The sequence below is a fragment of the Halopseudomonas oceani genome (genome assembly GCF_963677335.1).
Classification (GTDB): Bacteria; Pseudomonadota; Gammaproteobacteria; order Pseudomonadales; family Pseudomonadaceae; genus Halopseudomonas; species Halopseudomonas oceani.
This window is the reverse complement of sequence record NZ_OY781932.1, coordinates 2,262,296-2,318,288: the sequence shown is the minus strand read 5'-3', so window position 1 is coordinate 2,318,288 and position 55,993 is coordinate 2,262,296. Positions and strand designations below refer to the sequence as shown.

Annotated in this window: 57 protein-coding genes, 1 tRNA gene, 1 pseudogene and 1 riboswitch (2 of these 60 cut by a window edge); of the genes and pseudogenes, 34 read left to right on the top strand and 25 right to left on the bottom strand. The window is 61.6% G+C overall.

Annotated elements, in window-relative coordinates; all coding sequences use genetic code 11:
* From cobT to ACKPCU_RS10995, 12 genes are all read right to left on the bottom strand, one after another.
* A protein-coding gene (cobT, locus tag ACKPCU_RS11050; RefSeq protein WP_321346686.1) for a nicotinate-nucleotide--dimethylbenzimidazole phosphoribosyltransferase crosses the window boundary here: on the bottom strand, positions 1-472 show its beginning. 584 nt of this gene lie to the left of the window's left edge; 472 of the gene's 1,056 nt are visible here — the first part of the coding sequence; it begins with the start codon at positions 470-472; its stop codon lies off the left edge, out of view.
* Positions 469-990, bottom strand: coding sequence for a bifunctional adenosylcobinamide kinase/adenosylcobinamide-phosphate guanylyltransferase (gene cobU / locus ACKPCU_RS11045; protein WP_321346685.1), 522 nt, complete (start codon positions 988-990; stop codon positions 469-471). Before cobU ends, cobT begins: the two co-directional genes overlap by 4 nt.
* Positions 983-2,443, bottom strand: coding sequence for a cobyric acid synthase (locus ACKPCU_RS11040; RefSeq protein WP_321346684.1), 1,461 nt, complete (start codon positions 2,441-2,443; stop codon positions 983-985). Before ACKPCU_RS11040 ends, cobU begins: the two co-directional genes overlap by 8 nt.
* Positions 2,440-3,432 carry a threonine-phosphate decarboxylase CobD gene (cobD, locus tag ACKPCU_RS11035; RefSeq protein ID WP_321346681.1) on the bottom strand — a complete coding sequence of 331 codons (993 nt, stop codon included), beginning with the start codon at positions 3,430-3,432 and terminating at the stop codon, positions 2,440-2,442. Before cobD ends, ACKPCU_RS11040 begins: the two co-directional genes overlap by 4 nt.
* Complete coding sequence (cbiB, locus tag ACKPCU_RS11030) at positions 3,425-4,339, bottom strand: adenosylcobinamide-phosphate synthase CbiB (protein ID WP_321346679.1); 915 nt, start codon at positions 4,337-4,339, stop codon at positions 3,425-3,427. The genes cobD and cbiB overlap by 8 nt, the downstream gene beginning before the upstream one ends.
* Complete coding sequence (locus ACKPCU_RS11025; protein WP_321346677.1) at positions 4,336-5,133, bottom strand: cobalamin-binding protein; 798 nt, start codon at positions 5,131-5,133, stop codon at positions 4,336-4,338. Before ACKPCU_RS11025 ends, cbiB begins: the two co-directional genes overlap by 4 nt.
* The gene (gene bluB / locus ACKPCU_RS11020) at positions 5,133-5,780 is read right to left on the bottom strand and encodes a 5,6-dimethylbenzimidazole synthase (protein ID WP_321346675.1); all 648 of its coding nucleotides are present in this window, start codon (positions 5,778-5,780) and stop codon (positions 5,133-5,135) included. Before bluB ends, ACKPCU_RS11025 begins: the two co-directional genes overlap by 1 nt.
* Positions 5,777-7,069 (bottom strand): cobyrinate a,c-diamide synthase, encoded by a 1,293-nt coding sequence (locus ACKPCU_RS11015; protein ID WP_321346673.1) that lies wholly within the window; start codon positions 7,067-7,069, stop codon positions 5,777-5,779. The genes bluB and ACKPCU_RS11015 overlap by 4 nt, the downstream gene beginning before the upstream one ends.
* Positions 7,066-7,677: a cob(I)yrinic acid a,c-diamide adenosyltransferase gene (cobO, locus tag ACKPCU_RS11010; RefSeq protein WP_321346671.1), complete on the bottom strand. Its 612-nt coding sequence runs from the start codon at positions 7,675-7,677 to the stop codon at positions 7,066-7,068. The genes ACKPCU_RS11015 and cobO overlap by 4 nt, the downstream gene beginning before the upstream one ends.
* Positions 7,674-8,249, bottom strand: a complete 576-nt coding sequence (locus tag ACKPCU_RS11005) for a hypothetical protein (RefSeq protein WP_321346670.1) — start codon at positions 8,247-8,249, stop codon at positions 7,674-7,676. The genes cobO and ACKPCU_RS11005 overlap by 4 nt, the downstream gene beginning before the upstream one ends.
* 102 nt (positions 8,250-8,351) lie before the next feature.
* Positions 8,352-10,154 (bottom strand): TonB-dependent vitamin B12 receptor, encoded by a 1,803-nt coding sequence (gene btuB, locus ACKPCU_RS11000; protein WP_321346669.1) that lies wholly within the window; start codon positions 10,152-10,154, stop codon positions 8,352-8,354.
* Positions 10,155-10,274: 120 nt separating this feature from the next.
* Positions 10,275-10,504: riboswitch (cobalamin riboswitch) on the bottom strand.
* Between the two features lie 97 nt (positions 10,505-10,601).
* The gene (locus ACKPCU_RS10995) at positions 10,602-11,885 is read right to left on the bottom strand and encodes a nitrate- and nitrite sensing domain-containing protein (RefSeq protein ID WP_321346668.1); all 1,284 of its coding nucleotides are present in this window, start codon (positions 11,883-11,885) and stop codon (positions 10,602-10,604) included.
* A 126-nt stretch (positions 11,886-12,011) separates the two neighbouring features.
* Between ACKPCU_RS10995 and ACKPCU_RS10990 the strand changes: the two genes are divergently transcribed.
* Positions 12,012-12,359 (top strand): DUF5064 family protein, encoded by a 348-nt coding sequence (locus tag ACKPCU_RS10990; protein ID WP_104738671.1) that lies wholly within the window; start codon positions 12,012-12,014, stop codon positions 12,357-12,359.
* 68 nt (positions 12,360-12,427) lie between these two features.
* Here ACKPCU_RS10990 and ACKPCU_RS10985 read toward each other — a convergent pair.
* The 3 genes from ACKPCU_RS10985 to ACKPCU_RS10975 form a co-directional block, all read right to left on the bottom strand.
* Positions 12,428-12,504, bottom strand: a tRNA-Asp gene (locus ACKPCU_RS10985).
* A gap of 145 nt (positions 12,505-12,649) precedes the next feature.
* A complete protein-coding gene (locus tag ACKPCU_RS10980) occupies positions 12,650-15,685 on the bottom strand; it encodes an efflux RND transporter permease subunit (RefSeq protein ID WP_321346666.1) in 3,036 nt (1,011 codons plus the stop codon).
* Entirely contained in the window at positions 15,682-16,650 is a 969-nt protein-coding gene (locus tag ACKPCU_RS10975) for an efflux RND transporter periplasmic adaptor subunit (protein WP_321346664.1), read from the bottom strand. Before ACKPCU_RS10975 ends, ACKPCU_RS10980 begins: the two co-directional genes overlap by 4 nt.
* Before the next feature lie 226 nt (positions 16,651-16,876).
* Here ACKPCU_RS10975 and ACKPCU_RS10970 point away from each other — a divergent pair, with 226 nt between their 5' ends.
* The 3 genes from ACKPCU_RS10970 (at position 16,877) to ACKPCU_RS10960 (ending at position 18,365) form a co-directional block, all read left to right on the top strand.
* A complete protein-coding gene (locus tag ACKPCU_RS10970) occupies positions 16,877-17,509 on the top strand; it encodes a TetR/AcrR family transcriptional regulator (protein WP_321346662.1) in 633 nt (210 codons plus the stop codon).
* 66 nt (positions 17,510-17,575) lie between these two features.
* Positions 17,576-17,749 carry a DUF2897 family protein gene (locus tag ACKPCU_RS10965; RefSeq protein ID WP_104738668.1) on the top strand — a complete coding sequence of 58 codons (174 nt, stop codon included), beginning with the start codon at positions 17,576-17,578 and terminating at the stop codon, positions 17,747-17,749.
* 88 nt (positions 17,750-17,837) lie between these two features.
* Positions 17,838-18,365: a DUF2058 domain-containing protein gene (locus ACKPCU_RS10960; RefSeq protein WP_321346659.1), complete on the top strand. Its 528-nt coding sequence runs from the start codon at positions 17,838-17,840 to the stop codon at positions 18,363-18,365.
* Positions 18,366-18,415: 50 nt separating this feature from the next.
* Here the strand turns inward: ACKPCU_RS10960 and rloA3 are convergent, their stop codons facing one another.
* Positions 18,416-19,042, bottom strand: coding sequence for a retropepsin-like aspartic peptidase RloA3 (gene rloA3 / locus ACKPCU_RS10955; RefSeq protein ID WP_104738666.1), 627 nt, complete (start codon positions 19,040-19,042; stop codon positions 18,416-18,418).
* 269 nt (positions 19,043-19,311) lie between these two features.
* Here rloA3 and ACKPCU_RS10950 point away from each other — a divergent pair, with 269 nt between their 5' ends.
* Positions 19,312-20,946, top strand: coding sequence for a methyl-accepting chemotaxis protein (locus ACKPCU_RS10950; RefSeq protein ID WP_321346656.1), 1,635 nt, complete (start codon positions 19,312-19,314; stop codon positions 20,944-20,946).
* 448 nt (positions 20,947-21,394) lie between these two features.
* Here ACKPCU_RS10950 and ACKPCU_RS10945 read toward each other — a convergent pair whose 3' ends face one another.
* The gene (locus ACKPCU_RS10945; protein ID WP_321346654.1) at positions 21,395-22,714 is read right to left on the bottom strand and encodes a Na+/H+ antiporter family protein; all 1,320 of its coding nucleotides are present in this window, start codon (positions 22,712-22,714) and stop codon (positions 21,395-21,397) included.
* A 191-nt stretch (positions 22,715-22,905) separates the two neighbouring features.
* On the opposite strand from ACKPCU_RS10945, the gene ACKPCU_RS10940 reads away from it, so the two are divergent.
* A complete protein-coding gene (locus ACKPCU_RS10940) occupies positions 22,906-23,505 on the top strand; it encodes an NADPH-dependent FMN reductase (RefSeq protein ID WP_321346652.1) in 600 nt (199 codons plus the stop codon).
* Between the two features lie 213 nt (positions 23,506-23,718).
* Entirely contained in the window at positions 23,719-24,936 is a 1,218-nt protein-coding gene (locus ACKPCU_RS10935; protein ID WP_321346650.1) for an OprD family porin, read from the top strand.
* A 260-nt stretch (positions 24,937-25,196) separates the two neighbouring features.
* Here ACKPCU_RS10935 and ACKPCU_RS10930 read toward each other — a convergent pair whose 3' ends face one another.
* The 8 genes from ACKPCU_RS10930 to ACKPCU_RS10895 all read right to left on the bottom strand — a co-directional run bounded on the left by ACKPCU_RS10930 (position 25,197) and on the right by ACKPCU_RS10895 (position 37,763).
* A complete protein-coding gene (locus tag ACKPCU_RS10930) occupies positions 25,197-27,071 on the bottom strand; it encodes a SurA N-terminal domain-containing protein (protein WP_308421309.1) in 1,875 nt (624 codons plus the stop codon).
* A gap of 234 nt (positions 27,072-27,305) precedes the next feature.
* Positions 27,306-27,578 (bottom strand): nucleoid-associated protein HU-beta, encoded by a 273-nt coding sequence (gene hupB, locus ACKPCU_RS10925; RefSeq protein WP_065336085.1) that lies wholly within the window; start codon positions 27,576-27,578, stop codon positions 27,306-27,308.
* Between the two features lie 215 nt (positions 27,579-27,793).
* Positions 27,794-30,193, bottom strand: a complete 2,400-nt coding sequence (gene lon, locus ACKPCU_RS10920) for an endopeptidase La (RefSeq protein WP_321346637.1) — start codon at positions 30,191-30,193, stop codon at positions 27,794-27,796.
* A 186-nt stretch (positions 30,194-30,379) separates the two neighbouring features.
* Positions 30,380-31,663 carry an ATP-dependent Clp protease ATP-binding subunit ClpX gene (gene clpX / locus ACKPCU_RS10915; protein ID WP_321346635.1) on the bottom strand — a complete coding sequence of 428 codons (1,284 nt, stop codon included), beginning with the start codon at positions 31,661-31,663 and terminating at the stop codon, positions 30,380-30,382.
* A 156-nt stretch (positions 31,664-31,819) separates the two neighbouring features.
* Positions 31,820-32,461: an ATP-dependent Clp endopeptidase proteolytic subunit ClpP gene (gene clpP, locus ACKPCU_RS10910; protein WP_104738659.1), complete on the bottom strand. Its 642-nt coding sequence runs from the start codon at positions 32,459-32,461 to the stop codon at positions 31,820-31,822.
* 87 nt (positions 32,462-32,548) lie between these two features.
* Positions 32,549-33,895, bottom strand: a complete 1,347-nt coding sequence (gene tig / locus ACKPCU_RS10905; RefSeq protein ID WP_104738658.1) for a trigger factor — start codon at positions 33,893-33,895, stop codon at positions 32,549-32,551.
* Between the two features lie 1,100 nt (positions 33,896-34,995).
* A complete protein-coding gene (locus tag ACKPCU_RS10900; protein ID WP_321346630.1) occupies positions 34,996-36,009 on the bottom strand; it encodes a phage portal protein in 1,014 nt (337 codons plus the stop codon).
* Complete coding sequence (locus ACKPCU_RS10895) at positions 36,006-37,763, bottom strand: terminase ATPase subunit family protein (protein WP_321346629.1); 1,758 nt, start codon at positions 37,761-37,763, stop codon at positions 36,006-36,008. The genes ACKPCU_RS10900 and ACKPCU_RS10895 overlap by 4 nt, the downstream gene beginning before the upstream one ends.
* A gap of 148 nt (positions 37,764-37,911) precedes the next feature.
* Between ACKPCU_RS10895 and ACKPCU_RS10890 the strand changes: the two genes are divergently transcribed.
* From ACKPCU_RS10890 to ACKPCU_RS10760, 27 genes and pseudogenes are all read left to right on the top strand, one after another.
* Entirely contained in the window at positions 37,912-38,757 is an 846-nt protein-coding gene (locus tag ACKPCU_RS10890) for a GPO family capsid scaffolding protein (protein ID WP_321346627.1), read from the top strand.
* A gap of 44 nt (positions 38,758-38,801) precedes the next feature.
* Positions 38,802-39,815 (top strand): phage major capsid protein, P2 family, encoded by a 1,014-nt coding sequence (locus tag ACKPCU_RS10885; protein WP_321346625.1) that lies wholly within the window; start codon positions 38,802-38,804, stop codon positions 39,813-39,815.
* A 71-nt stretch (positions 39,816-39,886) separates the two neighbouring features.
* Positions 39,887-40,606 carry a phage terminase small subunit gene (gene gpM / locus ACKPCU_RS10880; RefSeq protein WP_321346622.1) on the top strand — a complete coding sequence of 240 codons (720 nt, stop codon included), beginning with the start codon at positions 39,887-39,889 and terminating at the stop codon, positions 40,604-40,606.
* Positions 40,607-40,705: 99 nt separating this feature from the next.
* A complete protein-coding gene (locus ACKPCU_RS10875) occupies positions 40,706-41,167 on the top strand; it encodes a head completion/stabilization protein (protein WP_321346620.1) in 462 nt (153 codons plus the stop codon).
* Positions 41,167-41,376 carry a tail protein X gene (locus tag ACKPCU_RS10870; RefSeq protein WP_321346618.1) on the top strand — a complete coding sequence of 70 codons (210 nt, stop codon included), beginning with the start codon at positions 41,167-41,169 and terminating at the stop codon, positions 41,374-41,376. Before ACKPCU_RS10875 ends, ACKPCU_RS10870 begins: the two co-directional genes overlap by 1 nt.
* 13 nt (positions 41,377-41,389) lie before the next feature.
* Positions 41,390-41,761, top strand: a complete 372-nt coding sequence (locus ACKPCU_RS10865) for a putative holin (protein ID WP_321346617.1) — start codon at positions 41,390-41,392, stop codon at positions 41,759-41,761.
* Between the two features lie 2 nt (positions 41,762-41,763).
* Entirely contained in the window at positions 41,764-42,036 is a 273-nt protein-coding gene (locus ACKPCU_RS10860; RefSeq protein ID WP_321346615.1) for a phage holin family protein, read from the top strand.
* Complete coding sequence (locus tag ACKPCU_RS10855; protein ID WP_321346613.1) at positions 42,033-42,869, top strand: N-acetylmuramidase family protein; 837 nt, start codon at positions 42,033-42,035, stop codon at positions 42,867-42,869. Before ACKPCU_RS10860 ends, ACKPCU_RS10855 begins: the two co-directional genes overlap by 4 nt.
* Positions 42,866-43,081 (top strand): hypothetical protein, encoded by a 216-nt coding sequence (locus ACKPCU_RS10850; protein ID WP_321346612.1) that lies wholly within the window; start codon positions 42,866-42,868, stop codon positions 43,079-43,081. The genes ACKPCU_RS10855 and ACKPCU_RS10850 overlap by 4 nt, the downstream gene beginning before the upstream one ends.
* Positions 43,078-43,539 carry an Rz-like lysis system protein LysB gene (lysB, locus tag ACKPCU_RS10845; RefSeq protein ID WP_321346610.1) on the top strand — a complete coding sequence of 154 codons (462 nt, stop codon included), beginning with the start codon at positions 43,078-43,080 and terminating at the stop codon, positions 43,537-43,539. Before ACKPCU_RS10850 ends, lysB begins: the two co-directional genes overlap by 4 nt.
* Positions 43,433-43,663 (top strand): annotated as a pseudogene (lysC, locus tag ACKPCU_RS10840) (Rz1-like lysis system protein LysC); the annotation flags it as partial. The gene lysB and the pseudogene lysC, both read left to right, overlap by 107 nt.
* The gene (locus tag ACKPCU_RS10835; RefSeq protein ID WP_321346606.1) at positions 43,617-44,132 is read left to right on the top strand and encodes a phage tail protein; all 516 of its coding nucleotides are present in this window, start codon (positions 43,617-43,619) and stop codon (positions 44,130-44,132) included. The pseudogene lysC and the gene ACKPCU_RS10835, both read left to right, overlap by 47 nt.
* Positions 44,125-44,574: a phage virion morphogenesis protein gene (locus tag ACKPCU_RS10830; protein ID WP_321346604.1), complete on the top strand. Its 450-nt coding sequence runs from the start codon at positions 44,125-44,127 to the stop codon at positions 44,572-44,574. Before ACKPCU_RS10835 ends, ACKPCU_RS10830 begins: the two co-directional genes overlap by 8 nt.
* Before the next feature lie 73 nt (positions 44,575-44,647).
* Complete coding sequence (locus tag ACKPCU_RS10825) at positions 44,648-45,202, top strand: phage baseplate assembly protein V (RefSeq protein WP_321346602.1); 555 nt, start codon at positions 44,648-44,650, stop codon at positions 45,200-45,202.
* Entirely contained in the window at positions 45,199-45,546 is a 348-nt protein-coding gene (locus ACKPCU_RS10820; RefSeq protein WP_321346600.1) for a GPW/gp25 family protein, read from the top strand. The genes ACKPCU_RS10825 and ACKPCU_RS10820 overlap by 4 nt, the downstream gene beginning before the upstream one ends.
* Positions 45,543-46,463, top strand: a complete 921-nt coding sequence (locus ACKPCU_RS10815) for a baseplate assembly protein (RefSeq protein ID WP_321346599.1) — start codon at positions 45,543-45,545, stop codon at positions 46,461-46,463. Before ACKPCU_RS10820 ends, ACKPCU_RS10815 begins: the two co-directional genes overlap by 4 nt.
* The gene (locus ACKPCU_RS10810; protein ID WP_321346597.1) at positions 46,456-47,109 is read left to right on the top strand and encodes a phage tail protein I; all 654 of its coding nucleotides are present in this window, start codon (positions 46,456-46,458) and stop codon (positions 47,107-47,109) included. The genes ACKPCU_RS10815 and ACKPCU_RS10810 overlap by 8 nt, the downstream gene beginning before the upstream one ends.
* 4 nt (positions 47,110-47,113) lie before the next feature.
* Positions 47,114-47,635: a hypothetical protein gene (locus ACKPCU_RS10805; RefSeq protein WP_321346595.1), complete on the top strand. Its 522-nt coding sequence runs from the start codon at positions 47,114-47,116 to the stop codon at positions 47,633-47,635.
* On the top strand, positions 47,632-49,191 hold the full coding sequence (locus tag ACKPCU_RS10800) for a glycine-rich domain-containing protein (protein ID WP_321346593.1): 1,560 nt from the start codon (positions 47,632-47,634) through the stop codon (positions 49,189-49,191). Before ACKPCU_RS10805 ends, ACKPCU_RS10800 begins: the two co-directional genes overlap by 4 nt.
* Positions 49,192-49,200: 9 nt before the next feature.
* Positions 49,201-50,601: a phage tail-collar fiber domain-containing protein gene (locus ACKPCU_RS10795; protein ID WP_321346591.1), complete on the top strand. Its 1,401-nt coding sequence runs from the start codon at positions 49,201-49,203 to the stop codon at positions 50,599-50,601.
* A 10-nt stretch (positions 50,602-50,611) separates the two neighbouring features.
* Positions 50,612-50,899, top strand: a complete 288-nt coding sequence (locus ACKPCU_RS10790) for a phage tail protein (protein ID WP_321346589.1) — start codon at positions 50,612-50,614, stop codon at positions 50,897-50,899.
* Entirely contained in the window at positions 50,896-51,132 is a 237-nt protein-coding gene (locus tag ACKPCU_RS10785; RefSeq protein ID WP_321346587.1) for a tail fiber protein, read from the top strand. The genes ACKPCU_RS10790 and ACKPCU_RS10785 overlap by 4 nt, the downstream gene beginning before the upstream one ends.
* Positions 51,133-51,289: 157 nt before the next feature.
* Positions 51,290-52,462, top strand: coding sequence for a phage tail sheath protein (locus ACKPCU_RS10780; protein WP_321346585.1), 1,173 nt, complete (start codon positions 51,290-51,292; stop codon positions 52,460-52,462).
* A 47-nt stretch (positions 52,463-52,509) separates the two neighbouring features.
* Positions 52,510-53,025 carry a phage major tail tube protein gene (locus tag ACKPCU_RS10775; RefSeq protein ID WP_321346583.1) on the top strand — a complete coding sequence of 172 codons (516 nt, stop codon included), beginning with the start codon at positions 52,510-52,512 and terminating at the stop codon, positions 53,023-53,025.
* A 65-nt stretch (positions 53,026-53,090) separates the two neighbouring features.
* On the top strand, positions 53,091-53,432 hold the full coding sequence (locus ACKPCU_RS10770; RefSeq protein WP_321346582.1) for a phage tail assembly protein: 342 nt from the start codon (positions 53,091-53,093) through the stop codon (positions 53,430-53,432).
* A gap of 8 nt (positions 53,433-53,440) precedes the next feature.
* Entirely contained in the window at positions 53,441-53,575 is a 135-nt protein-coding gene (locus tag ACKPCU_RS10765) for a GpE family phage tail protein (RefSeq protein ID WP_321346579.1), read from the top strand.
* Positions 53,553-55,993, top strand: partial view of a phage tail tape measure protein gene (locus tag ACKPCU_RS10760; protein ID WP_321346575.1) — the 5' portion only. Its footprint extends 262 nt past the window's final position; 2,441 of the gene's 2,703 nt are visible here — the first part of the coding sequence; its start codon is at positions 53,553-53,555; its stop codon lies beyond the right edge, outside the window. The genes ACKPCU_RS10765 and ACKPCU_RS10760 overlap by 23 nt, the downstream gene beginning before the upstream one ends.

The following is a 55,993-nucleotide window of genomic DNA, read 5'->3' as shown; positions in this document are numbered from 1 at the left end:
CCTCCTGACCGACGCGCAGCGCGGCATCGCATTGCGCTGCGGTCATTGCTGCGCCGTGCAGGAAACTCGCTGTACCCGCGGCAATATTGAGATGGTGCACCCCCGGTAGCGGCGCAATCTCGTGCGCCAACCCCAGGTCGATCAGTTCCAGCGGTGCGCCAAGATGCCGCGCCAGTACACTGATCGCAGCGCCACCCTGGGCAAAATTGGCCAGCATCTGTCCGGTGACTTCCTGCGGAAAGGCCGACACCCCTTCAACCGCGATACCGTGATCGGCGGCAAAAACGCTGATCCAGATGCGCTCCAGGCTGGGTGTGCCACGGCGCTGCAGGCTGGCCAGGGTTACCGCGACCTGTTCCAGGCGCCCCAGGGAACCGGCGGGCTTGGTGAGTTGTGCCTCTCGCGCCAACGCCTGAGCCAAGCGGCCCGCATCCAAAGGTACGACCGGCTGTTGCCACCACGGTGTTGTCACAGCTTTTCTCCTTTTAACACTTGCGGCAGACCCGCAACGCAGAACACCACACGTTCACAGGTTGCCGCCAGCGCTTGATGCAGCCAGCCGGCCTCATCGACAAAACGGCGGGTCAACTCGCCCATCGGCACGACGCCCAGACCGGTTTCGTTGCTGACCAGCAGAATGCGCCCGGGCAAGGTGGTAAGCACGTCCAGCAACGCGCTGCGCTCGCGCACCCATGCTTGCGGGTCGTCAGTCAGCAGCAGGTTGCTCAGCCACAGCGTCAGGCAATCGACCAGCAGGCAGCGGTCAGCCCGCGCCTGCTCAGCAAGTGCCCGCGCCAGTGCCAACGGCTCCTCGACCAGCGCCCAATCTGCCGGTCGCTGATGACGGTGGCGTTCAACCCGCTCGCGCATCTCCTCATCGCGTGGCAGGCAGGTCGCGATATACACCACGTCCAACCCGCTTTCAGTTGCGCGCTGCTCGGCGTATCGGCTCTTGCCGGAACGCGCACCACCGAGAATCAACTCAGCCATGAGCCACCCCGCACAGCTCGCGCAACGCTGCGGTATCCAAATGCTGCTCAACCAGGTCGGCGAGCCGATCCAGATCGCGCTCGCGCAAGGCGGCGTAGTCGACGCCCTGCGCCTGCTGCAAACCGGCCCAGCCAAGCAGTGCCTGCTGCGCTGCAGGGGACTCGAACAGGCCATGCAGGTAGGTACCGGCTATCTGCCCGTCATCACTCAGCACACCATCGGCGCGGTCGTCATCGAGCAACACCAAGGGGTTCTCGAGCGCGTCCCCCTCGCTGGTGCCGGCGTGAATTTCATAGCCACTGACCTCCGCGTGGTCGAGGCTCAGCCGTCCGCGAACATTGCGCAGCTGCTTATCGATACGCAACTCGGTGACCATGTCCAACAATCCCAGACCCCGCTCTGTACCAGCCGGCCCTTCAAGTCCGAGCGGATCATCAACACAGTTACCCAGCATCTGAAAGCCGCCGCAAATGCCCAGCAGCCGACCGCCGTAGCGCAGATGACGAGCGATATCCTGATCCCAGCCCTCCGCGCGCAGATGCTGCAGATCCGCCCGTACGCTCTTGGAGCCGGGCAGAATAATGAGGTCAGCCGGCGGCAACGCCTGCCCGGCCGGAATGAACTGCAGGTCAACCTGCGGATGCAGGCGCAACGGATCAAAGTCGGTGTGATTGCTGATACGCGGCAACACCGGCACCACGACCCGCAGCGCGTCGGCAGCGCCGCCGACCTGCCGCGTCTCGACCGCATCTTCCGCCTCCAGATGCAGATCCTGCAGATACGGCAGAACGCCGAGCACCGGCTTGCCGGTGTACTGCTCCAGCCACCGCAGCCCCGGCTCCAACAGCGCGATGTCGCCACGGAAACGGTTGATGACAAAGCCCCTTACCCGGGCCTGCTCTGATTCGGACAGCAGCGCCAGCGTGCCGGCCAGGTGCGCGAATACCCCGCCCTTGTCGATGTCGGCAACGATGATCACCGGGCAATCAACCGCCTCGGCAAAGCCCATATTGGCGATATCGCCTTCACGCAGATTGATCTCGGCCGGCGAACCGGCGCCTTCCACCATCACGACCTGCGCCCACTCGCAAAGACGACCATGAGCTGCCAGCACCGCCTGCATCGCGGTCGGCTTGTAAGCGTGGTAGCTCACCGCATCCATGGTGCCGATCGGGTGGCCGTTGATGATCACCTGCGCCCCCACGTCGGTATTGGGCTTAAGCAGAATCGGATTGAGGTCGGTGTGGGTCGGCACGCGCGCGGCCTGCGCCTGCACCGCCTGCGCCCGGCCGATCTCGCCGCCATTGGCGGTGACCGCCGCGTTCAGCGCCATGTTCTGCGGCTTGAACGGCGCCACCACCACGTTCTGACGGACCAGCCAGCGGCACAAGGCGCTGACCAGCGTACTCTTGCCGGCATCAGAGGTGGTGCCCTGCACCATCAGCGTTGTCATTGTCGTGCTCTCATGCTCGTGTTCAAGGCCTGCTCAAGCCGTTCCCAGTCGCGCTGGTGATGGGGCAGACCAAAACGCAGTCCGTTGAGGGCCGGGAACAGGCGCACGAGTACGCCCTGCAGGGCCAGATTGAGGTACAGCCGCTCGGCGCGTTCCGACTCACGCCACTGGAACAAGCCACAACCCGCCCCGCCGCTCAGACCCGCCTGTATCAGCAGCGCATCGAGCCGCTCACTGGCGGTCTTCAGCCGATAGCGCCAGAGCTGCTGGGTGCTGGCATCCAGCAGCGCGGCAAGGCCGACCGCCCGGGCCGGACCGCTCACGGCCCAGGGGCCCAGAGCCTTCTCCAGTTGGCCCAGCAAGGCAGGAGCCGCCAGCACAAATCCCAAACGCAGACCGGCCAGACCAAAGAACTTACCCAGCGAACGCAGCACGATTAGCCCTTCCCGGTCGGTGAAGCTGGCAAGGCTGTGCTCGGGTGTAACATCCATAAAGGCTTCATCAACCAGCAGCCAGCCACCCCGGCTCGCCAGCTCGGCGTGCCATTTCAGCAGTTGCTCGGTTGTAAGCAGTTGAGCGGTGGGGTTGTTCGGATTCACTGCGAGCAGCACATCCAGCTGCGGCAGCACGTCGGCAACGTCATCCAGCTGCACGCTGCGCACCGCGTGCCCGGCCCGGCGCCACGCGTCGGCATGCTCGGCGTAGGTCGGCTCCAGCACCCCGACCCGACTTGGGGCGCGCAACAGCGGTAACGCCTGAATGGCCGCCTGCGAGCCAGCCACCGGCAGCGCGGCAGGGGCACCGTAATAGTCACCGGCCACGCCTGACAGGTTATCGTCGGTTTCGGGCAGGCGCTGCCAGATAGATTGCGGCAGCGCCGGTATCGGCCAGGCAAAGGGCGAGATGCCGGTGGACAGGTCAAGCCACTGCTCTACCGGCCGGTTGAAGCGCCGGGCGGCTTCACGCAAACGCCCTCCGTGTTCAAGCATGGCTAACTCCCCAGATCAGTACGATCACCAGCACCCACAGCAGCACGCTGCGACGCACCAGCAGCAGCGCACGGTCAATATCGGCGGCCACCGCACGCGGCCCTTCGCCAAGCAGCGGGCGCTGTTCGACTCGGCCGTGATACATCGCCGGGCCACCCAGCTCGCGCTCCAGCGCACCGGCACCTGCGGCCATCACCGGTCCGGCGTTGGGGCTGTCCCACAGCCGAGCCTGGCTGCGCCAGCAACGCCAGGCCAGCCGCGCGTTGCCGCACAGTGCGTAGCTCACCGCCACCAGCCGGGCAGGAATAAAATTGAGCACATCGTCCAGCCGCGCCGCGACGCGGCCGAACAGCAGAAAACGCGGCGAGCGGTAACCCCACATCGCATCCAACGTGTTGGCCAGTCGGTACAGAACAACACCGGGGGCGCCGGCCACAGCAAACCAAAACAGCGCCGAAAACACCGCGTCACTGCCATTCTCCAGCACCGATTCGACGGTAGCGCGGGCGACGCCCTCCTCGTCCAGCGCACGGGTGTCGCGGCTGACCATGCGTCCGACCAGCTCGCGCGCGCGCGGCAGATCCCCGCGCTCCAGCGCCTGTGCAACGGGCCGGGCATGGGCGCCAAGGCTTTCCCAACCGATGGCCGCGTACAGACACAGCAGTGATACCAGCCAGCCGATCACTGGCTGCGCCGCCAGCCACCAGACCAGGGCTATCGGCGGTACCACTGCCAGCACCCAGGCCAGCGCGCCGCGGGCGATGCTGCCGCCAGCCGTGGTATTCAGACGCTGCTCCAGCCCAGCGGCGAGATTGCCAAAGCCCACCAGCGGATGATGCCGACGCGGTTCACCCAGCAGCGCATCCAGCGTCACCCCAGCCACCACCAGCGGCCCGAGCAGACTCATGAAAGCGCCCACTGGCGAATCAGCGCAGCGAGCTGATCCAACCCGTCGGTCAGTGCGCCGATCCCCGGCTGCAGAATGTCGGCCGACTTGATCTCGAACAGCTGCGCCTGCGCCACCGCCGGAACCTGATTCCAGCCGTCACGCTCGACCACCTGTTCCGGGCAAAAGCGCTTGCCGCACCAGGAGCCGATGATGATATCGGGCGCGCGCCGCACCACTTCAAGCGGGTCGGCGATGATGCGCTGCTTCGCCCGCGGCAGTGCGGCCAGATCACTGAAGCAATCCTCGCCACCGGCCAGAGCGATCAACTCGCTGACCCAGCCGATGCCACTGATCAGCGGCTCATTCCACTCCTCGAAATACACTCGCGGGCGACGCGGCAGTGCCGCTGCCTGCGCGGCAACCGCCGCCATGCGCCCTTCCAGTTCCTGAACCAGCGCCTCGGCGCGATCTGCCGCGCCCACCAGCGCCCCCAGCGTACGAATCATTGCCAAGATGCCGGCAATACTGCGCTGGTTGAACAGGTGAACTTCCAGCCCTGCCCGCGCCAGGTCGGCAACTATGTCTGCCTGCAGGTCGCAGTAACCCAGCACCAGATCCGGCTGCAGAGCGAGAATCTCGTCGTGCTTCGCGCTGGTGAACGCGCCGATCTTGGGTTTTTCCTTGCGCGCCTGCGGGGGCCGCACGGTGAAGCCGGAGATGCCGACAATGCGCTGCTGTTCACCGAGCGCATAGAGCACTTCGCAGGTTTCAGTCGACAGGCAAACAATACGTTGCGGCCCGAACGCGCTCATCAGCGCTCCTCCCATTGATCGGTAAACAGCATGTCATCCAGCGGTCGGGCCTCAGCCCAGCGTTCTTGCTCCAGCATCGGCCGGCTGTAGAACGCATCGACCGGGCCCAGACAGAGCACCGCGACCGGTCGCGCACCCGCTGGCAACGCCAGCAGGTCGGCCAGCGCCTGCGGATCGAACAGCGAGACCCAGCCCAGCCCCAGCCCTTCCGTCCGCGCCGCCAGCCAGAGGTTCTGGATGGCGCAGGCGACCGAGGCCAGATCCATGTCTGGCATGGTCCGGCGACCGAACACATGCGCCTCGCGCCCCGGCGGCAAGGCTGCGACCAGCAGCTCAGCGCAGCTCAGTACCCCTTCGACCTTGAGTCGCATGAACTCGTCCTCCCGCTCGCCCAGGGCACGCGCCGTCTCCAGCCGCTCCTGTTCCACCAACTGATGGATCGACTCGCGTAGCGCTTGGCGGGTAATTCGCACAAAGCGCCAGGGCTGCATCAGGCCGACGCTCGGGGCCTGATGCGCGGCCTGCAACAAACGCTGCAACTGCTCTTGCGGTACCTCGCCCGCAGCAAAGTGGCGCATGTCGCGGCGCTCGCGAATGGCGCGGTACACCGCGTCACGCTCCTGCGGGTCAAAGGCGTGCCGGGTCATGGCCGGAACAGCGCCGCCGCAGCCTGCGGATTGCTCGGCAGGTAGAAATGGATGTAGGACGCCGTCAGCCGGCTGTCACGAAACACCGCTTCGCTGGTGCGCCGGTAGTTCGGACATTCGCCCTGTGCCAACGCTTCCAGTCGGGTATCCAGCAGCGAATGATGGAAGGTGTGGCCGCGCAGCGTGCCCTCGGGCAAGCGCACCTCCTGCAGCGCCAGTGCCGCCAGGCGTAACTGCATCACCGCCTTGCCCGGCAGCAATCCGGCCATGCGGTGCTGCACGCCATCACGGTCGGTCAGGGCATCCAGCAGATACAGCATCCCGCCGCACTCGGCGACCAGCGGCTTGCCAGCGGCGTGATGGGCTTGCAGCGCCTGCGCCATCACCGCATTCGCGGCCAGGGTCTCGCCGTGCAACTCGGGATAGCCGCCGGGCAGATACACACTGTCGACTTCCGGCAGCGCCTCGTCGGCAAGCGGCGAGAAGAAGCTAAGTTCAGCGCCCATCGCCTGCAGCAGCGCCAGATTGGCCTGATAGACAAAGGCAAAGGCCTGATCTCGCGCCACACCGATACGCACGCCCGCCAACAACGGCTGCAGCGCCTCGGCACTCGGTGCCGGGAAGCTCACCGGTTCCGGCAAAGGGGCACCACTGCTCTGCTCCAAGGCATCGGCTGCGGCATCCAGCCGCGCCAGCAGATCCGGCAGCTCGGCGGCCTGTACCAACCCAAGGTGTCGGCTCGGCAGTTCGAGGTCAGCGGCTCTGGGCAGGCCGCCATACCAGTGCAGGCTGTCCGGCAGACTGTCGCGCAGAATCTCGCCGTGACGAACACTGCCCAGCTTGTTGCCCAGCACCCCGGCAAAGCCCAGATCCGGCTGGAAGTTCGCCAGCCCCCAGGCCACCGCCGCAAAGGTTTGCGCCATACAGGAGCCATCGATAACACCCAGTACCGGCACGCCAAACTCACGGGCAAGATCAGCTGCAGACGGCGTACCGTCGAACAACCCCATGACGCCCTCAATCAGAATCAGATCGGCTTCGGCCGCCGCTTCCCAGAGCAACCGGCGGGACTGCTCCAGGCCAACCATCCACAAGTCCAGCTGATACACCGGCGCACCACTGGCGGCCTGCAGAATCATCGGATCAAGAAAGTCCGGGCCACATTTGAACACCCGCACCTTTCTGCCCTGCCGGCTGTGCAGCCGCGCCAATGCAGCAGTCACTGTGGTTTTGCCCTGCCCCGAGGCCGGTGCGGCGATCAGCATCGCCGGGCAAGCGCGTGCGGTCAAAACTCCACCCCCTTCTGCGCCTTGATGCCCGCCTTGAACGCGTGCTTGGTCATGCCCATATCGGTCACGGTGTCCGCAGCCTCAACCAACGCCGGCGGCGCACCGCGGCCGGTGACGACCACGTGCTGATGGGCCGGCCGCGCCTGAATATCGGCGATCACCTGATCGAGCTGCAGGTAACCGTATTTCAGCGCGATATTCAGCTCATCCAGCAGCACCAGCGCGACCTGCGGATCGCGCATCAGCTCAACCGCTACGGCCCAGGCGGCTTCGGCCTTGGCGATGTCGTCCTGCCGGTTCTGGGTTTCCCAGGTAAAGCCGGCGCCCATAACGTGATAGCGCACCTCATCAGGGAAGCGCCGGAAGAAGGTTTCCTCACCGGTACTGCGCGCGCCCTTGATGAACTGCACGATACCTACGCGCAGACCATGCCCTAGCGCGCGGGCGGCCATGCCGAAACCGGAGCTGCTCTTGCCCTTGCCATTGCCGGTCAGCACCAGCAGCACGCCGCGTTCGTCAGGTGCCTGGGCGATTTTCTCATCAACCACCTGCTTCTTGCGCTGCATGCGCTCGCGGTGGCGCTGATCGCGCTCGGCAGATTCGCTCATGCGCGCTGGCTCGAGTTACCGAACAGCGCTGCCGCACTGCGCGCACCCACGTACAGCACGACCGCCACGGCAACGTAGGCCGCCATGGTGCTCAGATAGGACGGGTAGTAATGAGCCAGACGCTCGATCATGCCAACAAAAGTCGGCTCGGCGTAGCGGCCGGAGAACCAGTAAAAGCCACCGCTGGTAAACACCTGACAGACCAGCGCGCTGACCATCATGGTCGGTACCAGAACCAGCAGCGACGAGGCCTGTTCACGGTGCCAGCCAGCGTACAGACGGCCGCCGAACCACAGAGCCGCGTAGCCGGGCAGCAGCGCCCAGTAGGCGATGGTCATGCAATGGTGCCCCACATTGGCCCAGCCAACGGTCAGCACGTCCACCGCCACAGCAGCGGCAAAAAACAGCGGATACGCCCAGACCGGGCGCAGCAGCACGCCGACCAGGAAGAACACCGCCCAGGAGGCGCTTGGCAGGTTGAGCTGCGGGAAGTGGCTACCGCGCGTCATGATCATCAGCGCCAGCAGCAGCGCGCCAACCACCAGTTGGGTATGTTTCGAGGTCTTCAGCACAGCCTTTCTCCTTTGCGGTTTTTCCAAACGTCAATGCCGGGCATTGCCCGGCTTTTTATTCAGGGCGCCACCGCGAACGGCGGCGCCAGTCAAACGACGCGATTACAGCGGCTGGTAACGCAGAGTCAGATACCCTGCACGGCCCGGCTGCGTATAGGTCGCGGCGGTTTCATACTCGTTGTCGAACAGGTTGCTGACCCGTGCCTGCACCCGCCAGGCATCACTCAGCCAGTACTCGGCCCGCAGCTCAACGGTGTTGTAGCCATGCAGGTCGCTGGTGTTGGTGGCGTTATTCCAGCGGCGACCCTCGGCGTGGACGCTCGCACCCAGACCGATACGGCCAAAGCGGCGGTCGACATCCAGGTTGAAAATCTGCTCCGGCACCCGACGCAGCAGCAGGTCGTCATCAGCGCTGCTGGAGCGGTTCTCCGGGTCCTGCAGGGTCAGGTTCGCCTGCCAGCTCCAACCCAGCTGCTGAGTCAGCACTTCCAGCTCCAGACCGGTGATACGCGCCTTATCGACGTTCTCGGCCATCGACACTCCGCCAACACGGACGCTGGCAATCATGTCGTCGATGTCATTGCGGAAGGCGTTGGCCGACCAACTACCCCAACGGTGCTGGCCACGCAGCCCGACTTCCAGGTTACGTGAGGTCTCCGCCTCGATAGCCGGGTTGCCATATCCGGGGTAATACAGCTCGTTGAAGGTCGGGGCCCTAAAGGCCGTACCGTAGCTGGTGGTCAGACTGATGCTGTCGGTTAGCGCATAGCCGTAACCGACACTGCCGGTGGTGTGCTCACTGTATGCTTCGTTATCGTCATGACGCAGCCCCAGCTGCCACTCATGGCGACCTGCCTGCAACAGGTATTGGGCAAACAGACCGTGGTTGTAACGGCTGTCTTCCGGGTAATCGACGCTGCTGCTGATGCTGTCCTGCTGCCAGTCATAACCGACAGTCAGCAGCTGATTGGCGCTCAGCGCCAGGTCGTTCTGCCAGCTTGCACTGTCACGGCGCGTGTCGTAGCGGGTATCGAAACTACTACCCTTGTAGTTTTCGTTCTTGTCCTCGCTGCGGCCCACCTGCAGGGTGACATCCCAGAACGACGACGGCGCAAATCGCGCGCGCGCGCCATAGGCTCTCAACACACTGTCGGCGTTGGCCTTGTTGCCGGAGTCGTAATCGTTGTGCGACTCGACCTGCAGGAGATTGGCATCCAGCAGCAAGCCGTTGGCGAAACGGTAGCCGCCGGACAAGCTGGCCGACAGTTCACGGTAGCCGTCGTGGTCCTTCTCGCGGGATGGCCGCGCATCGTAGCCCTCGGTATCCAGACTGCTGATACCCAGGTTGAACCAGGCATTGTCATCGCCACCGGAGACACCGGCGGTACCGGCGCGATGCTGGCGACTGCCAACAGTGGTCGAGAAATACGGCGTCAGACCATCACCACCTTTGCGGGTAAAGATCTGCACTACACCGCCAAGGGCCTCGGAGCCATACAGGCTTGAGCGTGGGCCGCGGACGATCTCGATCCGTTCGATCTGCTCAACCGGCAGGTTCTGCAGTGCAGCAACGCCTGAGGTCGCCGAGCCGACACGCACGCCGTCGATCATCACCAACACGTGCTTGTCGCTGCTACCACGAATCTGCAGCGAGGTGCTCTTGCCCGGGCCGCCGTTGTTGATAAGGTTGACCCCGGTTGCACGGCGCAGCAGCTCTTCGGCCGTATTGACCTGTAGGCGCTCGATATCGGTCCGCTCGAAAACCGTAGTGGCGGCAATATTGCTGGCGTGACTGGTCCGGGTGGCGGTCACGACATCGCGACCGAGATCCACAGTGCTGGCGAAAGAAAGGGAGGACAGGCCAATAAGGCCCAGCGCCAGAGGGGCGCGTGCAAGGATTGTCATGCTGCTTGGCTGCTCCGTCGTACCGACCCGTACGACACTGTCTGATCGGGACAGGCTGGAGCGGCAGGAACACGGCATGAACACGGGGAGGACGCCGCACACCTACAGCGCCCACCGCACTGTCGTGAAAGGCATCAGGCCGGTCTCCGGGCTTGCGACTGGACGTGAGTCCGACTACCTGAGCCTTCCCATGCATTCAGCACAGTGGCGTATTTCAGGTGCCTCGCCTTGTTGGCGGACGTCGCTTACCGTTGCGGGGGCAGCGCCGGAATTGTCTGCTCTGGCAGACGCACCGGCTTCCCAGTTTCACCCTCCTCGAATTGGAGGGAACCTGAAGCGAGGCTGAGAGTAGTGACCGACCTAGGCCATGTCAACTGCCGTACTGCTGAATCGGATTGCACCACCATGGCACGCAGCTCGCACTACCGCAGTGCAGGCCACACTGATTCAACCAGCCGTGCTGCCGGTGCCCTTGAGCATGTCGTTGTAGCTCAACACCGTACGGGCAACCTCGGCCAGACGCTGATTGCGCTCCATCGCTGCATTCTGCAGGGCGCGGTAGGCGTCTTGCTCATTGAGGCCATGCTGCTTCATCAGCAGCCCCTTGGCGCGCTCGATCACCTTGCGCTCGTTAAGCGTCTGGCGGGCGTCCTCCAGTTCGTCCTGCAACTGCTGCAGGCGCGCCGTCTGCTCGTGCAGCAGATCCAGCAGCGAGCCATTGACCTGCCCGCCCGGCGCCTCGCTGGGCAGACTCTGAAAGTCGGTCGCCTGCACGTTATAGAGTTTGACCGCCGGATCGGCACTGCCGTGATCCAGCTTGTCCAACTGGCGTATCAATCTTCGCTGGTTATCCAGATCGGCCTGCGCCTGCGCGATCTTCTCCGCACACAACTGCTGCAGATGGACAGCCAGCTGATCCTCAATCTGCTTCATCGCATCAATGCGCTGGGTGGTCAGCTCAAACCAGACATCGCCCAATGCGCCCTGCACCCGTTGCTCTGTACTAGTGCGCTCGGCCATCTGCCGCAGGCGCGCAATCTGCTCAAGCAACTCGTCAGCACAGAGCGTCTGCCACAATGCCAGTGACGGCGCGTCTGCCGCCTGCTGAAAGCTCTCAAAGCAGCGCGCCTGACCATCCTGCAGAAAACGCAGCTTGCCCTGCACCGCCGGATCGAAGTAACCGGCCATAAAACCCGCTACCCCTGTCGCCCGCTCCTGCCCGGCCAGCTCCTTGCCCTGCATGAAATTGAACAGTGCAACCAAAGCACGCGTTACCCGCGGATCCACCGCCGTATCAGCCGCATCGAACACCACGGCCAGCAATCCCGCGATCTGCCGGGAAAACAGCCGCGTGGCTTCAGCCGCCGACAGCGACTCGGCGCGTACGCGCTCACGCAGCCCGGGCAGACCGTCCAGACTATGCAACACATAAGCAATACGCGTGAACAGACGGGCCTTGTCGGCGCCGACGCTGCTTTCCGGGTGGATCTGCTCGAAGGCCCTGCGCACAACAATTTCCTGCTCGGCGGCCGCCTCACTGAGTGCATCAAGGGACTCGCGATGGCTATCAGCCTCACCGCCCAGGCAGAAATTGGAGTAACCTCGTTCACGCTGCAGCGCATGCACCAGGCGGCTTACCTCGGTAACCAGTGCACAGGTCAGCGACAGGGCCTGCAAGCCTTGCATTTCGCTGCGCCGCGCTGCCAGCATGAAGTCCAGCGCTGATGACATGAATGTTTCTCCGCCACGATTGATCTACCCACATTGAGCAAGACCTATGCCAGCCGGGCGGTTCACATCACAGAGAAATCGTTCTATAACCACGAACACTGCTCGAACCTTTTACCGGAGGAATACATGTTCGAACCGGGTCACCTGCATATCAGCCGTATCCGCCTGCTGCCATCCGACACCGGGTTCAGCCTCGACATCCGCTACAGCATCGAAGATCAGCGCAAAGGCGTGGACTTCACCGTCGATGGCACAGTAAACGACAACGAAATTCACGAGCGCTTTTCGCTGCCGCGTGATACCGCTTTCAACTTCGCCAGCAATGTCGACCATATTCTGCGTCGACACGGCGTATTGACGCCGGAGTTCATGTCGCTGACAGCGCATCATGAATACGACGCCATGTTTGAGGACATTCGCGGGCGACTGCACGCCTGGAACGGCGAGCCGATTGACCCGAGCCATCTGAAGTAGCGCCGAGTCAACCCGAAAAAAAGACACAAAAAAACCCCAGCTCTTGCGAACTGGGGCTTCTTGAATAATGGCGCAGCGGACGGGACTCGAACCCGCGACCCCCGGCGTGACAGGCCGGTATTCTAACCAACTGAACTACCGCTGCGCATCGTTCTTACGGCTGCTGGAAATCGACCTTAAGTCGCTCACCTTGTCCGTCTGAACTGGCGCGCATTTTATAGATTCTATCAACCGAGTCAAGCACTTGCAGAAGATTTATTGAAAATATCTTCAGCACTCCCGTGCAGCCCTCAGTTCATCTGCACCGCCTCCCTTTCGGTCGCTGACAGGGTCGGCCGTAACCACAGCCGACAGACCGCTGGCACCACCAACAAGGTGAGTACCGTGGAGGCCAGCAGGCCGGAAATAATCGCCCAGGCCATTGGCGGCCATAGTGTCGAACTGGAGAATGCCAGCGGCAGCAGCCCGGCGATGGTCGTGGCCGTCGTCAACAGAATCGGCCGGGTTCGACGCACCACCGCATCAGACACCGACCGATCAATCGTTCGGCCCTGCGCCAAGCCCTGATCCACCACGTCGATCAGCACAATCGCGTTATTGACCACGATACCAACGAGCGCGATAACCCCAAGCAGCGACTGGAAGCCAAACGGCACACCGGAAAACACCAATCCGGGCAGCACGCCCGCGCTGGCAAGCGGCACCGTCAGCAGCACGATGCCGAGGCGCTTGAACGAATTGAACTGCAGCAGCAGGAAGAACAGCAACAACAGAATACCGATGGGTGCCGTGGTAAACAGCGCACGGTTGGCATCGCCAGAGCCCTCACTGTCGCCGCCTATTTCCAGCCGTGTACCGACCGGCAATGCCACCTGGGTGAGCCGTTCCTGCAGCGCCTGCAGAACCTGACTGAAGCTGTAGCCCTGCTCCAGGCCGGCAGTCACCGTCAGCACACGCACGCCATCACGCTGGCGAATACTCGCTGGCTGCCAGGCGGGCACCACTCTCGCCACGGCAGTCAGCGGCACGGCCTGCCCCTGTGCATTAAACACGTTGGCAGACAGCAGTCGCTGCAGGGATTGCTGACTGCCCTCGTGGGTGCGTAACAAGATCGGAATCGGGTCCAGCTCCTGGCGATATTGCTCAACCGTCGTTCCGAGACTCTGGCGGAACAGCGCCTGCGCCACATCGGCCCGGTTCAACCCGAAGCGCTGCGCCTGGGCATCGTCCACCTCGATCCTGACGGTCGGCACCCCGAGGTCGATATCGTGGCGCACATCCACCGCGCCCGGCACCTGCTTGAGCAGCGCGAACAACTGCTCCGCAGAGGCAATACGCTGACGGTCGTCCGGATGGTAAACCCGTAACTCGACCGGTGCCTCGCGCGGCGGCCCCTGCCCCAGGGTTGTCGCCACTACATCCAGCTCGGGCCATTGCTCTGCTACGCTATCGCGCACCCAATGGATCAGCGGCCTGGTGTCAGCGAGTGATCGGGTATTGACCACCAGCCGTGCCCGATTGGGGGCCTTCGGATACCGGTTGAGGTTGTAGTAAAAACTGGGGCCGGTGGCGCCAGTGAAACGGTGCACCGAGAGCACTCCGGCTTGCCTCATGAGCTGAGCCTCCAGCGCTGCGGCGACCTCGGTGGTGTAATGCTGGTCGGTTCCTTCCGGCATGAACAGCTCGACCACGACCTGCGCACGATCAGCATTGGGGAAGAACTGCAGTTTGACCAGCGGAACCAGCGCCAGACTAACCGCAACCACTGCGGCGCCGAGCAGCAGCATCCCCTTCGGTGCACGCTCACTGAGCCTTGCCAATCCCGCTGAAAAACTTTCCATTCGGGTATTCATGCGTACTGGCGCAGGCCGCAGAAAGTACCCGGCCAGCATCGGCGCCACGCTGATCGCGAGTAGATAACTCACCAAGAGCGTCAACATGATCATGACCGGGATACCACGCGTGAAGTCTGCCGTGCCCCCCTTGGATAGCAGCATGGGAGTGAAAGCCGCCAGTGTCGTCGCAGTAGAGGCGCCCAGCGGCCCCGCCAACTCGCGCACAGCATTGAACGCAGCCTGCCAGCGGGATTCGCCAGCGTTCAGGCGGTCTTGGATGTTCTCGACCATCACAATGGCGTTGTCGATCAGAATACCCAGTGAAATCACCATACCGATCACCGCGATCTGGTGCAGAATGCCACCGCCAAGGTCGTACAGACCGAGACTGATCAGCGCGACCAATGGCAGCATCGCCGCCACCAGAACCCCCATCCGCCAGCCCATCCCCAGCAACACCACAGCGACAATGATCAACACACTGCTGAGCAGGTTCTGCTCCAGGCCATCCAGCCGCTCCTTGACCTGATCGGGCTGAAAGAACATTTCATCGATCCGCAGCGGTGCGAACTCGGGGCGCAGCGTATCCAGCCGCGTACGCAGCTGTTCGCCAAAACGAATCGCGTCCACCTGGCCCCGCTCCAGAATCAGTCCGACCAGAACGCTCTGATCACCGTCAAACCAGGCCCGTTCACCAATCGGCTCGACCGGACCGCGCCAGATATCAGCAATCGCGGCCAACGGCACGCTGCCACCCTGCGGCAACGGGATCTGGGTTGCCTTCAGCGCGGCCAGATCAACGAACTCACTGTTCGGCAGCACGCCCAGGCGCTGGGAGCCAACCACCACGAAACCACCTGGAATGACCTGATTACGCTGAGCCAGCAGGCCTGACAGCATCTGCGGCGACAGACCCAACCTGCTCAGCTCCGCATCGCGCAGCGCGATGGTGATCTGCTCATCGGTGTCACCATACAGCTCGACCCGCGCCAACCCGGGGAGATCCATCAACTGCCGCTTGAGGCGCTCGGCCTCATCACTCAGGCGCACCACCGAGGCATCGCCACGCACCGCCAGCACAACCGCCGGAATGTCCAGCAGTCGGTCATCCAGCTCCATACTCCGCACCCCGTCAGGGAACGAGAGCTGCGCCCGGGTCATGGCCTGCCGCACGCGATCCCAGGCCGCATCGGTGTCGTAGATCGTGTCATCCAGCATGACCGAGACCAGTGCCACGCCGGTGCGCGCAGTAGCGCGGATGAAATCGACCTCGGAGACTTGCGACAACTCATCCGACAGCGGCTCCAGCAGCAGCCGCTCCACCGACTCTGCCACGGCTCCCGGATAGACCACTGTGATCAGGCCTGCGCGGTATGGAAAGCTGGGGTCTTCCTGGCGCGCCATCGTCAGGTAGGACGCAACCCCGAGCACCGCCAGCATGACGACCACCATGCCCAGCAGCCGTGGGCGCATCAGCCGTTGCAGGTTCATGGCAGCAGCTCCACGGTGTCACCGTCAGCCAACCGACTGATGCCGGCATACACCACCTGATCACCAGCGCTGAGGGGCCCGTCTCGCAGCAGGGCACGCTCACCCTCAAAGCCGTCGACATCAATGGCGACCCGCTCCACACACTGATCAGTCAGGCGAAATACCGACAAACCAGCAGCAGAGCGCATCACAGCGGCCAACGGCACACTCAGGGCTTCCGCATCAGCCGGCTGCAGACCGACCTCAAGCGCATCGCCAGCCTGTACCGGCCCGTCCAGACCGACAACCAGCGGATACAGCACCGACCCTAGCGAGGCGCCGCGCCCAAGCTCGGCCACCCGCCCCGATAGCGGCTGATCTGCCAGCACCGACCAGACTGGCACCGGAGATCCAACTACCAAACCGTTCAGCAGCGCTGCGGGCACCAGCACCTCAACTTCCATGCCGTCGCCAGCAGCCATCTGCAAGACCGGTTGACCGGCGGCAACAAACTCACCCGGCTCGACCAGCAAGGCCTCGATACTGCCGTCAAAGGGGGCTCGCAGACGGGTCTCACCATTCAACTGCTCACTCTGCTGCAGGCTGGCGCGGGCGCTGCGCACACCAGCCTCTAGGGCAGCAAGACGCGCCTGTTGCTGCTCCTGATCAGCCTGCGAAAGTACGCCGCGCTGGAACAGTTGCTCGGCTCTTCGCAAATCCCGACGTGCCTGTGCGGCCTGGGCCTGCAATTCGGCCAGCCGGGCACGCGCCGCATCACGTGCCGGTCCGAGCTGCGGGTTGTAGAGCGTTGCCAGCACGTCCCCTGCTTTGACCGCCTGACCGATCTCTACAGGCCGCGTTGCCAAGGTGCCTCCGACCTGAAAGGTCAGGCTCGCGCGTTGCCGAGCCCGCGCGCTACCGGCAAAGCGCAATGCTTGCTGCCCTGCACCGACCGCAACCTCTGCCACCCTGACCGGAACAGCCACGGGTGCTGCAACACCTGGAGACTCCCCACCCTCGCCGCGACAACCGGCAACCGCCAAGCCAGCGACTGCCGCCAGGACCCACAAGCGGCAGCGCCGCCCTTGCCAACCCGATGCTCTGACCATCATCCTGCTCCCGGAAAGACAAACCTTATTAACACTTTGTCAGACATTGACACATTGTCAATAACTGGCAAAATGTTTTTCATCACCGCAATCGAGAAAACCGATGAGCGCTACCGAACGCAGAGAACGGGAAAAACAGGAACGCCGGGACAGCATCCTGGACAGTGCCGAACAGTGCTTCTTCAGCAAAGGGTACGAGCGCACCTCAATGAACGAGATAGCGCACGGAGCCACACTCAGCCGGGCGCTGCTTTACGTGTACTTCAAGGACAAAGCGGCAATCATGCGCGGCCTGATGCTGCGCGCCGGGCAACGCCTGCTGGAGCGCTTCCACAGCGCACAGGCAGCGGGCGGCAGCGGCCTGGAGCAACTCAAGCGGATCGGCCGGAGCTACTATCAATTCAGCATCGAGTGCCCGGATTATTTTGATGTATTGACCGACGCCAGCACCTTTGCACACCTGGTCGACAGCGACGAGCAAAGCGCCGAACTGGCGCACTGCTACGAGCAGTCAATGGCCTGCATGCTGCAATCGATCCACGATGGCATTACCGATGGCAGCCTCAACCCTGAGCTGGCCGCAGAGCCCCTGCTGACAGCCAACTTTTTGCGCGGCGCGCTGCACGGGGTCATCCTGCAGACCCGCCAGCACGACCCCTGCCAAGACAATCAGCCGTCACCAGAGCAGATGATCGACTTCACCCTGCAGATGCTAAACCAGTCACTGCGCGCCTGAGGCAGTTGCTTGCCATCCCCGGGATCAGCGCCCATGATGACTACTCATACACTTGAGGAGTACCCCATGCCCTGGTATGGATGGCTATTCATGGCACTGGCCTTCGGCAGCGTGCTGGGCAGCCTGCTGCTGTTGCGTGACAACGCTGGCAGCAACCGCGTCAGCCCGGAAACCCTGGCCAAGGTCAAGGCACGCGAAGCACAGCTCAAGGCAGAGGAAGCCGAGGAAGAAAAGCGCTGAACAACGCGGTAGACTAGGCGCCTGTAACGCCAGACTTCAACCAGGCGTCGCTTTCGCGATGCCGTCATCATTACGACGCTGACAAACCATGGTCAATTCACTGCAAGCTCAACTGCTCAAGGCCGGACTGGTCGACGAGAAGAAACTCAAGCAGGCGCAGCGCGCCAAAAAGAAAGAAGCCAAGGCTCAACCAGCCGGCGAGAAAACCCCAAGCGCCGCGCAGAAAGCCCGCGAACAAAAGGCCGAACGTGACCGCGAACTGAATCAACAGCGCCAGGCAGAGGCCGCGCGCAAGGCAGCCGAAGCGCAGGCCAAGCAGATGATCGAGCAGAACGTAGTCGATCGCGCTGGCGGCGAAACACCCTATCAGTTCGTCAGCAAGAACAAGATCAAGAAGATCCATGTCACCGAAGAGCAGTTTGCTCTGCTCAGCCGAGGCCGGCTCGGAATTACCCGCCTGTCAGGCGGATTTGTACTGATTCCGATCGACATCGCCGAAAAGGTCCGCGAGCGCGTACCGCACTGGCCGGTGCATGTGGCCGAGGTGAAGAAAGAAAGCGCCGCCGAGGATGATCCCTACGCCGGCTACGAGATTCCTGACGATCTCATGTGGTAAGGCGAATCGGCCGCGCCAGGCACCCCGTCCTGGCGCGGCGGATTCGTTTATCAGGCGTCTGCTTCCGTAGCGGATTCAACCGGTTGGTTGCCCGCGCCATTTTCCTCGCGATCATGCTGACGCTGGCGCTCCTGATCATAGTCATCCTCGGAGCAGTTCGGCTTATGCATGAACGTTCTGGATACGTCGATCAGGCCGACGTGTTCAATCGTGCGACGACCGATCAATACCGGATAGTTCATGTCGCCGCGATCGCGCAGCGAGAATTGCTCCTCGTAGACCCGATCTCCCATACAGATCGACATCTTCACCACCGGCCGGCGATCCGCCCCCCCAGCACCGCGTACCAGAATCCGCCGAAAGACCGGCCGCTCAAAGTGCATGGTGACCATCTCGTCAGTATCGGCATCGCGTACCGGCACATCGTAGCGAACCCACTCCTTGCCGTGATGCTCAAATTCTTCCAGGTTGACTGCATGCATGGACGAGGTCAGAGCACCTGAGTCCACCTTGATCTTGACCGCCGTGTACTCCGGCAGAATCAACCCTTTCTCGATCCAGCCAACCACCCGCGGACCGAACTGCACAGCCTCATCCGCCGCATGCGCGACGCCTGCGCCCAGCGCAGCACACAACAGACCAACCGACAGACCCGCCAACTTCAATACTGACCGCATGAGACACCCTTACATTGATTAACCACCGGCCTTTTTGCCGGCGAGACAGAGCGCGCAGTGCCACGCGCCTTATGAGTAAAGATCACAAAAACAGATAACCTCTTGCAACCCCGGCGCGCATGCAGTCAAATCGCCAGCACGGATGACGGGAAAATACCGCTCAGGTTTTGACGGATTCGGCCGACACTGAGATACAACGCCACTGCGAACAGGATTCGTTGCAGGCATAAAAAAATAATAGACATCACCACTAGGCGTGTGGAGGTTACATGAAGCTGTTGCGCAACATTCGAATCAGTCAGAGGATCTGGCTGATCCTGATTATTGCCCTGGGCAGTACTATCATTTCCGAGGGGCTCTCCCTCTCCCACCTCCATACCGAAATGAAGCAGGACGAGGTCACCAAGGCAACACATCTCGTCGAGGTTGCGCACGACTTGATGGAGTACTACCACAAGAAGGAAGTCAGTGGAGAACTCACCGGTGAGCAGGCTCGCCAACAGGCCCTGGAAGCACTCTCGGCGTTGCGCTACGACGGCAACGAATACTTCTGGGTCAACGACCTCGACAACATCATGATCATGCATCCGCTGGCGCCACAGACCGTCGGCACGGACCTGTCCGAAGCCAAGAACACCGACGGCGTGAGCGTTATCCGCGAAATGGTAGCACTGGCCAGAGACAAAGGCACCGCCAGCTTCCAGTACAACTGGCCAAAGCCGGGTGAGAAGGAACCATCGCAAAAGATCGCTGCGTTCAAGCTGTTCAAACCCTGGGGTTACATGATCGGTACCGGCATCTATATCGATGCCCTGCAAGCCAAATTCCAGCAAGCACTGTACACCTCGCTGATCACGGCCCTGATCATCACGCTGGTAATGTTCGCCCTGCTCTTCATCATCGGGCGCAGCATTTCGCAACCGCTGGACAAGGTGGTCAACGCCATGCGCGGCATCGCGAGCGGTGAAGCCGACCTGACCCGTCGCCTGGATGACGATGCCCATGACGAGCTGTCCCAGATCGCCAGCTACTTTAACCGTTTCAATCGCAACCTGGCCGACATCATCGGTCAATTGGGTGACAGCGCCCGCCAGTTGATCAGCTCCAGCCAGCAACTGGATCAGATCAGCAACAACAGCCTGCGCGACATGAGCCGCCAGTCCGAGCGCATGGAATTGATGGCCACCGCCATCAACGAGATCACCTACGGTGTGCAGGACGTGGCTCAGAACGCCAACGCCGCCGCCCAAGAGGTCGAGAACGCCAACCAGGGTGCCGCCAACGGTCGCCAGCAGGTCGAGCAGACCATCCACGAGATACGTCTGCTGTCCGACAGCGTCAACACCGCTGTTCAGCACATGGAAACCCTGTCCACCGATGCGAACGAAATCACCTCCGTGCTGGACGTCATCCGCAACATCGCCGAGCAGACCAACCTGCTGGCGCTGAACGCCGCCATTGAGGCAGCGCGTGCCGGTGAGATGGGACGTGGTTTTGCAGTGGTTGCCGACGAGGTACGCAATCTGGCCCAGCGCACCCAGCAGTCGACCGAAGAAATCCACAACATGATCAGCAAGCTGCAGACCAACACCCAAACGGTGGTCGGTGTGATCAATGAGAGCAGCCGCCACTCCCAGGCCAGCGTGGATCAGGTCAATGAGGCCGGCACAGCATTGGAGCAGATTGCTCAATCGATGGAGCAACTGGTTGCGCTCAACGCCTCGATTGCCAGCGCCACTACCCAGCAATCGACCGTGGTTGAAGACGTAAACCGCAACGTCACCGAAGCGGCCGAGCTAGCTCGCGAAACTACCGATGGTGCCCGCGAAACAGCGCAGGCAGGTCAGCACCTGGCTGGCCTGGGTCGTCAGATCGACGAACTGGTACGCCGCTTCAAAGTCTGATCGGCCTGCCACAGCAAAAAAGCCCAGCCCGGATTCCCGGGCTGGGCTTTTTTGTGATTCATCGCGGAGGGTCAGTGCGAGCCTCCACTTGCAGCTTACCGTTTAATGCATGCGCGGTTGTTGTGTCAGTCTTTCGCCTTCACGGCGAGCCAAAGGGGACCGCTTGCCCGGGCACCCGGCTACGCGGCCCTTCGGGTTCGCTGCGTTGCTCGGTCTAGCCGGGGCCGGCAGAACTCGTCGCTGCGCTCCTCAAACAGGCTGCCGTCCTTTTTCCCGCCAGCCCTGCGCTACTCGCCCGCGTAAACGGGGCCAACCCCGGTGCACACCCAACCATTCGCGCATTCGGTTAACTGCCTCGCCCCCTTGTCGCACTGGCCCAAACTTCGCAAAGAACCACAAAAACGCCCTGCCCGGTTTCCCGAGCAGGGCTTTTTTGTGCCTGAATGCGTTACAGCACCATCACCGCAATCCAGCCAAAAATAATCAGCGGCAGGTTGTAGTGGATGAAGGTCGGCACCACAGTATCCCAGATGTGGTTGTGCTGGCCGTCCACGTTCAGACCCGCAGTCGGGCCGAGGGTCGAGTCGGAGGCAGGAGAACCGGCATCACCCAGCGCCGCGGCGGTGCCAACCAGAGCAACGATCGCCGCCGGACTGAAGCCAAGGTGCATCGCCAGCGGCACATAAATGGCTGCAATGATCGGTATGGTCGAAAAAGATGAGCCGATGCCCATGGTAATCAGCAGCCCGACCAGCAACATCAGCAGTGCTGCCAGCGCCCGGTTGTCGCCAATCATCGCCGCAGAACTGTCAACCAACGTAGCAATCGCACCGGTCGCACGCATGACCTCGGCAAAGCCGGCAGCAGCAATCATGATGAAGCCGATCATGGCCATCATCTTCATGCCCTCGGTGAATACCCCGTCGGCCTCACGCCAGCGCACGACACCCGATACCGAGAAAATGACGAAGCCGGCCAGCGCGCCCATGATCATGGAGTCCAGCCAAAGCTGAATGACGAACGCGGCGACCACTGCGCCCAGCGCAACCAGCAGCGACATCGGGTTGTAGCTGGCTTCCGCGCGCTCCACTTCACTGATTCGCTGCTCATCGTAATGCCGTGGTTTGCGGTAGCTGACAAACACTGCCACCAGCAGACCAAACAGCATGCCCAGCGCCGGCAGGGCCATCGAGTGCATGACGTTGATACCCTCAACGGAGGCGCCGCTTTCCGCCACGTTTGCCAATAGGATGTCATTGAGGAAGATGCCGCCAAAACCGACCGGCAGGAACATGTAGGGCGTGATCAGACCAAAGGTCAGCACGCAGGCCACGGCTCGACGATCCAGCTTCAGCCGCGCCATCACGAACAACAACGGCGGCACCAGCAGCGGAATGAACGCGATGTGAATCGGCAGGATGTTCTGTGAGGAGATAGCAACGGCCAGCAGCACCAGCAACAGCATCAGCTTGAGCACGCCGCCGCCACCGTCGCGTCGACTGTCGACCAGACCAAGCCCCTTGTCCGCCAGCGCATGGGCCAGACCAGACTTGGCAATCGCTACGGCAAACGCCCCCAGCAGCGCGTAGCTCAGCGCAATATTGGCCCCTTTGCCTAGCCCGGACTGGAAGGTGCTCAGGGTGGTTTCCAAACCCAGGCCGCCCAGTAGACCGCCGGTCAACGCACCAAAAATCAAGGCAACCACCACATGCACGCGGCACAGGCTGAGCACCAGCATCACGGCGACAGCCGCTACTACTGCATTCATTTCTGACTCCCCATCTTCATGTCGCCTGCCGCCCCTTTGCAGCAAGCCCCACAACCCGGCGCCAAACGAGGCACCCCGAAGGCCGCGTACTCTGCCCCACTCCCCTGCCACTGTCAAAGAGCGCTGACCAAAGGCACCAACGTGCCAGGATCAGGTACAGTAAGCCCCCCATCACGTCATTGAGGCCCGTCATGCAACGCATCGCCATTGTCGCCGGCAGTAGCCGCACCGATAGCCAGACCGCCAAGGTCGCCGCCTTTATCCGTCAAACACTGATCAGCACCCACAACCTGGACGCCGAGGCGGTTTCAGTTATTGATCTGGGCAAAGGGCCTTTGCCGCTGTGGCCAAGTGAAGAGGACAGCCGATGGCCTGAATACGAAGCACAACTAAGCGCTGCGGATGCGGCGATCATTCTAGCGCCGGAATGGCACGGAATGGCCTGCCCGGCGATCAAGAACTTCTTCCTCTACGCCAGCAAGGCACAATTGGCCCACAAACCCGCGATGCTGGGTGCCATCTCTGCGAGTGTCGGCGGCGCATTCCCGATCAGCGAACTGCGCGCTTCCAGCTACAAGAACTGCCGCCTGTGCTACATCCCGGAGCACCTGATCGTACGTGACGTTAACCATGTCATGAACGGCGAAACGCCAGAGTCCCAGGCCGACGAGCGCTTGCGTCAGCGACTCGATTACAATCTCGATGTACTGCTGCATTACACCCGCGCGCTGGCAAGCATCCGTCCCTTGATTGACATGAGCAACCCCGCCTTTGCCAACGGCATGTCCTGATCAGGGCCGCATTAGACTAAAGTACAGGCCGTCATCCTACCGTCCGGGCGGCGGCCTGCAAGGCTCGGAACAGAGCCATCACGCCTGCTGATTCACTGCATTTTCAAGACACTCGCATGACAGTTCGACGATGGTCGTAAAGTCAGGCGTGCAGTCGCGTGCTTTATTTTCCTCGGCGTAACCCATGCCACACCTCACATCAGGAGAATAACAATGAAGCATGTGACTCCCCTAGCGCTCGCCGTTACCGCGGCGATTGCCTGCGGCAACACCCAGGCCGCGGGATTCGCAGACGACGCCACCGCGTCCCTGCAACTGCGCAATTTCTACTTCAATCGCGATTTCAGAGACCCCGGTGCACAGTCCAAGGCCGAGGAATGGGCCCAAGGCTTCATCTTCAAAGCAGAATCCGGCTACACCCCTGGCGCACTGGGATTCGGTGTCGACGTCTACGCTGGCCTCGGTCTGAAGCTGGACTCCGATGACGAGCGCGCCGGCTCAGGATTGCTGGCCAACAGCTATGGTGATGAAGGCAAGGGCAGCTATAGCGAAGCCACCGCCGCGCTCAAGGCGCGCCTGTCCAACACCGTCCTCAAGGTTGGCGGCCTGATGCCCAAACTGCCAGTCGTCAGCTCCGGCGATTCCCGCCTTCTCCCGCAGAGTTTCACTGGCGCCAGTTTGTCCATGAACGAAATCGAGAATCTCGATATTCAGGCCGGCCAGTTGCGTGAGGTCAACTACCGCAACAGCAGCAACCGTGAAGACATACGCGCCACCGTTGGCGGCGCCTCTGACCGCTTCAACTACCTGGGCGGTAGCTACGCCTTCAACAGTAAAAACACCACCATTGGGCTCTGGCGTGCGGAACTGCAGGACGTCTACAACCAGAACCTGATCAACCTGATTCACACCCAGCCGGTGGGTGACTGGAAGCTCGGCGTCAACCTTGCCTGGTTTGATAGCAGTGACGATGGCAACCAGCCCATCGACATTGACCACCAACTGACCTCACTGACATTGTCCGCAGCCACCGGCCCGCACACTTTCCGGCTGGGCTATCAGGACAGTGACGGGGATACCGCCTTCCCATACCTGGCCGAGACCGATCCGTACATCGTCAACTATGTGCAGATCCTCGACTTCACCCGCGCCGATGAGCAGTCCTGGCAGGCGCGCTACGACATCAACTTTGCATCGCTGGGCGTCCCCGGATTGAGCGCATTTGCCCGCTATGTCAGCGGTGACAACTTCAAGGTAGCCGGCAATGATGGCAGCGAGTGGGAGCGCGACATCGACGTCAGCTACACCGTCCAGAGCGGCACATTCAAGAATCTGGCCGTACGCTGGCGTAACGCCATGGTGCGTTCCGACGCCACCCGCGACATCGATGAGAACCGCCTGATCCTGAGCTACAGCATTGCCCTGAAGTAATACTGCTCCATCCAGGCCCCCCACACGATTGCCTGGAATTTTGCCGCTGCGCCATCCCCGATTGGTCGCAGCGGTTTTTTTTGCTCAGCACGGACATCAGTGCAAGCTGAAAGCAAACGGTCCACCGCAGGGACACCTGCCCTCCAACCTGTGAAGACCTGCCTTGCGCCCCCGGTCCTCTGCCTTGCGCTCTCGAGCCCCACATCCAAGCCATGAAAAAAGGCGCCGAAGCGCCTTTTTCAATGCGGACAATCGCCTGCTCAGTAACGCTCAACCTCGGCTTCACTGCGCAACTGCTGCTGGGCTGCGGCAAAGTCCTGCTGTCCCGACTGACCGGCAACGAACAGACCATACTGATCCGCGCCACCTTCTGCCGACTGCACGTCTTCAGCAACCGAAACACCGTTCAGCACGACCAGCCAGTAGCCGCCTGCCGCACGCTTGAAGCTGGCGTAGACCGGCTTGTCGGCCTCAGGCTTCGGCATGGCAAAGACATTACGTAGCAGGGCTTGGTCAATCTGGTTTTCACCACGACCAACCGCTTCGTGCTGCTGCCATTCGAGGCCCGCCTGCTCAGCCGCCGCGTCAACGGTCAGCGCCTGCGAACGCAGTTGCTCAACCAGTTGATCAGCCTTCTCAGCAGCGGCTTGCTCAGCCTTGGTATGGGCAAGTTGGGTACGGATGTCTGCACTAACGTCTGCCAGTGGGCGCTGCTCCGGCGTGAGGTGCTGCTTCACCCGAATGACCACCACGGTGTCAGCGTCCAGCTCAATCAGATCACTGTTGAATCCGTTGTTCAGAACGTCATCGCTGAACGCTGCGTTCATCACCTTCGGGTTGGCCGCCAGGCCTTCACCACCGAGACGCTCGACCGGCCCCAGCGTTTCAACAGTCAGGCCAAGCGCAGCGGCAGGCTCTGCCAGGTCTGGGGCTTCATGAGCCAGATTGGCCAGTTGCTGGGAAGCATCAACAAAGCTGCGTTCGACCTGCTCGGTCTTCAGTTCCTGGACCAGTTGATCACGCATGGAGTCCAACGAAGGCACTTCCGGCGCCTTCAGATCGGTCAACTTGACCAATTGGAAGCCATAGCTGGTACGCACTGGCGCGGACACTTCGCCCGGCTGCAACGCAAACAGCGCGTCATCAAACGCCTGGTCGAAGCTACCCTTAACGATGTAGCCCAGATCACCGCCATCACGGGAGCTGCCGGTGTCATCTGACATTTCTTCAGCGACCTTGGCAAAGTCCTCACCAGCCGCAATACGCGCTGCAGCCTCATCGATGCGTGCCTTGGCAGCAGCCTCGTCGTCGCCGATCTCAACCAGAATATGCGAGGCGCGACGCTGCTCGGCAAGATTGCCGATTTCACGCTCGTAGAGCTGCTGAACAGCCTCGTCATCGACCTCGACCTGGTCGAAGAAACTCTTGCGTGACAGTGTCAGCGTATTCAGCACTACTCGCTCAGGGGTCATGAATTGCTGCGCATTAGCAGCGTAATAGGCTTCCACCTCGGCATCTGTTACCTCGGTGTCAACATCGTCGACCGGCATTGCCAACGCAGCAAAATCACGAGTCTGGTTCTCCAGCGCAGCTAACTGCTTACTCTCCAGCGGCGTGGCAAAGGAGGTGGCCTCGTATCCATTGCGATACTGGGTAATCAGCAACTGCTGACGCACCAGGTCACGGAAGGCCATACGCGATGGCATCCCCATGTTGCGAATCACCACATCAAAACGGTTGGCGTCAAACTTACCGTCAACCTGAAAGTCCGGCGTACTCAGGATCAACTGATCGATCATCTGATCGGAAATCTGGAAACCCGCTTCCTGAGCTCCCTGAATCAATACAGAGCGTTCAATCATGCCGTCCAGCACGGTGCTGCGCAGGAAGGCTTCATCGATCATGCTCGGATCAAACTGACTGCCCATCTGCTGCAGCTGCTGCATCAACTGGCGGCGCTGCAGAGCAACGGCCTGCTCAAGCTCCAGCTTCGAAATCGGCTCACCGTTGACCTCGGCTGCTTCATCCGCCTTGTTGGTAAAGCGGTTGATGGATTCCCATCCTGTCAGCGCAAAAATCAGCACGATGATGCCGACGATCACCTTGGCGACCCAGCTCTGTGCATTGTCCCTCATTGTTTGCAGCATCATGCCCCCGAAGCGTCTGCAGAGTACGACTTTAAGGCCTTCGGCCTCCGAAATGGTTCCGGCGTCGCTTTTTTATTTGTCCAACAAAAAAGGCGCATCACATTGATGCGCCTTTCTGCTAACTGTCGAGACCAGCTGGAGAAGCCATCGCTGGCAGTCTGGTTACCGGTCCCGAAGCGCATCCCAACAACCGGGATGCGTCACATCAGATCAGGGACGCGATCAGTTAACGGCGTCCTTCAGAGCCTTGCCAGCCTTGAAGCTGGGGATCTTGGCTGCGCTGATCTCGATCGGCTGACCAGTCTGCGGGTTGCGACCAGTGCGAGCGGCACGCTCTTTGACTGCGAAAGTACCGAAACCTACCAGAACAACCGAATCACCGTCTTTCAGAGCACCGGTAACGGAATCAATGACGGCGTCCAGAGCACGACCGGCAGCAGCTTTCGGAATATCGGCAGATGCGGCGATGGCATCAATCAGTTCAGACTTGTTCACTCTAAGTCCCCTTATATCTAGTTCAATGAGTTGTTAGTCATTATGTAAGCTTTTGGTCTTAGCAAAGCTGTGGCCAGTCAGCATACCTGCATAGGTCGAAGCCGCTTTATAGCAAGCGGTCAAAAACCGTGTCAAGGAGTGCCAATGGCACTCTGGACGGGTCAGTGAAAGCATCCACAGCGGAATCCATCACCCACCAAACTCTGATGGTCCTATCAGTGAGTACTGATGCGTCCCTTTTCATCAGTCTCGCGATTGTCATCCTTTGCCACCATCTCTTCAACCCCTTCTTTCAAGGGCTCCGGCGAGTATTGCAGCGCAATAGCCAACACTTCGTCAATCCATTTTACCGGTTTAACCTCGATATCCTGGAGGATCTTCTCAGGAATCTCTTTCAGATCACGTAAATTGTCGTGCGGAATGATCACGGTACGGATGCCGCCGCGGTGCGCAGCCAGCAATTTCTCCTTCAAACCACCAATCGGCAGAACCTGACCGCGCAACGCAATTTCGCCGGTCATGGCAACATCTGCCCGCACCGGGATACCAGTCAACGCGGATACCAACGCGGTACACATGCCGATACCAGCGCTCGGACCATCCTTCGGCGTCGCGCCTTCCGGCACGTGGATATGGATGTCGTTCTTCTCGTGAAAATCAGCCGCAATACCAAGACTCGCAGCGCGGCTCCGCACCACTGTCAGCGCCGCACTGATGGATTCCTGCATGACGTCACCCAGCGAACCGGTTTTGATCTGACGCCCCTTGCCCGGTACCACAACCGCCTCCAGACTGAGCAATTCACCGCCAACCTGGGTCCACGCCAGACCGGTTACCTGACCGACCTGGTCGCTCTCCTCGGCCAGGCCGTACTTGAACTTGCGCACGCCCAGATAATGCTCCAGCAGCGCCTCGTCCAGCACTACCGGCTTGGGCTTGCGTTCAGTTGCCTGCTCCTTGACCACCTTGCGGCAGACCTTGGCGATCTGGCGCTCCAGGCCACGCACACCCGCTTCACGGGTGTAGTAGCGAATCAGGTCACGCAGCGATTCAAGGGTGAAGGTAAGCTCGCCTTTTTTCAGACCGTTGTTCTTGGTCTGCTTCGGCACCAGATAGCGCTGGGCAATATTGATCTTTTCATCTTCGGTGTAACCCGGGATGCGGATAATTTCCATCCGGTCCAGCAACGGGGCGGGAATGTTCATCGAGTTAGAGGTGCAGATGAACATCACATCAGACAGGTCGTAATCGACTTCCAAATAGTGATCGTTGAAGGCGTGATTCTGCTCCGGGTCGAGCACTTCGAGCAGGGCTGAGGACGGATCGCCGCGCATGTCCTGCCCCATCTTGTCGATCTCATCGAGCAGGAACAGCGGGTTCTTCACCCCGGCCTTGGTCATTTTCTGAATCAATTTGCCCGGCATCGAACCGATGTAGGTACGACGGTGACCACGAATTTCGGCCTCATCACGCACGCCACCCAGCGCCATGCGCACAAACTCGCGATTGGTCGCACGCGCCAGTGACTCACCCAGAGACGTCTTACCAACGCCCGGAGGGCCCACCAGACACAGCACAGGGCCTTTCAGCTTGCGTACCCGCTTCTGCACCGCCAAATACTCGAGAATGCGCTCTTTGACCTCTTCCAGGCCATAGTGATCGGTCTCCAGTACCTTCTCGGCGCGCTGGATGTCATGCTTGACCTTGGTCGCCTTCTTCCACGGCACGCCCGTCAGCCAATCGATGTAGGAGCGGACCACCGTGGCTTCTGCCGACATGGGCGACATCATCTTCAGCTTGTTCAACTCGGCGTTCGCCTTGGCCAGCGCCTCTTCAGTCATCCCTGCCTCGTCAATCTTGCGACGCAGGTCGTCGAACTCACTGTGTCCGTCCTCCAGATTACCCATCTCCTTCTGGATGGCTTTCATCTGCTCGTTGAGGTAATACTCGCGCTGACTGCGCTCCATCTGTTTCTTGACCCGGCCACGGATGCGCTTCTCGACCTGCAGTAGATCGATTTCACCATCGAGCACGCCAAGCACATGCTCAACCCGATCACGCAGTGGCAGGACTTCCAGAATCTTTTGCTTTTCATCCAGTTTTAGCGACAAATGCGCCGCCATGGTGTCGACCAGACGGCCGGGCTCGTCGATGCTGGACAGCGAAGAGACGACTTCGGCCGGCACTTTCTTGCCGAGCTGCACGAACTGCTCAAACTGGCTCATCAGGCTGCGCACCAGCACTTCGGACTCGCGCTCATCCAGTGCGGAGTCGTCCAGCAGGTCGACCTCTGCGCGCTGATAATTGCCGGTGTCGTCCAGTTCGGTAATACGGGCACGACGCTCACCTTCGACCAGCACCTTCACTGTGCCGTCGGGCAGTTTCAGCAGCTGCAGAATGGTGGCCAGGGTACCCATTTCGTAGAGACCGTCACGACCCGGATCGTCGTCACCCGGATCCCGCTGGGCGACCAGTAGCACCTGCTTATTGCTCGACATCGCCGCGTCGAGCGCCTGAATGGATTTGTCACGCCCGACAAACAGCGGGATGACCATATGGGGATACACCACCACATCACGCAGTGGCAGGAGCGGGAATTCGCTAGAAGTCGTCATGGCAGAGGCTCGCTCGGTGAAGGGTACCCTGCAATGCGGCACCGATACTTGAAGATGTCATGTTTTCAACATGGGGGCTGCTGCGGAAAATTACAAGCGCGGGAACAGCATCAATGACAAACAGATTGCACAATGGCAACCCGGAAACAACAACGCCGCCCGAGGGCGGCGTTGCAACATAGACGATCAGTCTTCAGGGACCGCCTTGGGCGGCTGCTCCGGCGTCTCGTAGATCAGAAGCGGCTTGGCATCGCCACTGATAACGTTCTCGTCGATGACCACCTTGCTGACGTTCTCAGCAGAGGGGATTTCGTACATGGTTTCCAGCAGCACGCTCTCCAGAATGGAGCGCAGGCCACGGGCGCCGGTCTTACGCTCCAGTGCACGGGAAGCAATTGCCTTCAGCGCATCGGTGCGGAACTCCAGCTCCACGTCTTCCATATCGAACAGCCGCGCATACTGCTTGGTCAGCGCGTTTTTCGGCTCGGTCAGAATCTGGATCAAGGCATCCTCGTCCAGCTCATTCAGCGTCGCAATCACCGGCAGACGACCAACGAATTCCGGGATCAGACCAAAACGCACCAGATCATCCGGCTCGACATCCTTCAAGGTGTCACCCACCTTCTTGCCGGCATCGTTGCTGCGCACGGTCGCGTTGAAACCGATACCGCTTTTCTCGGAGCGATCACGAATGACCTTCTCCAAACCAGCAAACGCACCGCCGCAGATAAACAGGATGTTGCGGGTATCAACCTGCAGAAACTCCTGTTGCGGGTGCTTACGGCCACCTTGCGGCGGAACCGAAGCAACGGTGCCTTCAATCAGCTTCAGCAGCGCCTGCTGCACACCCTCACCCGAGACGTCGCGGGTGATGGACGGGTTGTCAGACTTGCGCGAAATCTTGTCGATCTCGTCGATGTAGACAATACCCATCTGGGCCTTCTCCACATCGTAGTCGCACTTCTGCAGCAACTTCTGAATGATGTTCTCGACATCCTCACCGACATAGCCCGCTTCGGTCAGGGTGGTGGCATCAGCGATGGTAAAGGGCACGTTCAGCAGCCGGGCCAGCGTTTCGGCCAGCAACGTTTTACCTGAACCAGTCGGACCGATCAGCAGAATATTGCTCTTACCCAGTTCAACGTCGTCCTTGCCCTGACGCTGATTCAAACGCTTGTAGTGGTTGTAGACCGCAACAGACAGCACTTTCTTAGCCCGCTGCTGACCAATCACGTACTGGTCCAGAATCGAGCAAATTTCGACCGGCGTCGGCAGCTTCTGCTGACTGCTCTCGGTCTGACTTTCCTGCACTTCTTCGCGAATGATGTCGTTGCACAGATCAACGCACTCATCGCAGATAAACACGGAGGGGCCGGCAATCAGCTTGCGCACTTCATGCTGGCTCTTGCCGCAGAAGGAGCAATACAGCAGTTTGCCGTTGTCGTCGCCCTTCCCAGTCATATCGGTCATCGAAAACCCCTACTCTTGAATCGCTCTCAAATACAAAGATGGGGGCATTATTCCCACTTTGCAAGTGCGACCCGATCAACTTGCACCGGCTATACAGCACCGTACCCGCCAACGGCCAAGGTACGGCGCACAGGGCACGCCGGCGTTAAACAACCTTTACTCGGCGCTGGTACGCGATTCCAGAACCTGATCGATGAGACCGTACTCAACCGCCTCGGCACCGCTCATGAAACGGTCACGATCGGTATCGCGCGCAATCACGTCCAGCGGCTGACCGGTGTGGTCAGCAAGCACCTTGTTCAGACGCTCACGGATGAACAGGATCTCGCGGGCATGAATCTCGATGTCAGACGCCTGCCCCTGGAAACCACCCAGCGGCTGGTGAATCATCATTCGCGCATGCGGCAGGCAGAATCGCTTGCCGGCAGCACCGCCAGCCAACAACAGCGCACCCATGCTGCAAGCCTGACCAATACACAGGGTACTGACGTTCGGCTTGATGAACTGCATGGTGTCGTAAATGGCCATGCCAGCGGTCACTGAACCGCCCGGGGAGTTGATATACAGGTGGATGTCCTTGTCCGGGTTCTCCGACTCAAGGAACAGCAGCTGCGCTACAACCAGATTGGCCATGTAGTCTTCCACCTGACCCACGAGGAAGATCACGCGCTCTTTCAGCAGCCGCGAATAAATATCGTAGGAGCGTTCACCCCGAGCAGACTGCTCGATCACCATCGGGACCAGGCCGCCTGCGGCCTTCACGTCTGGGGGCAACTGCATAAAGCTGTTTTGGGTCATGGATTCCTGTCACTCCGAATGTGCTAGTCGCAAAAACGCGCAAGCCAGCCCGAAGGCTGGCTTGCGTTTACGGAAAGCGGCAGCGAATTATTCGCCTGCTTGTGCTTCCTCGGCCTCACCAGCTTCAACCTGAGCAGGTTGTGCCGGCTTCACAGCCTCTTCATAAGCGACTTTCTTATCAGTCACTTGCGCCTTCTGGAGCACAGTATCCACGACTTGTTCTTCCAGCACAACCGACTGGATTTCGCCCAGTTGCTGTTCGTTCTGGTAGTACCAGTTGATGACCTGCTCCGGCTCTTGGTAGGCAGAAGCCAGCTCTTCAACCATCGCACGAACGCGATCGTTGTCCGGCTTGATGTCGTTTTGCTTGACGACTTCAGCCACGATCAGGCCCAGGCTAACGCGGCGCTTGGCCTGCTCTTCGAACAGCTCAGCCGGCAGTTGGCTGGCCTGAATGTTGGCACCACCGAACTGCTGCACAGCCTGCTCACGCAGACGGTCGATTTCAGTGCTGATCAGCGCCTTCGGCACTTCAACAGTGTTGGTATTCAGCAGACCGTCCATGACCTGGCCTTTGACCTTGGTCTTGATCGCCTGACGCAGTTCACGCTCCATGTTCTTACGAACTTCGGCGCGGAAACCTTCCAGACCACCTTCGTTTACACCAAACTGAGCGAAGAACTCGTCATTCAGCTCCGGCAGAGCCGGTGCAGCAACCGCTTGAACGGTAGTTTCGAACTCGGCGGCCTTACCAGCCAGATCCAGGTTCTGATAATCCTCAGGGAAGGTGACGTTCAGGGTCAGGCTGTCGCCCGCCTTGGCACCGACCAGACCTTCTTCAAAGCCTGGAATCATGCGGCCAGAGCCCAGCACCAGGTTGGTGCCATTGGCAGTACCACCCTGGAAGACTTCGCCGTCGATCTTGCCAACGAAGTCGATGGTGACCTGATCGCCGTTTTCGGCAGCACGCTCAACCGCTTCAAAACGGGTGTTTTGCTTACGCAGGGTTTCCAGCATGGTGTCGACGTCAGCGTCAGTCACTTCCGACTCGGGACGCTCAACACTGATGGTTTCAAAACCCGCCAGAGTGACTTCCGGGTAGACTTCGAACGTAGCGATGTACTCGAAATCCTTGCCAGCTTCCATGGACTTAGGCTCAACGCTCGGCGCACCAGCCGGGTTCAGCTTTTCCTGCATGACCGCTTCGTAGAAGGAGGACTGAATCACTTCGCCGATAACTTCCTGATGAGCGGAAGCACCAAAGCGCTTGCGGATAACGCTCATCGGCACCTTGCCAGGACGGAAACCATCAACGCGGGCGCGCTTGGCGGTCTGCTGCAGACGCTTGTTGACCTCGTTTTCAATACGATCGGCAGGAATGCCTACGGTCATACGGCGCTCGAGGCCGGAAGTGGTTTCAACCGAAACTTGCATGGATAGTCCTCGTTCAACAGACAAAGAAAATGATTATTGGTAGATTCCAAAGGGACGACATTCTAGTCGCTTGAATAGCAGAAGTCATCACCGTAGCGATAAAGCGCAAAACAACGCCTCCTTGCCCCCCAATACAACCCCACAACTGAAAAAAACGGACCGTTCGGCCGTCATATTCCAGCGACCCGGCTAACGCAAACAGCGAAATAAAAACAACCACAAGGCAGTGAGCGAAATCCACGAACGCCAAAAACAAAAAACCGCCCTTACGAGGCGGTTTTTGTTGAAGCCATCGGACATGCATCAATCCGACTGAAGGATGGTGCGGACGGGGAGACTCGAACCCACCAACTCACAGCGGCCACCGCTGGAGGCCGCATTCTACCGTTGATTTGCGCCGGCCGGGGGTGTTTGTTTGTTCCCAGAGTGTTCCCAGCGGGAATGTGTCGGCGTCCTGAGAGGCCCTGCCGTGGTGGCTTCGCTGCGATTTGGGTTGAGGCCTCCATAAAAGGTAATTTTTGTAACTAACAGATTAACCATAAGAATTATCTATCAATATCAAATAGTTAAGAAGCAATCCTAAAGGTGATTAAACTGCAATTTCTACGTAACCCCGTTACCTTTTCAGGGTGCAACCTTTTGGAAAACTCAAACCCTTTAAAATCAGCAACTTGCAAAAAAATTACATTTCACATTACGTAAAGTGACACTCCTTTGTAATCCGCGCAGCCCAGCAAATACGGGCGCTACAGGCCAATTTCGACCGCCGATTACAGAAATTACCTTTTTTGAAAATCCAACCCTGCCCCAACCCCTGCTCCGCTACCTCATGAATACCCCCAAAATCCCCTACAGTGCGGAATTCCGAAGAATCCAAGCCCGGCCATACCCTGCGCGTCGGCGCTGCGTTTGGGCCGCTTGAGCGCGCTGCAGGGGTGCAGAAAAAGTCATACGTTTAGCCCGCAGGTGAGGTGGGGAGAAGACCGCGCGCCAGCGGTGGTGGGCATGGGATTGGCGCTGGGCCCTGGCGGGTGCTGTGGTTCTGGGTGCAGGCATGAAAAAGCCGCCTCGGGGGCGGCTCTGGGTGATGGCCTGGTGGGTCAGCTGAGGCGTGCCGTGGGTGGGGCCTGGTCGTTGTCGAAGGTGATGACCTCTTCGCCCAGCCACTCGTTGAGAGCGGTGAAGCGGGCCTGCAGGGGCAGCAGTTCGTTTTCTATCCAAATCTCTGACGCATCCTTGGGCGAGCCAAAGCCGCCAGCGTTCACCGGGACAATCCCCAGTAGCTGCGGCGGTACCCGCAATGCTGCCAGTTGGTCGTCTCGGCTGACGTTTTTGATTGAGCCGAAATCATCCTTCGCTGCCACCTCGCTGATGGGGATCACCTGCAGACCATCTTTTTTGCCACCTGGTGCATACACCAGCAGGTTGCGAAAATTGCCGGGGCCTTTGCTCTGTTTCATGGCGTCACTGATGGCGGCAATGTCCTGCTCATCGTGCACCGTGTCGTTGATATACAGCACAAAGCCCGCGTGCGATCCGTTCTGGTAGTACTTGCGGCGAAACAGCGTGGCGGACTCATTCAGCAGCGCGCTGTGCAGCGCCGCGTACCACTCAGGCACGCCGTAAATCTCTTGGTTAATGTCAGCATCACGAAGCTGAAACACGGCGCCCTTCTTGAAAGGATGTTCATCCTGCCAGCCCCGGACGTAGTAGTAGGTGTCGAGGTCTTCCCCTCGCCGGGTGTACTTGGAGAGTGCCGGCAACAGCTGCATGGGCCCGCGCAGCCGATTCTCTTTGCGCTCCAGGTACCCGTTGCCGCTCCATAGGAAATCAAGCGCGAATTGTTCGAAGTGCTGCCTGCTCAGCAGCTTGGTCGGCACAAACGAACGGCTCAGCATGTTGCGCTTGAACATCAGCCCTGATTGTAGGAACACCGACGCCCTGGTCGCCTTGGCCAAGCCGCTGAGCGACAGCGGCGGCTCATACCAGCGCCCATTCATCCAGCATTCAAGATGGTCGAGCAGTTCCCGACTATCGAGCACCGGCATAGGGTCGCCAAAGGTGAACGCCTGGATGCCATCGCGCGGGCTGGCTTCGGTTGTCTCGTTGCTCATCCAATAATCTCCATGCGCGCTGTATTGGCGCCGGTGCGCCCTTCCAGCGGTTCGTTGTGTAATGCGTGAAAAAGCGCCCACGCCAGATCCGCGTGGCCGGTCTCATCGGTGCGCCCGGCGACAAAAGTCATCTGCCGACCGCTGGGGGTCATGGTCTTGCGGATCGCCATGAGGCTGGCGGCCAGATCAGTCCATCCGGCATCGAACTGCAGGCGGGCGTTGCGGATTACGTCCATGGCTTTCATCACCAGGCGTACCTTGACCTCTGGCGAGTAGCTGAACGTGGTCAGCCCTGGGAAGAACTGGCGCACCAGCTGGGCAACGCCGGTGCCCATGCCCGTGGTATCGAGCCCGATATAGGTCACCCGGTAGCGCTGCGTCACCTTGCGGATGAACTCGGCCTGGGCCTGAAAATCCATACCTTTGAACTGATGGCGCTCCAACACCCGGAAGTGCCCGCCCGCAACCAGCGGCGGCATAACCACAATTAACCCCGCGCTGTCGCCGCTCTCCGATGGGTCATAGCCAACCCAGACGGGCCGCTCACCCACTGGCCTTGGCGCAAACGGCTTGTAGTCGTCCCACACTTCCCAGGTATCGACCATGCAGGGCTGCAGCAGCTTGAGCGGGAATATCGAGTCGCCGTCATCGATGAACAGACACATCAGCAGGTTGGCGAAGGCGTCGGCGTCGTATTCCTCGCGCAGCTCTTCGAGGTCGAACAGGTCACACCCGCGCGCCTCAGCATCCAGAATCGTGACGATCTGCCGCCACACGCGGTCTTCACACAGCCGCCCCTGCGCCAGGGCGTCGTGGCTCACATCGATGCGCACCCGCTTGTCAGCCGGCAGGCGCTTGTTGCGCTGCTCACCGGTCCAGATCGGGTAGGCCTCATGGGCCATGGTGGATGGGGTGCTGAAATAGGTTTTGCGCCACTTCTTGTGCAGCGCCATGCCCGACGCCACCTTGTTGATCTGCTGGAAGCCATGCACCCAGAAGAACTCATCAAAGTAGAAATTGCCGCTGCGCCCCTGAGCCGTCCGGTAGTTGGTACCCAAAAAGTGCAGCTCTGCCCCGTTCCACAGCACGATGGGGTCACCGGTCAGCTTGACTCCCACCACGTCATTGAGAAACGCCTGCATGTAGGTTTTGAACTGGTGCGCCTGGGCCTTGCTGGCTGACAGGAAAATCTGGTTGCGCCCGGTCGTGATGGCGTCGATCAGCGCTTCCCGCGCAAAGTAGAACGTAGCCCCGATCTGCCGAGACTTGAGGATCATCCTGGTGCGCATGTTCCCTGCGCGGTACCAGTCCAGCTGGTAGTCGAAGCACCCCTCCCGGAACGCATCGACCAGCTGCTCGATCTGCTCCTCGCTCAGCTCGTTGCGCGTTGGCGCCTTCTTCGGCCCTGCGTTACGTGCCGCGATATTGGGATTTAGATCGGTCTCGGTGCCGCCGCCCTGATAGCGCTGGATCCGCGCCTGCCGCTCAAGCTGCCGGTGCAGCAGGTCAATCTCTTTAAAGTCGCCGCCAGTCTTCGGGTCTTTCAGAATCAGCTGGACTAAACGGGCTTCCAAAGCACCGCCAACCCGCTCTACAGTATCGGCGCGGTCCCAGCTGTCCCTGTCTTTCCAGCTGTGGATGGTCTTCGCGTTCTCGCCCAGATAGTCCGCAATGTCGCAGACACGCCACCCGGTCCAGTACAGGAAACGAGCGTGCCGGCGGTTGTCGATTTGAGGCTGAGTGATTGCGTTCATGCAGCAGATGCTGACGCCCGCGCGCGTACTCAGCTCGCCCCCTACGGTTTAGCGTCCCCCGCCCCACCTGCCCTGCGTTGCTGGCAGAGCGCCCACTGCCGACCATGCCCTCAACACCTATCTGGTTTCAGGATTGAGGACGCAAGGCATGGCAACCAAATCTCGCTCGAAGTTCTTCCGCGTCGCAGTTGAAGGCGGTACCACTGACGGCCGCAAGATCGAGCGCAAGTGGCTCGAAGACGCCGCCAAAAACTACAACGTCAACACCTACGGCGCCCGCGTCTGGATGGAGCACTTCCGCAGCATCACCGCCGACGGCCCCTTCCGCGCATACGGCGACGTGGTAGCCCTCAAGACCGAAGAGGTCGAGGTTGCCGGCCAGAAGCGTCTGGCACTGTTCGCACAGATTGAGCCAACCGACGAACTCATCGCCATCAACAAGAAGCGCCAGAAGATCTTCACCAGCATCGAACTGAACCCGCGCTTCTCCGACACCGGCACCGCCTACATGGAAGGCCTGGCAGTCACCGATAGCCCCGCCAGCCTGGGCACCGAAATGCTGACCTTCTCGGCCCAGAACCCGGACAAGAACCCGCTGGCCGGTCGTAAACAGCACAAAGACAACCTGTTCACCGAGGCACTGGAAGTCGAGCTCGACTTCGAAGACGTCACCCCGGCCGAGCCGAGCAAAGCCGACGGCCTTTTCGCCCGTGTACGCGAGCTCATGGGCAAACAGAAGGACAAGGACGGCAAGGACGCCGAACTCTTCAACGAGTTGGGCAACAGCGTCGAAGCCATCGCCCAGCACCTGGCTGACCAGGACAAGCAGTTCAACCAGCTCAAGACCGACCTCGCCGGACTGCGCAAGGACTACAAGAGCACAGCCGACCAGTTGGATGAGCTGAAAAAGACGCTCTCCAACGAACCAGACACCAGATACACCCAGCGCCCGGCTGCGACGGGTGGCGACGGGCAGATCGAAACCGACTGCTGATTCCAAACACCAGGTAAGGCCCTTTCAGTCACGGAGTAACAAACATGCGTAATGACACTCGTCGCCTTTTCAATGCCTACTTGGCCAAGCTGGCCCAGATCAACAACGTTGAATCTGCCACTCAGTCGTTCAACGTCGACCCTTCCGTCGCGCAGACGCTGGAGAATCGTATTCAGGAGTCCAGCGCCTTCCTGCAACGCGTCAACATGGTCCCGGTTTCGATGCAGTCTGGTGAAAAGGTAGGCCTTGGTGTTGGCGGCCCAATCGCCGGCACAACCGATACCACTGCCCAGGACCGTCAAACCAGCGACCCGACCGAGCTGGATAAAAGTGGCTACTTCTGCACCCAGACCAACTTTGACACCCACCTGCGCTACCCCAAGCTGGACGCATGGCGCCAGTTCAAAGACTTTCAGGCCCGGATCCGCGACGCCATCCTGCGCCGGCAGGCGCTGGACCGCATCATGATTGGCTTTAACGGCGTAGCCCGCGCAGCCACCTCTGACAAGGTCGCCAACCCCATGCTGCAGGACGTGAACGTCGGCTGGCTGCAGAAGTACCGCCTGCACTCGCCTCAGCGCGTAATGAGCGAAGTCGTCGACGCCAGCGGTGAGGTCACCTACGGCGCCGGCGGTGACTACGCCAACCTGGATGCCATCGTCTACGACGCGGTGAACAACCTGATTGAGCCCTGGTACCAGGAAGACACTGAGCTGGTAGCCATCTGCGGCCGCGCGCTGATGCACGACAAGTATTTCCCGCTGGTCGATTCCGAACAGGCCCCCACCGAACAGCTGGCCCGCGACATCATCATCAGCCAAAAGCGCATCGGCGGCTTGCCGGCAGTGCGGGTGCCCTCCTTCCCGGCCAATGCCGTGCTGGTCACTCGCCTCGACAACCTGTCCATCTACTGGCAGGAAGAGACCCGCCGCCGCAACGTGGTGGATAACTCCAAGCGCGACCGCGTCGAGAACTACGAGTCCGTCAATGAAGCCTACGTGGTCGAAGACTACGGCTGCGGCGCCCTGATCGAAAACATCACCCCGTTTGAGCCGTAAGCAACAGTAGTCAAGCTACAGCCCGCCCGCTGCCGCTCACCCGGCAGCAGGCCAACCAGGAGAACACCCGCATGGCCCGCAAACTGTCGCCCGCCGCCCGTCACATGATGCGCATCGCAGCCGGCCAAGCCGCTGCTGCCGCCGCAGAGGCCAACGGCCACATGGAAGGCGCCACCGCCTACGAACTCCAGCTCGCCCAGCTCCACCAACACCGCCTGCAGCTCAAGCAGGTACAGAGCCAGGAGCAAAAGGCCGAGCTCAAGCGCCGGATTCTGCCCGACTACGCCCCCTACGTTGAGGGCGTGCTCACTGCTGGCAAAGGCGCCCAAGACGAAGTGCTCACCACCATCATGCTCTGGAACTTCGATGCCGGTGACTACGCCGCCGGCATGCACATTGGCGCGTACGTTGTCGAGCACGGCCTCACCATGCCCGACCGCTTCAACCGCACCGCAGCCTGCCTGATCGCAGAAGAACCCGCCGAGCTGGCCCTGCGCGCGCTGCGTGCTGGCGACAGCTTCCCGGTTGAGCCGCTGCTCGAAGCGCTGCGCATCACCCACGAGCAGGACATGCCCGACGAGGCGCGCGCCAAGCTGCACCTCGCAATCGGCACCGCACAGGCCCACGGCATCAACGCCGACAACCTCAGCGAAGACAATGCCGGCCTGCTGGAAAGCGCAAGCGAGCACCTCACCCGTGCCATTCAGCTGCATGACAAATGCGGCGGCAAGAAAACCCTGGAAGGCGTTAACCGCCTCCTGAAGAAATACGCCGACAGCAACAACGGCTAACAGAGCGTCTCCCCACGCACCGGCGGCTCGGGGCTGATCAGCGGTTTACTCCTTGCCTGCTGTGACGCCCCGACCACCGCCGACTATAAGGGCTGCCCCATGAGCGGATTCATCGGCCAAGCGGCCACCCAACCTTTCATCCTCAGCAACGACCCCTTCTTCCCCGAGATCGACGCCACCGCCCTGCGCGCTTCCGTGCGCCTGTCTGGCGACGTATCAGACAAGCGCCTCGAAACCGCCATCGTCGACGCCATGCTCACAACCAACCGCGAGCTCAAGGCAAGAAAGGCCGAGTGGCTCGCCGCTGGCCACGCTTCCCTGGCACAAGTTGACCCAGCAACCATCGCAGACCGAAACGTCCTTGAGCAGCTGTACACCCGCGCCGTGCGTGCCCTCGTTGCCGCCGAGTTTGCAGAGCGGTACCGCGGCTACGACGCCACCGCCAGCGGCGTGCGAGAAGACGCCGAGCAACTACCCACCGCCGACGACTTCCGCCGCGACTACCGCCACGCCCTGCGCGACCTGCTCGGCACCCGTCACGCCACCATCGAGCTGATCTGATGGCCACCACTCGTGCCATGCAAGGCGACACCCTCGACGCCATCGCCTGGCGGGAATACGGCCGCACCGCTGGTGTCGTCGAGCAACTGCTGCAGCTCAACCCCGGGCTGGCCGATCAAGGCCCCATCATCGCCAGCGGCACGCTCATCAACCTGCCTGACGCGCCGCCAACCGCCAACGAAGCCCAAACGCTCAACCTCTGGGACTGACTAAGGACGCACCATGGCCGATCCAACCACCACCACCGCCGTCGCCACTGCCGTCGCAGGCGTAGGCGTAGGTCTTGCCGCCGTGGCACCCCAGCTCGATGGCAACGCCCTGTTTGGCGCCATCATTGGCGCCGCACTGATCGCCCTCAACCAACGCAACATCAAGGGCTGGCAGCGTCTGCTCGGCCTGCTGGTTTCCATCGGTGCCGGCTACGTCAGCGCCGCCGAGATCGTCACCCAAACCCCAATCACCCGCACCGCCCCTGCTGGCTTCGTCGGCGCGGTACTGGTGGTGCCGGTCGTGCTCAAGTTGCTCGAGGTAGTGGAGAAAACCGACTTCGCCAGCCTAGTCCCCAGCTGGATCAAACGAGACAAGGGGGAGTGACCATGCTCAGCACCCTGTTCGCCACCATCGTAGCCGCGCTGCACGTCGCCACCGCCCTGCGCCTGGTCTGCTACCGCCGCCGCGGCTCACGCATCCGCCGCGGCATCGCCGTGCTGGCATCGCTGCTGATCGGCGTCCTGCTCTGCAACGCAGTAGACATCATCCTGTTCCACCAGCCAGTCAGCATCTGGCAGGGCGCGCTATCGATCCTGCTGCTGATCCTGGTCTATCGCTCCCGCGGCAACCTCGCCGCCCTGCTGAGGCCCACCCCATGACCGTACTCAAACACGGCAGCACCGGCCGCGCCGTTGTCCAGCTGCAGCGGCAGCTCAACGCCAAGGGCGCCAAGCTGTTCCCCGATGGTGACTATGGAGACGAAACCGAAAAGGCCGTGCGCGCCTACCAGCTGCGCATCGGCCTGGTTGTCGACGGCATCGCCGGCCCTAAAACACAACACGCCCTCAGCGGTGGCGACTGCTGCCAGCTGCTGCGCAACAGCACCCTGCTGGCCGCGGCCACGCGCCTGGGTGCTGAGGTGGCGGCCGTCTACGCCGTCAACGAAGTGGAAAGCCTCGGCGAAGGCTTCCTGGCCAACGGCAAGCCCAAGATCCTGTTCGAGCGCCACGTCATGCTCCAGCGGCTCAGCCTGCAGCGCCACGACAGCGACGACCCTGCAGCGCTCAAGGCCCACGCTGCAGAGCTGGCCGCCCTCTACCCCAACCTGGTCAACCCGCGCCCCGGCGGCTACGCCGGCGGCACAGCAGAGCATCAGCGCTTGGCACAGGCCCGCATGATCGATGCGCTCTGCGCGCCGGAGTCTGCCAGCTGGGGCGCCTTCCAGATCATGGGCTATCACGCCCAGGCGCTCGGCTACACCAGCGTGGACGACTTCACCCAGCGCATGGCCAAAGACGAGAACGAACAGTTCGAGGCCTTCGTGCGGTTCATAGAAGCAGACCCCGCGCTGCACAAAGCACTCAAAGCCAAACGCTGGACCGAGTTCGCCCGTCGTTATAACGGCCCCGCCTACGCCCGCAACCTGTACGACGTCAAACTCGCCCGCGCCTACCAGCGCTACCAGGAACAAACCGAAGAGGTGCACGCATGACCAAAGCTCAGCTGGACGCAATCCGCAAACTGCAGATCAACGACGGCGATGCCCTGGTGCTCCCCCAAGACGTAGACCCGTCTGACATCAACCTATTGATGGAAACGCTGCGAGAGCTGGTCCCGCCGCCACAACGTGTAATGGTCATTGTTGGGCCGCTCGACAAGCTTTCCGAGGCAGACATGAACGCCGCCGGCTGGTACCGCAAATGACCACCCTACGCCAAAGCCTCTACGGCCTCGCCCTGCTCGCCGCCCTGGCCGGCCTGCTGTACATCCAGCACCAACGGGTAGAGATCGCCCAAGGCGCCACCCAGCTGGCGACCGAGCGCGCCCAGACGGCAGAGCAGCAAAGCGCCGCCCACCTGCAAACCATCACCAAGCTAACCGCCGCGCTGGATTCAGAGCGCATCGCACAGCAGCAACTGCAAACGCAGACCGCTGGCATCCGGCAGCAACTGCGCACCAGCCAACAACAGATCGAGGAGCTGAAACGTGAAAACGAAGATCTACGCGAGTGGGCTGATACTCAACTGCCTGCTGCTGCTCGCAGCCTGCGCACCCGCCCCGCCATTACCGGCGCCGCAGCCTATCGAGATTGGCTGTCCCGCCGTAACGCCATGCACCCTGTCCCCAACGCAGCCGCAGACCAACGGTCACCTGCTGACTGACGCAGACGTAACAGAGGCCGATTGGGCCGAGTGCGCCGCCAAGGTCGATATGGTTTACCAGCACCAGGAGCAACACCGTGTACAAACCCAGCAGCCTCAAACAGCACCTGATCAACAGCGTTAAGGAGCTTCAGCGCAGCCCCGATCGGGTGCTGGTGTTCATGGATGAGGGCAATGTCGTGTGCTCCAGCGCCCCCGGCCTGTCGTTTGAATACCGCTACACCCTCACCCTGATCATTACCGACTACGCCGGCCAACCAGACGCCGTGTTCATCCCCCTGCTGGCGTGGGTCGGTCAGCACCAGCGCGAGCTGCTCGACAACCACGAGCAACGGCAGGAGGCCATTAGCTTCAACGCCGAAGTGCTTGCCAGCGACCTGGTAGACATCGAGATCAGCCTGCCGCTGACCGAGCGCACCATCGTCAAAACTCAAGCCGATGGCCAGCTCAACATCAGCCACCCACCAGAACCCCAGCTTGATCCATTCCTACCCGCCGGCACCTACCAGCTGCGCGACAGCAACGGCGAAGTGCTGACCGAATGGCAAAGCGCCGCCCCGGCCAACGGAAACGGCGTCACCATCGATGGCTGACAACCTACGCGCCCTCGAAGACTGGGCAGGCGCCCTGCTCAACCGGCTGGAGCCCAAGGCGCGCCGCCAGCTCTGCCAGAGCATCGCCCGCGATCTGCGCCGCAGCCAGCAGCAACGCATCAGAGCCCAGCGCAACCCGGATGGCACACCCTACGCCCCGCGCAAAAAGCAACTACGCGCCAAGTCCGGCCGCATTCGCCAGCGCAAGATGTTCACCAAACTGAGCCAGGCCAAGCACCTCAAGACCCAGGCCACCGCCAACGGGCTCAGCGTCGAATTCGTCGGCCGCACCGCCCGCATTGCCCGGGTACACCAACGCGGCCTGCGCGACACGGCCATCAAGGGCGGGCCAGAAATCCAATACCCAAGGCGCGAGCTGCTCGGCCTCACCGCCGATGACCTGGACCTCATCCGCTCCTGCCTGCTCGATCATCTGACCTAACAGCGCGTCAGCCGCCCCCCGATCAACCCGCGCTGGAGTGCATCGCGCGCGCGGGTGGGCAATTCTGGCCCGCATGAACGCAATCGCCGAATTACGCCGCCTACTCGACAACCTGCTCAGACCGGGCACCGTATACGCGGTGGATACCGTCAACACCCGCTGCCGCGTCAAATCCGGCTCCCTGCTGACCGATTGGCTGCCGTACTTTGTCCACCGCGCCGGAACCCGCCGCGATGTCGAGCACCCAACCACCGGCGAACAGTGCCTGGTACTCAGCCCCAGCGGCGTAATGGCCGCCGGCCTCGTTCTCGTCGGCATCAACTCTGACCAGTTCCCCGCACCGCACAGCAACCCGAACCTGCACAGCAGCCACTTTGCGGATGGCGCCTGGTTCGGATATGACGAAGCCACCCACCGCATGCGGTTTGTGAACGGCCCCACCCAGATCAGCGCAGACCGCACCGCCATCAGCCTGGTCAGCAACGGCAGTTCCATCGTCATCAATGAAGCCGGGATTTTCTTCAACGGCCTGCGGGTCGCCCATGGCGGCGTCAACATCGGCAGCACGCACAATCACCCGATCACCGGCGGCAGCTCGGCCCCCGGCCCAACAGGTGACCCGCAGTGAACGGCATGAGCACCACCGGTAAACCCATCAGCGGGCTGGAGCACCTACGCCAGTCCATTGCCGACATCATCACCACGCCCATCGGCACCCGCGTCATGCGCCGCGAGTACGGCAGCCTGGTGCCCTCACTGATCGACGCCCCGCAAAACAACGCCACCACCGTGCGCCTGTATAGCGCCATTACCAGCGCCCTGATGCGCTGGGAGCCGCGTGTGCGCCTCAGCCGAGTGGCTATCACCCACACCGCCGCCGGCGCCGCCGTGCTGGATCTGGAAGGCCAAAATACCGAAACCGGCGCAGCAGTCAGCCTGCAAGTGCCGCTGCAATTGGGGGCTGCTGCATGAGCGCATTCACAGGGGTAGACCTATCGCGCCTGCCACCGCCAGACGTCATCGAGCAGCTGGACTATGAAACCGTGCTGGCCAGCGTCCTGGCCGATCTGCGCGCGGCCTATCCAGAGTTCGACGCCCTGGTCGAATCCGACCCGGCCTATAAGGTCGCCCAGGTGATCGCCTATCGAGAGCTGAACCTGCGCCAACGCATCAACGAATCCGCGCTCGCCACCATGCTCGCCTTTGCCGAAGATGCCGATCTGGATCACATCGGCGCCCGCTACGATGTCGCCCGCCTGGTAGTGGATCCCGGCGACGCCACCGCCATTCCCCCGGTACCGGCAACACTGGAGCCAGACGACGACTTCCGCCGCCGCATCCAGCTCAGCTTTGAAGCCTTCACCACCGCAGGCTCTACCGGCAGCTACATCTATCACGCGCTCAGTGCCAGCGGCCAAGTCAAAGACGCCAGCGCCACCAGCCCCGCACCGACACAGGTCACGATCTATGTGCTGTCACGCACCGCCGATGGTGTAGCAGACGAGCTGCTGCTCGCTGATGTCGCCGCCGCGCTTAACGCTGAAAAGGTGCGGCCCATGACCGACCTGGTCACCGTGCTGTCAGCCGGCATTGTGGAATATGTGATCGAGGCCGAGCTCACCCCATACCCCGGCCCTGATGCCGGCCTAGTTGTCGCCGCCGCCTACGCCGCCGTGCAGGCATATTGCGACAGCGTGCACCGCATGGGCTACGACGTGACCGCATCCGGCGTACTCGCAGCCCTGCACCAACCCGGCGCCCAGCGCGTGAAACTCACCGGCGCCACCCCAGCCGCCGACGCCGAGGGCCGCCTGCTGCAGATCGCAGACAACGAAGCGCCGTACTGCACCGCAATTAACATCACCCTGGCCGGGGTGCCCGATGTCTGAGGCATCGCTGCTGCCGCCCAACGCCACCGCCCAAGAGCGCGCGCTCGCCAGTGTCGCTGCGCGGCTCACCGCGCTGGAGGTGCCACACCGCACCCTGCACGACGGGCTTACCGCCCCCGAGGCACTGCTGCCGTGGCTCGCGTGGGAATACTCAGTGGATGAATGGGACACAACCTGGAGCGAAGAGCAGCGCCGGGGCAGCATCGCCGCATCAATCGCCATTCACCGCCACAAAGGCACCATTGGCGCGGTGCGCGCCGGCCTGGCCGGCATCGGCATCAACGTGCGGGTACAAGAGTGGTTTGCTCAGATTCCCCAGGGCGAGCCGGGCACCTTTCACCTGCTGATCAACGCCAGCCAATACCCCGTCACGCTCGGCAACCTGCACCAACTCATTGCCGTACTCGAGCAGTCCAAAAACCTGCGCAGCCACATGACCCTGGCCCAGCTCAGCGCCACCACCACTGCCGAGCTGCGCAGCGTCGCCGTTACTTGCGGCGGCCACGAGGTCGGCGTCAATTACGCCGTGGATGATCTGACCCTGCTGCTGGAAGGCGCCGTCAACGGCATGCAGCAGACCGAAGACGCAGCCAACGCGCTGCACACCCTGATCAACGAAACGATGCCCGCACCGGGCTACTGGTGAGCACATGAGCCTGTACAACAACGTGGAACAATTCGCCCTTGATGTCGCCCTAGCGCATCTGATAGTCCACGGCGATGAGAACACCACAGTAGAAACCGAGGGCGGCCCCGTCGATAGCTTCGCCAAGCTGATAGCCGAGCTGCGCGCTGCTGTGAGCGACGAGTTCGACACCGCCGCCATCCTGCAGCGCCTCACCGCGCTGGAATCCAAGCCCGCCCCGGTGCCCGTGCAAATCGTCAACGCCAGCCGCGCCCTGGTACTGGCCGACGCCAGCCAGTACCTGGCGGTGGATAGCGCAGAGGCCGTCACCCTCACTCTGCCAGCCCAAGCAACAGTGGCGTGGCCGGAAAACTGCGAGATCTACATTCAGCAGATCGGCGACGGCCAAGTCACCATCAACGCTAGCGCCGTGACCATCATCACCGAAGAGACATTGACCACCCGCAAAAAAGGCGCGCCCATCACCCTCAAGCGGCTGGGTGCAGATCTGTGGACTGTATTTGGCTCGCTGGAGGCTGCGGAATGATTCGGGGGGTGATTGCCAGCGCCATCAAACGCGCCATTGGCAACCCTGTTCTGGTGGCCACCGGGGGCGTGGTCACTGATCGCGTGATTGATTACACCCCTTACCGCATACACACATTCACTGAGAGCGACACTTTCACCGTGGAGAGCAACAGCGCAGAGGTGGAGTACCTGATCGTGGGTGGCGGTGGCGGTGGTGGCAGAACAAACACCGGCGGCGGCGGCGGTGCCGGTGTTATCCGCACCGGGTCGCTGATCATCGGCCCCGGCACCTATGCGGTTACTGTGGGCGCCGGTGGTGCGCGCGCCGATTACCTATACGGATACAACGGCGGCAATAGCAGCGCATTTGGTGTCACTGCTTTAGGTGGCGGCGGCGGCGGCGGTGGCGGTTCTGGCAACAATCCGGACTACGCCGGCTGCGATGGTGGAAACGGTGGTGGTGGCGGTGGTAGTTACAGAGGCATAAGCCAACCAGGTGGAACTGGTAGCCCAGGCAATAACGGCGGTTTCGGGTACGAAACACTAGGCACCGGCGGCCGCCGGGGCGGTGGCGGTGGAAGCATGGTTGAAGCCGGGCAGGACGGTTACGCCGCGAGCCGCGCGGGCTGTGGCGGCGAAGGCCTGCGCGTCAACATTGACGGCGGGCGTCACTACTTCGCCAGCGGTGGCTGTGGCGGCACCAATGGCTCATCGCTCAGCCGGGTGCAGGTCGGTGGGGGCGGCGATGGCGCCAGAGACTCGCGCGGGGCGCGCTCAGGCAATGCCAACAGCGGTGGCGGGGGTGGTGGTGCGTCTGATTCCTACAGAACGCCAGGCGCTGGTGGCTCCGGCATCGTGATACTGCGCTACCGCACCGGCAAACCAGGCTCAGCGGTTGATCCTTTGCTGCCTTTTGTCACCAGCCTGATTACTGCAGAAGGCGCCGTCGGCACCGATACCATAACCGACTTTAGGGGGGGGCCTTGGGAACCTGTTGCCGCTGGTGCGGTGTCAGTCATCGAAAGCGGAATATTCCCCAACGGCCAAGCCATCGCGGTTCCCGGCGGAGATGCCAACTGTTTTGCCGCCGACTTTGATCTGTCCGCTGGCGACTTCTGCATTGAATTGGAAATCGCTTTTACTGCCTGGGCTGGTGGTGGCTACGCGGCTCCGCTGCTGCAATACGGCACCGACGACGAGGGCGAAGACGGGTTCGGAGTTTCGGTCTACTCACCAACCTACATCTCAACGGATCAGCGCAAGCTGCTGACTATACGCAACGGCTACCACAACACCGCCAGCGTGGCCTTTGACGCCAAGTTGGGCGACGCCGTGCATTTGGCCATTCACTACATCGGCGGGCAGTTATACGTCTCTGCCAACGACTCCGCCTGGAGTGTTCCGCTTGCTGGTTTCTCCATGCCTAGCGGAGCCAAGCCGCTGCAGATTGGGAATCTTACCGGCACCTGGCTGCAGGCTAGAGAGTTTCATTTAGGTTCAGGCCGCATCACCCAAGCTGCGACCAGATACGCCGCACCCTACGCGCCGCCGCCCCTGCCGTATCCAACCGTTTAGAGGTAAACCATGAACGCATACCGCACAGTCCACACACCTGCAGGCCTGGCAATGATGGCCGCCGCGCAAGCCAGCGGCGTGCCGATCACCCTCGTGGATATGGCCGTGGGCGACGGCAACGGCAACCCGGTTTACCCAGAGGATCTAACCACCGGCCTAGTGCGCGAGCGTTACCGCGCCACCATCAACAGCGCAACCCAAAACCCCAACGAGCCCAACCGCTGGACGGTTGAGCTGATCATCCCCGCCGAGGTGGGCGGCTTTGTCATGCGGGAACTTGCGGTTTTCGATTCCAACGGCACCATGTTTGCCGTGGCCAACCTGCCAGACGCGCAAAAGCCCAGCGTAGGCGACGGCGCGTTCAGCGATACCGTGTTGCGCATGGAATTTCTGGTCACCAACGCCAATGACGTCACCTTCCTGATCGACCCGGCCGCCATCGTCGCAACCCGCACCTGGATTCTGAACAACCTCACCAGCGCCCAGCTGCTGCCCGGCGGCAACACCGGCCAAGTGCTCACCAAGGTCAGCAACGCCGACGGCGACACCGAATGGAGCGATCCGGACGCGGTAAACGTCACCGTAGATATGATCGAAGAGCGCCAGACCCTCGCTGCGGGCCAAACCCAGATCGACCTGGCCATCTGCACCACGCGCGGCCTTGCCGTGTACATCGAAGGGATCCGCATCAACCAGGGCGCGCTGGCGGCCGAGTGGAAGAAGAACCCCGTAGACGAAGAGGCATCCATCATCCTCGGCAAGAGCTGGCCCGCCAGCAGCAAAGTGCTGATGGTGCAGAACGAACCCAGCAACATGGCATCGCCCCCGCTGCAGCGTGACCAGAACCTGGCAGACGTGCCAGACAAGGCCGCCGCCCGCGCCAACCTGGGCGTGTACAGCAAGGCTGAATCCGACCTGCTGGCACCCGTTGGCAAGGTGGCGTACTTCGCCACATCCACGCCGCCGGCGGGCTGGCTCAAGGCCAACGGCGCGCTGGTCAGCCGCACCGCGTATGCCCGTCTGTTTTCTGCTCTGGGCGAGAGTTGGGGCGCCGGCGATGGCTTCAACACCTTCAAGCTGCCGGATCTGCGCGGCGAGTTTATCCGCGCATTCGATGACGGCCGTGGGCAAGACGTGGGGCGCGTATTCGGCACCGTTCAGGGCGGCGCGGTCATCGAGCACGAACACATCTTCGCCACCAGCGAGCGGCCGCACATGAACAGCTACCCGGTGCGCGATGCGAGTGACTACATTGCTTACTACGGCGTTTCGTCAAACGACCCGGCCTACAGACTCACACGTTCGCTAACAGGCCAAGCACCCAGCATGGGCCGCACCGGAGGCGTCTACAGCGGCGCAGGTGAAACCCGCCCGCGCAACGTCGCGCTACTCGCCTGCATCAAGTATTGAGGCCGCCACCATGAGCAAAACCGTTTACCAAACCGACCACGCCGGCCTCTTTCTGTGCGCAGTCAAAGCCGACGAATCCCCGCTGGAACCCGGCGTCTACCTGCTGCCCGCCGGCGCAGTAGAAACCCCGCCCCCTGAAGACTGGCCAGAAGACAAGTGGCCCCGCTGGACAGGTGCCAGCTGGGCGCTGGTCAACCGCCCGCGCCAACCTGAGCAACACAGCCCCGCCGCCAAGCTGGCCAGCTTCCTAGCCAATAACCCAGACGTAGCGGCCCTGATCGAGGAGCAACAGCAATGAGCAAGGTTTTGGAAATGTGGGAACACATGCCCGGCGTTGAAGTGGTCTATGCCGTCAGCGCCGCCCCGCCCGATGGCTGGCTGCTCTGCGATGGCTCAGCCCTGGCCGAAGGCACCGCCGACAACCTGCGCGCCATGCTGATTGCAGAGGGCAACCCCTTTGGCGTATCCGGCGCTGATCCGCTGCTGCCAGATCGCACCGCCGAGGCACTGCCCTACATCATCAAAGCCTGATAGCATCAAGGCGCTTAGGTCGAAATAAGCGCCCCCGTTTCGGCGGGGTTCTTCGCCCGCCGTGTAACGCCCCCCGCACCACCGCTGCCAACTGGCTCACCCCTCGCCCGCGCGTCACCCTCAAGGCTCACAGGTCAACGTACTGCAGGAGCCACCCATGCCAGCCGCTTATCACCACGGCGTGCGCGTCGTCGAGATCAACGAGGGCGTCCGTCCCATCCGCACCATCAGCACCGCCGTGGTCGGCTTGGTCTGCACTGCCGACGATGCCGACGCCACCCTCTTCCCGCTCAACAAACCCGTGCTGCTCACAGACGTGCTCAGCGCGATCGGCAGCGCCGGTACCGAAGGCACCCTGGCCATCGCGCTCAAGGCCATTGCCGCCAACGCCAGCCCCATCACCATCGTGGTGCGCGTAGCCGAAGGCGCAGACGAGGCAGAAACCAACAGCAACGTAATCGGCACCGTCACCGCCGGCGGCGAATACACCGGCCTCAAAGCGCTGCTGGCCGCCAAGAGCCAACTAGGCGTCACACCTCGCATCATCGGCGCACCGGGGCTGGATACCCTGCCCGTAGCCACCGAGCTGGCGAGCATCGCCCAGCAGCTGCGCGCTATGGCCTATGCCAGCTGTTCCGGGTGCGAAACCAAAGAAGAGGCCGTCACCTACCGCGAGAATTTCAGTGCCCGCGAGCTCATGCTCATCTGGCCCGACTTCACCGGCTGGGATACCGACGCCAACGCCGAGGTAACCATTCCCGCCGTGGCCGTAGCCCTTGGCCTCCGCGCCAAGATCGATCAGCAAACCGGCTGGCACAAGACGCTCTCAAACGTCGGAGTCAACGGCGTAACCGGCATCAGCAAACCGGTGTACTGGGATCTGCAAAACCCCGCAACCGATGCCGGCTACCTCAACGAGAACGACATCACCACCCTGGTGCGCGCTGACGGCTTCCGCTTCTGGGGCTCACGCACCTGCAGTGATGACCCGCTGTTCGCCTTTGAGTCCAGCACCCGCACCGCCCAGGTGCTGGCCGACACCATCGCCGAGGCGCACCTCTGGGCCGTAGACAAGCCCATGCACCCCAGCCTGGTGCGCGACATTCTGGAAGGCATCAACGCCAAGTTCCGCGAACTCAAGTCCGGCGGCTACATCATCGACGCCAGCGCCTGGTACGACGAAGCCGCCAACAGCGCCGCCACCCTCAAGGATGGCCAGCTGCTGATCGACTACGACTACACGCCGGTACCGCCGCTGGAAAACCTCACGCTGCGCCAGCGCATCACTGACAGCTACCTAGCCGACTTTGCCAGCCGCATCAACGCCTGATCATCCAGCCCTGGCCATGCCGGGGCTAACTACTGGAGAGCGCCCCTATGGCCCTGCCGCGCAAACTCAAGAACTTCAACATCTTCAACGATGCCAACAGCTACCAGGGCATCGCCAAAAACATCACCCTGCCCGCCTTGGCCCGCAAAATGGAGGCCTACCGAGGCGGCGGCATGAACGGCCCGGTCAAGGCCGACATGGGCCTGTCCGACGACGGCATCCAGGTGGAATGGACCCTCGGCGGCTGGGACTTACTCGCCATTCGCCAGTGGGGCGCCACCAGCGCCAGTGCCGTGGCCCTACGCTTTACCGGCGCCGTGCAGCAAGACGACACCGGCGCCACCCAAGCGGTTGAAGTGGTCATGCGCGGCCGGCATGAAGAGATCGACTTCGGCAACGCCGAGCCCGGAGCCGACACCGAGCACAGCATCACCACAACCTGCACCTACTACAAGCTCACCGTAGACGGAGAGGTCCTGGTCGAGATCGACATTCTCAACATGATCGAGATCGTCAACGGCGAAGACATCCTGGCCGACCAGCGCGCCGCCCTCGGCATCTAACCCCTGAGCCACAACCAAACACCCCCGGCGCGCATGCCGGGGCCACCCAGCAAAGGAGCACCCCCATGGACAAGCCAGACGCCGCAGCAACACCGCAGCCAAAGCAACAGCAGCCCGACAACCACCAGGTCATCGAGCTGGACGAACCCATCAAGCGCGGCACCACCGAGATCACCGAAGTGACCCTGCGCAAGCCCGTATCCGGAGAGCTGCGCGGCGTCAGCCTCATGGAGTTGGCCCAGATGGACGTGCAAGCCCTGCGCAAAGTGCTGCCACGCATCACCACCCCAAGCCTGACCGACATCGAGGTCGGCCGCATGGACCCCGCAGACCTCATGCAATGCGGGGTCGCCGTAGCCAGTTTTTTGCTCACGAAGAAAGCACGGCAGGCCTCCCTCGAAGCGTAGAAGAAGCCATGGGCGATATCGCCCTGGTGTATCACTGGGGGCCGAGCGAAATGGACCGCCTCGGCCTGCCGGAGCTGATGGACTGGCGCACCCGCGCAATCAAGCAATGGAACCAGGTGCATGGCGCAAAAGCTGAAACTTGAGGTAGTGCTGCAGGCACTCGACCGGGCAACCAAACCGATTCGCGCCATCACCCAGGGCAGCGTCGGGCTTGGCCGCGAGCTCAAGACCACACGCGACCAGCTCAAGCAGCTGCAAGCGCAGCAGCGCGATGTCCGCTCCTACCGTGTCGCCGCCGTAGCTGCTGCGCAGCAAACCCGTGCCATACGTGACCTTGCAACAAAATCACGTGGCTACTCACAAGCTCTAGAGCAGCAGCGCACCGTTCATCAGAACCTGCGTGGGAACCTCAAGTCAGCCCAGACCCAGTACAACAAGCTCGCCCGAGCGCTGATTGACGGCAAAGGCAACACTGCCGAGTTTCAACGGGAGCTTGAGAAGGCAAACATCCGCCTGACCTCTGCCCGCCAGGCGTTCGAGCGCTCATCCGGCAGCATCAAGCAGTATCAAACACGCCTACGCAACGCAGATCACAAGCTGGACGAGCTTAACCGGAGCCACAAGGCCAGCCAGGACCAACTGACAGCAGTAAAGCAACGGCTTGAACAGGCTGGCATCAGCACCCACAAATTAGGCAATCAAGAGCGCGCACTCCGCCAGCGAATCGACGGCACAAACACCCAACTGCAAGAGCAAGAGCGCAGGCTCAAAGCCGTCACCGCCCAGCAACAGCGCCTCGCCCGCGCCAAACAGCAGTACCAGCGTACCCAGGCTATGGCTGGATCCATGGCCGGTACCGGTGCCGCAGGGCTGGCCACTGGCAGCGGCATGATCTACACCGGTGCTCGCTTGCTCGCCCCCGGCATTGAGTTTGATTCGGGCATAAGCCGGGTGCAGGCACTGGCCAGGCTCAATGCCAACAGCCCCGAGCTGGCCGCGCTGCGCGCCCAAGCCCGGGAGCTGGGCGCCAACACCCAATTCACCGCCAACGATGCAGCCCAGGGCCAAGGCTTTTTGGCCATGGCAGGCTTCTCGCCAGAGGCCATTCAGGCGGCAATGCCGGCCATGCTCGATGTTGCCAAGGCCGGCGCAATGGATCTGGCATCTACCGCAGACGTGGCATCCAACATCCTCACCGGCTTCAACCTTGAAGCCGCCGAAATGGCCCGCGTAGGCGACGTACTCACCGCCGCCTTCACCCGCTCCAACACCTCGCTGGAGATGCTGGGCGAAACCATGAAGTACGCAGCCCCCAACGCCGCCGCCTACGGGCAAGACATCGAAACCATGGCGGCGGCCGCGGGCAAGCTCGGCGATGCAGGTATTCAGGGGAGCATGGCCGGTACCGCAATGCGCGCGATTCTCAGCCGCTTGGCAGCGCCGCCGAAGATGGCAGCAGACGCCATAGCCGAGCTGGGCATTCAGGTTGCAGACGCCGAGGGCAACATGCGCCCCCTGCCCGACCTGCTCAAAGAGATTCACGACCGCACCGCCGCCATGGGCGACACCCAGCGCGGCCGGTTGCTTAAGGCCATCGCTGGCGAAGAGGCAGGCAGCGCGCTTACCGTGCTCACCCAGCAAGCTGGCAGCGGCGCCCTGCAAGAGCTGATCGCCCAGCTGCGCGTTGCCCAGGGCGAAGCATCAGCCACCGCCAAGGTTATGGCCGACAACCTCGGCGGCGACCTGGAAAGCCTCAAAAGCGTCTGGGCTGACCTCGGCATCCAGATGCAAGACACCGCCAACAAAGACCTGCGCGGCATGGTTCAGGGCATTGCTGAAGTTGTGCGCGGCATCAAAGCGTGGATGGTCGAAAACCCAGAGCTCACCGGCGCCATCATCAAAACCGCCGCAGGCATGGCCCTGCTGATTACCCTATTCGGCGGCATTACGCTCGCCCTGGCATCGGTGCTCGGTCCGTTCGCAATGATCCGCTACGGCCTAGTGCTGTTCACCGGTAAATCGCTTGCTCTGCTGCCCGTCATCAAGAGCGTAGGCACCGCATTCCTGTGGCTCGGCCGCATGCTCATGGCAAACCCGATCGGTATCGCCATCGGTCTGCTGGTAGCCGCGGGCTGGCTGCTCTACAAGAACTGGGACGGCGTAGTCGGTGGCCTCAAAGCCATCTGGCAAAACCTCTCTGAAGTGGGGCAGCGTGTGTGGGCCGAGGTCAAAGAAGCATTCAACGGCGGCATCCTTGGCGTCGGTCAGCTCATTGCCAACTGGTCACCGCTGGGTCTGTTCTACAAAGCCTTTGCTGCCGTCATGAGCTGGTTTGGGGTAGACCTGCCAAGCAAATTCACCGACTTCGGGGCCATGCTCATGCAGGGCCTAGTCAATGGCATAAAAAACAGCCTCGGCGCAGTAAAAGGGGCCATTACCAGCGCAGGCGACTCCACCGTTAGCTGGTTCAAAGATAAGCTCGGCATCCACAGCCCAAGCCGCGTATTTGCCGAGCTGGGCGGCTTCACCATGCAGGGCCTGGCCCAAGGCATTCAGCGCCA

What these genes read in the sequence shown, in the direction of transcription:
- ACKPCU_RS10780 (WP_321346585.1), top strand. Translation starts at nt 51,290, where the DNA reads ATGCCAGCCGCTTATCACCACGGCGTGCGCGTCGTCGAGATCAACGAG.
- ACKPCU_RS10815 (WP_321346599.1), top strand. Translation starts at nt 45,543, where the DNA reads ATGAGCGCATTCACAGGGGTAGACCTATCGCGCCTGCCACCGCCAGAC.
- ACKPCU_RS10945 (WP_321346654.1), bottom strand. Translation starts at nt 22,714, where the DNA reads ATGAATGCAGTAGTAGCGGCTGTCGCCGTGATGCTGGTGCTCAGCCTG.
- cobD (WP_321346681.1), bottom strand. Translation starts at nt 3,432, where the DNA reads ATGCTTGAACACGGAGGGCGTTTGCGTGAAGCCGCCCGGCGCTTCAAC.
- ACKPCU_RS10930 (WP_308421309.1), bottom strand. Translation starts at nt 27,071, where the DNA reads ATGAGGGACAATGCACAGAGCTGGGTCGCCAAGGTGATCGTCGGCATC.
- ACKPCU_RS10830 (WP_321346604.1), top strand. Translation starts at nt 44,125, where the DNA reads ATGGCTGACAACCTACGCGCCCTCGAAGACTGGGCAGGCGCCCTGCTC.
- ACKPCU_RS10940 (WP_321346652.1), top strand. Translation starts at nt 22,906, where the DNA reads ATGCAACGCATCGCCATTGTCGCCGGCAGTAGCCGCACCGATAGCCAG.
- ACKPCU_RS10810 (WP_321346597.1), top strand. Translation starts at nt 46,456, where the DNA reads ATGTCTGAGGCATCGCTGCTGCCGCCCAACGCCACCGCCCAAGAGCGC.
- ACKPCU_RS10890 (WP_321346627.1), top strand. Translation starts at nt 37,912, where the DNA reads ATGGCAACCAAATCTCGCTCGAAGTTCTTCCGCGTCGCAGTTGAAGGC.
- ACKPCU_RS10935 (WP_321346650.1), top strand. Translation starts at nt 23,719, where the DNA reads ATGAAGCATGTGACTCCCCTAGCGCTCGCCGTTACCGCGGCGATTGCC.
- ACKPCU_RS10870 (WP_321346618.1), top strand. Translation starts at nt 41,167, where the DNA reads ATGGCCACCACTCGTGCCATGCAAGGCGACACCCTCGACGCCATCGCC.
- gpM (WP_321346622.1), top strand. Translation starts at nt 39,887, where the DNA reads ATGGCCCGCAAACTGTCGCCCGCCGCCCGTCACATGATGCGCATCGCA.
- bluB (WP_321346675.1), bottom strand. Translation starts at nt 5,780, where the DNA reads ATGACCCGGCACGCCTTTGACCCGCAGGAGCGTGACGCGGTGTACCGC.
- ACKPCU_RS10790 (WP_321346589.1), top strand. Translation starts at nt 50,612, where the DNA reads ATGAGCAAAACCGTTTACCAAACCGACCACGCCGGCCTCTTTCTGTGC.
- ACKPCU_RS10775 (WP_321346583.1), top strand. Translation starts at nt 52,510, where the DNA reads ATGGCCCTGCCGCGCAAACTCAAGAACTTCAACATCTTCAACGATGCC.
- ACKPCU_RS10990 (WP_104738671.1), top strand. Translation starts at nt 12,012, where the DNA reads ATGTTCGAACCGGGTCACCTGCATATCAGCCGTATCCGCCTGCTGCCA.
- ACKPCU_RS10860 (WP_321346615.1), top strand. Translation starts at nt 41,764, where the DNA reads ATGCTCAGCACCCTGTTCGCCACCATCGTAGCCGCGCTGCACGTCGCC.
- ACKPCU_RS10895 (WP_321346629.1), bottom strand. Translation starts at nt 37,763, where the DNA reads ATGAACGCAATCACTCAGCCTCAAATCGACAACCGCCGGCACGCTCGT.
- cobO (WP_321346671.1), bottom strand. Translation starts at nt 7,677, where the DNA reads ATGAGCGAATCTGCCGAGCGCGATCAGCGCCACCGCGAGCGCATGCAG.
- ACKPCU_RS10765 (WP_321346579.1), top strand. Translation starts at nt 53,441, where the DNA reads ATGGGCGATATCGCCCTGGTGTATCACTGGGGGCCGAGCGAAATGGAC.
- ACKPCU_RS10885 (WP_321346625.1), top strand. Translation starts at nt 38,802, where the DNA reads ATGCGTAATGACACTCGTCGCCTTTTCAATGCCTACTTGGCCAAGCTG.
- ACKPCU_RS10965 (WP_104738668.1), top strand. Translation starts at nt 17,576, where the DNA reads ATGCCCTGGTATGGATGGCTATTCATGGCACTGGCCTTCGGCAGCGTG.
- btuB (WP_321346669.1), bottom strand. Translation starts at nt 10,154, where the DNA reads ATGACAATCCTTGCACGCGCCCCTCTGGCGCTGGGCCTTATTGGCCTG.
- ACKPCU_RS10770 (WP_321346582.1), top strand. Translation starts at nt 53,091, where the DNA reads ATGGACAAGCCAGACGCCGCAGCAACACCGCAGCCAAAGCAACAGCAG.
- ACKPCU_RS10900 (WP_321346630.1), bottom strand. Translation starts at nt 36,009, where the DNA reads ATGAGCAACGAGACAACCGAAGCCAGCCCGCGCGATGGCATCCAGGCG.
- ACKPCU_RS10785 (WP_321346587.1), top strand. Translation starts at nt 50,896, where the DNA reads ATGAGCAAGGTTTTGGAAATGTGGGAACACATGCCCGGCGTTGAAGTG.
- ACKPCU_RS10970 (WP_321346662.1), top strand. Translation starts at nt 16,877, where the DNA reads ATGAGCGCTACCGAACGCAGAGAACGGGAAAAACAGGAACGCCGGGAC.
- clpX (WP_321346635.1), bottom strand. Translation starts at nt 31,663, where the DNA reads ATGACCGATATGACTGGGAAGGGCGACGACAACGGCAAACTGCTGTAT.
- ACKPCU_RS10960 (WP_321346659.1), top strand. Translation starts at nt 17,838, where the DNA reads ATGGTCAATTCACTGCAAGCTCAACTGCTCAAGGCCGGACTGGTCGAC.
- ACKPCU_RS10800 (WP_321346593.1), top strand. Translation starts at nt 47,632, where the DNA reads ATGATTCGGGGGGTGATTGCCAGCGCCATCAAACGCGCCATTGGCAAC.
- ACKPCU_RS10980 (WP_321346666.1), bottom strand. Translation starts at nt 15,685, where the DNA reads ATGAACCTGCAACGGCTGATGCGCCCACGGCTGCTGGGCATGGTGGTC.
- ACKPCU_RS10795 (WP_321346591.1), top strand. Translation starts at nt 49,201, where the DNA reads ATGAACGCATACCGCACAGTCCACACACCTGCAGGCCTGGCAATGATG.
- ACKPCU_RS10950 (WP_321346656.1), top strand. Translation starts at nt 19,312, where the DNA reads ATGAAGCTGTTGCGCAACATTCGAATCAGTCAGAGGATCTGGCTGATC.
- tig (WP_104738658.1), bottom strand. Translation starts at nt 33,895, where the DNA reads ATGCAAGTTTCGGTTGAAACCACTTCCGGCCTCGAGCGCCGTATGACC.
- ACKPCU_RS10995 (WP_321346668.1), bottom strand. Translation starts at nt 11,885, where the DNA reads ATGTCATCAGCGCTGGACTTCATGCTGGCAGCGCGGCGCAGCGAAATG.
- ACKPCU_RS10855 (WP_321346613.1), top strand. Translation starts at nt 42,033, where the DNA reads ATGACCGTACTCAAACACGGCAGCACCGGCCGCGCCGTTGTCCAGCTG.
- ACKPCU_RS10850 (WP_321346612.1), top strand. Translation starts at nt 42,866, where the DNA reads ATGACCAAAGCTCAGCTGGACGCAATCCGCAAACTGCAGATCAACGAC.
- ACKPCU_RS11025 (WP_321346677.1), bottom strand. Translation starts at nt 5,133, where the DNA reads ATGAGCGCGTTCGGGCCGCAACGTATTGTTTGCCTGTCGACTGAAACC.
- ACKPCU_RS11040 (WP_321346684.1), bottom strand. Translation starts at nt 2,443, where the DNA reads ATGACAACGCTGATGGTGCAGGGCACCACCTCTGATGCCGGCAAGAGT.
- ACKPCU_RS10865 (WP_321346617.1), top strand. Translation starts at nt 41,390, where the DNA reads ATGGCCGATCCAACCACCACCACCGCCGTCGCCACTGCCGTCGCAGGC.
- clpP (WP_104738659.1), bottom strand. Translation starts at nt 32,461, where the DNA reads ATGACCCAAAACAGCTTTATGCAGTTGCCCCCAGACGTGAAGGCCGCA.
- ACKPCU_RS10875 (WP_321346620.1), top strand. Translation starts at nt 40,706, where the DNA reads ATGAGCGGATTCATCGGCCAAGCGGCCACCCAACCTTTCATCCTCAGC.
- lon (WP_321346637.1), bottom strand. Translation starts at nt 30,193, where the DNA reads ATGACGACTTCTAGCGAATTCCCGCTCCTGCCACTGCGTGATGTGGTG.
- cobU (WP_321346685.1), bottom strand. Translation starts at nt 990, where the DNA reads ATGGCTGAGTTGATTCTCGGTGGTGCGCGTTCCGGCAAGAGCCGATAC.
- cbiB (WP_321346679.1), bottom strand. Translation starts at nt 4,339, where the DNA reads ATGAGTCTGCTCGGGCCGCTGGTGGTGGCTGGGGTGACGCTGGATGCG.
- lysB (WP_321346610.1), top strand. Translation starts at nt 43,078, where the DNA reads ATGACCACCCTACGCCAAAGCCTCTACGGCCTCGCCCTGCTCGCCGCC.
- ACKPCU_RS10805 (WP_321346595.1), top strand. Translation starts at nt 47,114, where the DNA reads ATGAGCCTGTACAACAACGTGGAACAATTCGCCCTTGATGTCGCCCTA.
- ACKPCU_RS10825 (WP_321346602.1), top strand. Translation starts at nt 44,648, where the DNA reads ATGAACGCAATCGCCGAATTACGCCGCCTACTCGACAACCTGCTCAGA.
- rloA3 (WP_104738666.1), bottom strand. Translation starts at nt 19,042, where the DNA reads ATGCGGTCAGTATTGAAGTTGGCGGGTCTGTCGGTTGGTCTGTTGTGT.